The organism is Pseudomonas sp. FG-3G, from assembly GCF_901007645.1.
In the GTDB taxonomy this organism is placed as follows: domain Bacteria; phylum Pseudomonadota; class Gammaproteobacteria; order Pseudomonadales; family Pseudomonadaceae; genus Aquipseudomonas; species Aquipseudomonas rhizophila.
This window is the reverse complement of sequence record NZ_CAAKGZ010000019.1, coordinates 56331-114001: the sequence shown is the minus strand read 5'-3', so window position 1 is coordinate 114001 and position 57671 is coordinate 56331. Positions and strand designations below refer to the sequence as shown.

24 protein-coding genes (2 of these 24 cut by a window edge) are annotated in these 57671 nt (G+C 63.2%); 16 read left to right on the top strand and 8 right to left on the bottom strand.

Annotated elements, in window-relative coordinates:
• On the bottom strand, positions 1–1320 hold the 5' portion of the coding sequence (locus PSEUDOMOFG3G_RS09590; RefSeq protein ID WP_139049758.1) for a sigma-54-dependent Fis family transcriptional regulator. Its footprint begins 672 nt before the window's first position; only the first 1320 of its 1992 coding nucleotides appear in the window; its start codon is at positions 1318–1320; its stop codon lies off the left edge, out of view.
• Between the two features lie 195 nt (positions 1321–1515).
• Here PSEUDOMOFG3G_RS09590 and PSEUDOMOFG3G_RS09585 point away from each other — a divergent pair, with 195 nt between their 5' ends.
• The 3 genes from PSEUDOMOFG3G_RS09585 to PSEUDOMOFG3G_RS09575 all read left to right on the top strand — a co-directional run bounded on the left by PSEUDOMOFG3G_RS09585 (position 1516) and on the right by PSEUDOMOFG3G_RS09575 (position 4334).
• Entirely contained in the window at positions 1516–2538 is a 1023-nt protein-coding gene (locus tag PSEUDOMOFG3G_RS09585; protein ID WP_047225856.1) for a Gfo/Idh/MocA family oxidoreductase, read from the top strand.
• Entirely contained in the window at positions 2535–3326 is a 792-nt protein-coding gene (locus PSEUDOMOFG3G_RS09580) for a TIM barrel protein (RefSeq protein ID WP_139049757.1), read from the top strand. Before PSEUDOMOFG3G_RS09585 ends, PSEUDOMOFG3G_RS09580 begins: the two co-directional genes overlap by 4 nt.
• Positions 3327–3407: 81 nt before the next feature.
• On the top strand, positions 3408–4334 hold the full coding sequence (locus PSEUDOMOFG3G_RS09575) for a sugar ABC transporter substrate-binding protein (RefSeq protein WP_139049756.1): 927 nt from the start codon (positions 3408–3410) through the stop codon (positions 4332–4334).
• A gap of 104 nt (positions 4335–4438) precedes the next feature.
• Here PSEUDOMOFG3G_RS09575 and PSEUDOMOFG3G_RS09570 read toward each other — a convergent pair whose 3' ends face one another.
• A complete protein-coding gene (locus tag PSEUDOMOFG3G_RS09570; protein WP_047225528.1) occupies positions 4439–5314 on the bottom strand; it encodes a LysR family transcriptional regulator in 876 nt (291 codons plus the stop codon).
• A 99-nt stretch (positions 5315–5413) separates the two neighbouring features.
• On the opposite strand from PSEUDOMOFG3G_RS09570, the gene PSEUDOMOFG3G_RS09565 reads away from it, so the two are divergent.
• Together PSEUDOMOFG3G_RS09565 and dctA are read left to right on the top strand one after the other, a co-directional pair.
• On the top strand, positions 5414–6583 hold the full coding sequence (locus tag PSEUDOMOFG3G_RS09565; RefSeq protein ID WP_047225527.1) for a mandelate racemase/muconate lactonizing enzyme family protein: 1170 nt from the start codon (positions 5414–5416) through the stop codon (positions 6581–6583).
• Between the two features lie 103 nt (positions 6584–6686).
• Positions 6687–7994 (top strand): C4-dicarboxylate transporter DctA, encoded by a 1308-nt coding sequence (dctA, locus tag PSEUDOMOFG3G_RS09560; RefSeq protein ID WP_076384140.1) that lies wholly within the window; start codon positions 6687–6689, stop codon positions 7992–7994.
• A 70-nt stretch (positions 7995–8064) separates the two neighbouring features.
• On the opposite strand, the gene PSEUDOMOFG3G_RS09555 is transcribed toward dctA, so the two are convergent.
• Positions 8065–8634: a TetR/AcrR family transcriptional regulator gene (locus tag PSEUDOMOFG3G_RS09555; protein WP_047225855.1), complete on the bottom strand. Its 570-nt coding sequence runs from the start codon at positions 8632–8634 to the stop codon at positions 8065–8067.
• Positions 8635–8756: 122 nt separating this feature from the next.
• Here PSEUDOMOFG3G_RS09555 and PSEUDOMOFG3G_RS09550 point away from each other — a divergent pair, with 122 nt between their 5' ends.
• Together PSEUDOMOFG3G_RS09550 and PSEUDOMOFG3G_RS09545 are read left to right on the top strand one after the other, a co-directional pair.
• The gene (locus PSEUDOMOFG3G_RS09550) at positions 8757–9515 is read left to right on the top strand and encodes an SDR family oxidoreductase (protein ID WP_139049755.1); all 759 of its coding nucleotides are present in this window, start codon (positions 8757–8759) and stop codon (positions 9513–9515) included.
• A 110-nt stretch (positions 9516–9625) separates the two neighbouring features.
• Complete coding sequence (locus tag PSEUDOMOFG3G_RS09545) at positions 9626–10366, top strand: NADPH-dependent F420 reductase (protein ID WP_257220704.1); 741 nt, start codon at positions 9626–9628, stop codon at positions 10364–10366.
• Positions 10367–10481: 115 nt separating this feature from the next.
• Here PSEUDOMOFG3G_RS09545 and PSEUDOMOFG3G_RS09540 read toward each other — a convergent pair whose 3' ends face one another.
• Positions 10482–11903: a diaminobutyrate--2-oxoglutarate transaminase gene (locus tag PSEUDOMOFG3G_RS09540; RefSeq protein WP_139049754.1), complete on the bottom strand. Its 1422-nt coding sequence runs from the start codon at positions 11901–11903 to the stop codon at positions 10482–10484.
• A gap of 109 nt (positions 11904–12012) precedes the next feature.
• Positions 12013–14073: a TonB-dependent receptor gene (locus PSEUDOMOFG3G_RS09535; RefSeq protein WP_139049753.1), complete on the bottom strand. Its 2061-nt coding sequence runs from the start codon at positions 14071–14073 to the stop codon at positions 12013–12015.
• Between the two features lie 248 nt (positions 14074–14321).
• Between PSEUDOMOFG3G_RS09535 and PSEUDOMOFG3G_RS09530 the strand changes: the two genes are divergently transcribed.
• From PSEUDOMOFG3G_RS09530 to PSEUDOMOFG3G_RS09495, 8 genes are all read left to right on the top strand, one after another.
• The gene (locus PSEUDOMOFG3G_RS09530; protein WP_139049752.1) at positions 14322–15299 is read left to right on the top strand and encodes a TauD/TfdA family dioxygenase; all 978 of its coding nucleotides are present in this window, start codon (positions 14322–14324) and stop codon (positions 15297–15299) included.
• Positions 15300–15306: 7 nt separating this feature from the next.
• Positions 15307–18735, top strand: coding sequence for a condensation domain-containing protein (locus PSEUDOMOFG3G_RS09525; protein ID WP_139049751.1), 3429 nt, complete (start codon positions 15307–15309; stop codon positions 18733–18735).
• Positions 18736–18752: 17 nt separating this feature from the next.
• Positions 18753–19799 carry a TauD/TfdA family dioxygenase gene (locus PSEUDOMOFG3G_RS09520; RefSeq protein WP_076384134.1) on the top strand — a complete coding sequence of 349 codons (1047 nt, stop codon included), beginning with the start codon at positions 18753–18755 and terminating at the stop codon, positions 19797–19799.
• A 111-nt stretch (positions 19800–19910) separates the two neighbouring features.
• Complete coding sequence (locus PSEUDOMOFG3G_RS09515) at positions 19911–22973, top strand: amino acid adenylation domain-containing protein (protein ID WP_139049750.1); 3063 nt, start codon at positions 19911–19913, stop codon at positions 22971–22973.
• 58 nt (positions 22974–23031) lie between these two features.
• Positions 23032–36975, top strand: coding sequence for a non-ribosomal peptide synthase/polyketide synthase (locus tag PSEUDOMOFG3G_RS09510; protein ID WP_139049749.1), 13944 nt, complete (start codon positions 23032–23034; stop codon positions 36973–36975).
• A 93-nt stretch (positions 36976–37068) separates the two neighbouring features.
• Entirely contained in the window at positions 37069–47274 is a 10206-nt protein-coding gene (locus tag PSEUDOMOFG3G_RS09505; protein ID WP_139049748.1) for a non-ribosomal peptide synthetase, read from the top strand.
• Positions 47271–51107: a non-ribosomal peptide synthetase gene (locus PSEUDOMOFG3G_RS09500; RefSeq protein WP_139049747.1), complete on the top strand. Its 3837-nt coding sequence runs from the start codon at positions 47271–47273 to the stop codon at positions 51105–51107. The genes PSEUDOMOFG3G_RS09505 and PSEUDOMOFG3G_RS09500 overlap by 4 nt, the downstream gene beginning before the upstream one ends.
• A 1-nt stretch (position 51108) precedes the next feature.
• Complete coding sequence (locus PSEUDOMOFG3G_RS09495) at positions 51109–52755, top strand: cyclic peptide export ABC transporter (protein ID WP_139049746.1); 1647 nt, start codon at positions 51109–51111, stop codon at positions 52753–52755.
• Between the two features lie 214 nt (positions 52756–52969).
• On the opposite strand, the gene fhuF is transcribed toward PSEUDOMOFG3G_RS09495, so the two are convergent.
• On the bottom strand, positions 52970–53653 hold the full coding sequence (gene fhuF / locus PSEUDOMOFG3G_RS09490) for a siderophore-iron reductase FhuF (protein ID WP_083714393.1): 684 nt from the start codon (positions 53651–53653) through the stop codon (positions 52970–52972).
• Between the two features lie 199 nt (positions 53654–53852).
• Here fhuF and PSEUDOMOFG3G_RS09485 point away from each other — a divergent pair, with 199 nt between their 5' ends.
• Positions 53853–55556: an ABC transporter ATP-binding protein/permease gene (locus tag PSEUDOMOFG3G_RS09485; protein ID WP_139049745.1), complete on the top strand. Its 1704-nt coding sequence runs from the start codon at positions 53853–53855 to the stop codon at positions 55554–55556.
• An 11-nt stretch (positions 55557–55567) separates the two neighbouring features.
• On the opposite strand, the gene fabF is transcribed toward PSEUDOMOFG3G_RS09485, so the two are convergent.
• Positions 55568–56857, bottom strand: coding sequence for a beta-ketoacyl-ACP synthase II (fabF, locus tag PSEUDOMOFG3G_RS09480; protein WP_139049744.1), 1290 nt, complete (start codon positions 56855–56857; stop codon positions 55568–55570).
• A 56-nt stretch (positions 56858–56913) separates the two neighbouring features.
• A protein-coding gene (locus PSEUDOMOFG3G_RS09475) for an efflux RND transporter permease subunit (RefSeq protein ID WP_139049743.1) crosses the window boundary here: on the bottom strand, positions 56914–57671 show its 3' end. The gene runs 2323 nt beyond the window's last position; only the last 758 of its 3081 coding nucleotides appear in the window; its start codon lies beyond the right edge, outside the window; its stop codon occupies positions 56914–56916.

The window sequence follows — 57671 nt, the reverse complement described above, 5'->3', positions numbered from 1 at the left end:
ATCGGCCAATTCGAACTTGCCTGCCGAGCCACCGCGAGCCGATCCGGTGAAAGCGCCTTCGACATGACCGAACAGTTCGCTCTGCACTAGGTCACGGGGAATGGCGCCGCAATTGACCGCCACGAAAGGACCGCCACAACGGTCGCTGGCATTATGGATCGCCTGGGCGAACAGCTCCTTGCCTGTGCCGCTCTCGCCGAGGATCAGCGTGGTCGAATCACTGCGACTGGCAATCCGTGCCAGGTGCACTGCATCCTGAATCGCCCGTGAATGGCCCAGGATGGTTTCGAAGGTGTAGCTGGCCTGGGTGCCCATGATCCGCCGGGTGATTTCCCGAATGCGTCGGTTTTCGCGCAACGAAACAATCCGCCCGCCTTGTTCCAGCGGGCAGACCGACACCAGGCATGCCAGATGGCTGTGGTCGTGCAGTTCAAAGGTGCAATCCAGGTCCCGTACGCCCTCCTCGCTGGCAAGCAGGACGGCATCGGTCAACTCACTTTGTCCCAGGCTCTTGAAGGGACTGCCGAGCAAGTCATGGCCCACGCGGAACAACTGACGGGCGTAATGGTTGAGCGCCTTGATGCAGCCCTGCTCATCCAATACCACCAAGCCCTCGTTGAGCACTTCAAGCACGGTTTGTTGCTCTTCCAGCAAGGCTTGCAGCGCCATCTGCCTCGAGACCGCCTCGGCCGCGGCCTGGACAGTGCCCAGCGTATGGAAATGAAACCAGCCTGGTTCTGCCGTCAAGGTCAACATACCCAAGGTTCGGCCCTGGGCATCCCGGATAGGCGCGGCGGCGCAATGCATGCGGCGCTGGCGCAGGCCAAGCCCGAAGTTCTCCTCGGCCAGCACATAGACCAAACGGTCTTCGACGATCGCCAGCCCGGTGCAATTGGTGCCCTGTACCGACTCCAGCAGGCGACTGCCTATGGGGGTGAGGTCCAGGCCACAAAAGTACAAAGTCGTGCCTTGGGTATCGGTCAGATTGATATGGCCCTTGGGGTTGTAGGCGAGCAAACCGCGCATGACCTGCGCCGCTGCGGCGATCAGCACCCGGTTGGCTGCCAGTGTTGCGGCGAGGTCGTCGGGCGCGACAAAACGGTACTCACCGTCTTCCGGGTCAAGGCCGGCATGGACGCTGCGCAACCAGGACTCCCAAATCACCCGCCTGATCCCGGCAGGGCGAGCGATTACCCCCTGCAAGCACGCTCGCCAGGCCTCATCCAGCGCAGTGCTGGGCCCTTCGTTCAACGACGCCGCGCCAAGCGCGGTGAGGTAATCGCGGTCTTCGGCGCTCAAGGCTGCAGGTTGCTGGTTCATTATTCGGCCATATGTTCATATTTTCGACATGCCAGTATAGACATGTAATCAAAATGAACATCAATTCAACCGACTATGAATAAAACCTGTTCAATATCAATCAGTTAATTATTGGCACAGCGCTTGCTCCCTGCTTACCCCAGACGAGGACATTCTTAGCGCCGAGTCGTAAAAACAATAAAAGGAGTCATGTTCATGAGTACATCCAGGATCATCCGCCTTGGCCTTATCGGCGCCGGCCGCATGGGCAGTTTTCACGGCCTCACCGCCGCCCGTCACATCCCCGGCGCGTGCCTCGCTGCCATCGCCGACCCTACTCCCGGCCAGGCCGCGCGCCTGGCGGCAGAACTGGACGTGCAGAAGGTCTATGCCGATCCACAGCAACTGCTCGATGACCCGGATATCGACGCCGTGCTGATTGCCGCCCCAGCGCGCAGCCATGCCGAACTGGTGATCAGTGCGGCCCGGGCCGGCAAAAGTGTGTTCTGTGAAAAACCCATGGCGATCACCCTGGACGAAGCCGATCGCGCCATCGCTGCCGCTGCCGATGCACGGGTGACACTCCAGGTCGGCTTCAACCGGCGCTTTGCCAGAAGTTTCCGCACCGCTCATCTGGACGTGGTTGCCGGCCGGATCGGTACGCCACAACTGCTGCGCTCGCTGACCCGCGACCCGGCGCTGAACAACCCCGCCGCGTCACCGCAATGGGTGATCTTCCTCGAAACTTTGATCCATGACTTCGATACCCTGCGCTACCTGAATCCGGGCGCCGAGGCGGTTGAAGTTTTTGTGATGGCCGATGCCCTGATCGCACCGGCCTACAAAGACAAAGGATTTCTCGACACCGCGGTGGTCACGATCCGTTTCGACAACGGGGCCATCGCCACGGCCGAGGCGAATTTCCAGGCGGTCTATGGCTACGATGTCCGCGGCGAAGTGTTCGGCAGCGCTGGCATGCTGACCATGGGCAACGTCAACGACTCCGACCTGCTGCGGTACCTGGCCAATGGGGTTCAGGCCGACACCCAGCGCATGGACACCGACTTGCTGCGTGATGCCTATGTGGCTGAGCTCAACCACTTTGTCAGTTGCGTACGCAGTGGCGAAAAACCTCTGGCCAGCGGTGAAGACGCCCGGGCGGCACTGGCCATTGCTCGCGCTTGTATCGAGTCCTTCCAACTGGGTAAACCGGTGCGCGTACAAGGAGCTCATTCATGAGTTTCATACCGTTCAAACTGGCGATCAGCGCCGAGATGGTCTTTCTCGACCTGCCCTTTATCGAGCGGGTCAAACGCATCCATGCGCTGGGCTTCAGCGTCGAGATATGGAACTGGACGACCAAAGACCTCCAGGCTCTCGTCGCGACTGGCGCGGATTTCACCTCCATGACCGGCTACATCTCGGGCAACCTGACCGATCCCGAGGGTATCCAGCAATTGCTCGACAGCGCCCAGGAATCTCTAGCCGTCGCAGCCCAATTGGGTTGCCCGAGCCTGAACCTGCACGGCACCGGCCTGGGTGATCAAGGATTGCCAGTCAAACCCGTTGCCCAGACCACCGGCCGCATGTGGTTGAGCGCCTGCAAGACACTGGAAAAAATAGCCCGCCTGGGCGAAGACGCGGGCCGGGTATTCCTGCTGGAAAACCTCAACACTGAAGTCGACCACCCGGGCACGCCTTTCGCCCGCGCTGACGATACCCTGGCACTGATCGAGGCCGTGGGCAGCCCGCACCTGAAGATGAACCTGGACCTCTATCACGCACAGATCGGCGAAGGAAACCTGATCGAACTGATCCAGCGCGCCGGCAGCGCCATCGGCGAAATCCAGGTCGCCGACGTCCCGGGCCGCATGGAACCCGGCACCGGTGAAATCCACTATCGCGCCATTGCCAGGGCCTTGTTCGGCATGGGATACAGCGGTGTCGTCGGCCTCGAAGGCTGGGCCAGCGGTGACAGCGAGATCGCCCTTGAGCGTTTCCGGCAGGCCTTCACGCTTGATGGATGAAGCCCGCGCCGAACTCAATACGTGCGGCAGATTTTCAGCTCTTGGTGACGTACCACTCATAACAACAAAAGGAAAACCATCATGCGTCGTTGCACACTGCTTTTCGCCACCCTGCTATTGCTCTTGAGCCAATGGGCCATCGCCGACTATCGCATCGGCGTCAGCATCGCCCGGGTCGACGACAACTTCATGACCTACGTGCGTAACGGCCTGGACGAGGCCGCGAAAAAGGAAAACGTGCAGATTCAATTCGAGGACGCCCAAGGCGATGTGGTGCGCCAACTCAACCAGGTCCAGGGTTTTATCAATCAGAAAGTGGATGCAGTCATTGTCCTGCCGGTGGACACCTCTGCCACGGCCAACATCACCCGCGCCGCGGTCGAAGCGAAGACACCACTGGTCTACGTCAACCGTCACCCGGACGAGCGTACCTTGCCCAAAGGCGTCGTCACCGTGGCGTCCAATGACATTGAGGCCGGACAGTTGCAAATGCGCTATCTGGCCGAAAAGCTCGGCGGCAAGGGCAGCCTCGCGATCATCATGGGCGACCTGGCGCAAAACGCTACCCACGACCGCACCGAAGGTGTCAAACAGGTGCTCAAGGATTATCCCGGGATCAAGGTTGTCGAGCAGCAAAGTGCCGAGTGGCAGCGCAGCAAAGGGATGGACCTGACCAGCAACTGGTTGCTGGCGGGTAGCCGTTTCGATGCCATCGTCGCCAACAATGACGAGATGGCCATCGGTGCGGCCATGGCACTGCAACAGGCCGGCAAAGCCAAGGGCGAGATCGCGATTGTCGGCATCGACGGCTTGCCTGACGGCCTGGCGGCAATCAAGCGCGGGATGCTGGTCGCCTCGGTATTCCAGGACCCCAAGGCCCAGGCGACCAGCGCGGTGCAAGCAGCACTCAAAATGATCAAGGGAGAAGCGGTAGAACCGGACGTCTGGGTGCCCTTCCAGCTGATCAGGCCCGAGCAACTGGCGGTGTTTGAGCAACATTACAAGTAGCGGACACGCTCAATGCTTCGCCGCGATCCCGGCAAGGGATCAGCGGCGATTCACAACCCCAAACCCTATTGAGCAACACAGCGCGTCATATAAAACCCGCCGAGTCACTGCCCCACCCTGGCCCAGAATTCTTCGGCAGATGGACTGAGTGGCGCTACTGGACGGGTCAGATGAATTTCCAGCGGTATATCCCAGCTTTCGTCGAGCGCTCTGACCAGGCGCCCATCCAGTATTTCTTGCTCGGTGAGGCTCCTGGGCAACCAGGCCACGCCTTTGCTTTCCAGGGCCATGGACATTAGCACCGCTGCAAGGTGGCTGCTAAAAAGTGGTTTGAGGTGAAGGTAATCTTCTTTGCCACGCAGTCTGTGCGCGACGATACGCCCCAAACCGGATTCATGGGTGTAAGCGAGGTACGGCAATGCCGCAGGCGAGGTGCCGAAGTTAGCGCAGGCACTCGCAAGAGGAACGAGAACGTCTTCACCCACCTTCTTGCCGATGAACTGATCAGGGGCCAGTAGCGGTGGAACATCGGGATGGCGGTGGCAGAGCAGAAACTGAACCTGGCCATGTATCAGCATCTGCTCACAGGCAGCCATGCTGTCTGAGTGCAGTTGCACAGCCTCAATGGGGGCACCGTTCTCTGAGCTTCGCAGCCACTTGGGAAAAAATGTAAACGACAGGGAGTGAGTTGCCGCGAATTGAAGCGACTTGGCGGCCATTCCAGCAACCTCTTGAGCCTCGTTGCGCATTCTGTACAAGCGCCTGGCAGCCTCTTGGGCACTTGGCAAAATTTGCCTGCCAGCTTCAGTAAGCGTCGCTCCTTGAGGCGTTCGAACGAACAACTGCACCCCCATCCAACTCTCTAACGAGCGCACTCTGCGGCTGAATGCCGGCTGGGTAACGTGCCGCGCTTCAGCCGCCCGAACAAAGCTGCCGTACTCCGCAAGCGCTGAAAAATCTTCAAGCCAGACGAGTTCCAAGGGCCATGCCTCCTGTGCATAGGGTGCGGCATTAATAGCATTGGGCGGGTGCCATCGCAAAGCCTAACGTGTGCCTACAAACAACAAGAGGACCCCGTCATGCGCATCGTAGACATTCGTGAAAAAACTGTTTCCATTGCCTCCCCAATCGCTAACGCCTACATCGATTTTTCGAAAATGACCTGCTCGGTTGTCGCGGTCATCACTGATGTAATTCGTGATGGGAAGCCTGTCATTGGCTACGGTTTCAACTCCAATGGTCGCTATGGCCAGGGCGCACTGATGCGTGATCGTTTCCTGGCGCGTATCACGCAAGCGGATCCAGACACGCTCGTCGACCATGAAAACAACAACCTGGATCCGTTCGCCATCTGGAAAACCTTGATGACCAACGAAAAGCCAGGCGGCCATGGCGAGCGCTCTGTCGCCGTTGGCACCATCGACATGGCGGTATGGGATGCCGTCGCCAAGATTGAAGGCAAACCGCTGTATCGCCTGCTGGCCGACCGTTACCGTAACGGCGTGGCCGATGACAAGGTCTGGGTCTATGCAGCGGGCGGCTACTACTACCCTGGCAAAGACCAGACCAAGCTCAAGGCAGAAATGCAGAGCTATCTGGATCGTGGCTACGACGTCGTCAAGATGAAGATTGGTGCGGTACCGCTGGACGAAGATATCCGTCGCATCGAAGCGGTACTTGAAGTGGTTGGCGACGGCCGTCGGTTGGCGGTCGACGCCAATGGTCGTTTCGATCTTCAGACCGGTATTGCGTACGCTGAAGCCATCAAGAAGTACAACCTCTTCTGGTACGAAGAGGTTGGCGATCCGCTGGACTACGCACTCCAGGCCGAGCTTGCCAATCACTATGAACTGCCCATGGCTACCGGTGAAAACCTGTTCTCTCACCAGGATGCCCGTAACCTGCTGCGCCACGGTGGCATGCGCCCCGATCGCGACTACCTCCAGTTCGACTGCGCTCTGTCCTACGGGCTCGTGGAGTACATGCGCACCCTGAAGGTGATGGAAGAAATGGGTTGGTCTTCCCGCCGCGTAGTGCCCCATGGCGGTCACCAGATGTCCCTGAACATCGCAGCGGGTCTGCACCTGGGCGGCAACGAATCTTACCCGGATGTGTTCCAGCCGTTCGGCGGCTTCGCTGACGGCATCCGCGTGGAAAACGGCTATGTCGGTCTGCCGGATATTCCAGGTGTTGGCTTCGAGGCCAAGTCCGCTTTGTACGCAGTGATGCGTGAGTTGGGCGAAGGCTGATCAACCTCGATCTGCGGTCTCTTTGAAAGAGGCCGCAGCCCCCCGGCGTCACCCACTGACGCCGAGCCACATGCCCATCACAACAATAAAATGAGGTGCTTCCGTGGAAATCTCCAAGTCCCGCTGGTATGGCCAGCTGTATGTGCAAGTGCTGATCGGCATCGTGATCGGCGCAGCAATCGGTTACTTCGTGCCTGATATCGGAGCCAAGCTGCAACCCTTTGCCGATGGCTTCATCAAACTGATCAAAATGCTGTTGGCGCCCATTATTTTCGGTACGGTCGTTGTGGGTATCGCAAAGATGGGCAATATCAAAGAAGTCGGCCGGATTGGCGTGAAAGCGCTGATCTACTTCGAGATTCTTTCAACCATCGCCCTGGTCGTCGGCCTCATTGTGGTCAACATCGTGAAGCCTGGCGTCGGTATGAACATCAACGCCAGCGCGCTTGATGGAGGTGCCATTAGCAAATACAGCCAAGCTGCCAGTGAGCAAGGCGGCACCATTGATTTCTTTCTCAATATCATCCCGCAAACCTTCATCGGCGCATTCTCCAATGGCGTCATGCTTCAGGTCATCCTGCTTTCGGTATTGATGGGTGTCGCCCTGGTTCAAATGGGTGAAACCAGCAAGCCACTGATCAACACCCTTGACCTGTTCCTGCAAGGCCTGTTCAAGATCGTTGCAATGGTCATGCGCTTGGCGCCGATTGGCGCGGGTGCCGGCATGGCTTTCACGATCGGCAAATACGGGATTGGCACCTTGCTGTCACTCGGCCAGTTGCTGGTCGCGCTCTACATCACGACCTTGTTTTTCATCGTGGTCGTGCTGGGTACGGTTGCTCGATGGTCGGGCATGCCGCTTCTGCAATTTCTTCGTTATTTCAAAGATGAAATCCTCATCACCCTTGGCACCTGCTCAACCGAAGCCGTGCTGCCACGAATGATGGTGAAACTTGAAAAGCTTGGCTGCAAAAAATCGGTAGTGGGCATGGTGTTGCCTACGGGGTACACCTTCAATGCGGACGGCACCTGTATCTATCTCACCATGGCCGCCATCTTCATCGCACAGGCGACCAATACGCCACTGACCTTTGTGGATCAGATGATTCTGCTAGGCGTGTTCCTGCTGACTTCAAAAGGCTCGGCTGGGGTGGCGGGTGCGGGGTTTGTGACACTGGCTGCAACGCTCACAACCATTCACTCCATTCCTCTGGTCGGCCTCGTTTTGCTCCTGGGCATTGACCGGTTCCTCAACGAAGCGCGAGCCGTGACCAACCTGATCGGTAACGGTATCGGCACCATCGCCATTGCCAAGTGGGACAACTCGTTCGATGTCGAGGCCTGCGAGCGTGAGATCGCCGCCATGAAACACCAAAAGGCGACAAGAAAGGCATTGCTGGCGCAAAAATAATCCGTAAGGCGCTCCGGTCATTCCGTTTAAACCACGGCATGACCGGTAGTGGTTTGCGTTTGGACGAAAGCTACACGTTATTCTTCAGGCTTTCAGGGCTACCTGCGCATAGACCATCCATCACCAAGTCCATCAATCTGGCGAGACGTGGGCGCCATTCGCTCTGGGAATCTATTTGCCATATTCCAGCAGTGGCTAGAAAAAAGTCGTCGTGGGTAACCCCGCTACGAATCGTTCCGGCCTTTTCATTAGCCCTCAAAAGCAACTCGGCGGCTGCCTGGACCGGCGCGTATCCCGACTTCCCAGGAAATTCGTAAGTAGAGGCTGCTTGCCGTATCGCGGTCGCAAGTCCCGCCTTGGTCATTGCATATTCAACGAGGCAGTCCATCCACTCTCGGAGGGCCTCCTTAGGGGGTTTTGTGGCGAGCAGCTGTTCGGCCAACGAGGCCACTTGCTGCATTTCGAATTGGTAGACCTCGAATACCAGCGCCTCTCTGTTGGCGAAATGGCGATAGAACGTGCCCTGTCCTACCCCGGCTTTCTTCGCAATCGCACTCAGCGGGACCGCAGGATCGAGCGTCAGCTCTGCCACAGCGACCTTCAGAATTCGTTCTCGATTTTTCTTGGCGTCAGAACGCATCGCCACTTCGTCATTCCTGGGCAAAGTTATTTCCTTCGCTGCATTGCAAAGCGGACAGTTGTCCGGTAATTTTCAACACAAGTGGACAGCTGTCCGCTTTTGTTCTCTTACTGGAGTTTACTATGAACAGCACGGGCAACACGATTCTGGTTACCGGCAGCACCTCAGGCATAGGCCTTGGTCTGGCGCTAAGGCTTTACCAGGCGGGAAACAACGTAATCATCGCGGGACGGCGCAAGGCTCTGCTCGACAAGATCGTGTCGGAACACCCAGGCATTGAATCCGTCTTGCTGGACGTCTGCGATCCGCAATCCATCCAGCGCACCAGCGAAGCGCTTGCGATCAGTCACCCCAATCTGAACGTGCTCATAAACAACGCGGGCATCATGCACTGGGAGGATCTGACTGATTCCCAATACCTGAGCACAGCCGAAGATATCGTGACAACGAACTTGCTTGGCACGATTCGCATGGTGTACGCCTTGACTCCCCAACTGATCAAGCAGCCCAGTGCCACGATCATCAATGTCAGCTCGGCTTTGGCCTTCGTCCCGCTGCCTGCGACACCGACCTACAGCGCAACCAAAGCGGCAGTTCATTCATTCACTCAAAGTCTTCGAGTGCAGCTGGAGAACTCATCAGTCGAGGTCATCGAGCTTGCGCCACCGGGAGTGCGTACCACTTTGCTTGGACAGGAAAATGACGAACACGCCATGCCCTTGGACGAGTTCCTGAATGAAATCTTCGCACTGCTCGAGATCGCTCCGACCCCACAAGAACTGGTCGTCGAGCGCGCCAAGCCACTACGGTTTGCTGAAGCGAACGGTTCACATGCTGAGGTACTCGAAATGCTTGCGGGATACAAACCACCGACAGAATGATCTCAACCGTGCGGATGACACCTGAAGTATTGCTGGATCTTCGCCACACACTTAATACGTTCGCACACCCAGGCAACGGTAATTGAATATTGTTTGTATGCGAGGAGGTTATTGACATGAAAATCGGAATTATCGGCGCGGGCAACATTGGGGCTACTCTTGCCCGTAAGCTCGCTGCATGCGGCCATGAAGTGAAACTGGCCAACTCGAAGAGCCCTCAGAGTATTCAGGACCTCGCCAACGAAATCGGTGTACGGGCGGTGACCAAGGAAGACGCTGTGTCGGATGTGGATGCGGTTATCCTCTCGATCCCCTTCGCGAAGTACCCCGATCTGCGCCAAACGTTAAGTCATGTTCCCGAGAAGGTCGTCGTCATTGACACGTCCAATTACTATCCGGGACGAGACGGGGCGATCAAGGAGGTAGACGACGGCAAGCCCGAGAGCATCTGGGTAAGCGAGCAGATTGGTCGCCCGGTCGTCAAGGCATGGAACGCCGTTCTCGCAGCGACTCTTGCCGACAAAGGCCAACCAGCCGGGTCTTCAACACGCATCGCCTTACCCGTGGCTGGGGATGACCCCTATGCCGAGGCGATCGCGCAGGATCTTGTCGAGGATACCGGGTTCACCGCGCTTGCCGCTGGCAGTCTTGAGAGTTCATGGCATCAGCAACCAGGCACGCCTGCATACTGCACCGAACTAACCCTGCCGGAGCTAAAATCGGCCTTGTGTGCGGCTGATAAAATCAGGGCGCCTCAAAACCGGGACGCACTTCTGGCCAGATTCATGGCTCCCGGTGGTCAGTTTACACATGAGCAAATTGTTGCCACGAATCGTGCAATGACAGCCTGACTATCGAGCTGCTGAATCGCGCGGCCACCGCCAGATTAGGCGGTAGCCGTCGCTCAATCTCAACGCCGGCAAAGCACAATCCGTTACGGCGGGCGCGCATCGGCGGATCAAATGATTATTGCGCGGAGCCTTCGCTGAGGGTGCTCGCGGCCTGAAACAGGATCTGCCCCACAAAATCGATCTCCTGCTCAGTGATGATCAGCGGCGGCAAGAAGCGCACCGTCGCCCCATGGCGCCCGCCAAGCTCGACGATCAAGCCGTGCTTCAGGCAAGCCTGCTGGAAGGCCTTGGCCCGGGCTGTGTCCACCGGCGGATGGCCCTGTACATCAAGGGTGCCCTGCGGGTCGACGATTTCCATCCCGAGCATCAGGCCGCGACCCCGTACATCGCCGATCCAGGCGAACTCGTTTTGCAGCGCCTGCAGTTGTTTTTGCAGATAAGCGCCGACCTTTTCAGCGTGCTGGACCAGGCCTTCATCGCGGATGAAACGCAAGGTCGCGGTACCGGCCGCCATCGCCAACTGATTGCCGCGGAATGTGCCGGCGTGGGCACCCGGCTGCCAGACGTCCAGCGACTCGTGGTAGACCATGACCGACATCGGCAACCCGCCACCGATGGCTTTGGACAGGGTGATGACATCCGGCGTGATACCCGATTGCTCGAAGCCAAACATCCGGCCACTGCGGGCAATGCCGCACTGGATCTCGTCGACGATCAGCGGGATGCCGTGGGCCTGGGTCAATCGGCGCAGTTCCTGCAGCCAGCGGTCCGGCGCGGCAATGACCCCACCCTCCCCTTGAATCGGCTCCAGGATCAGCGCCGCCGGTGCGGTCACCCCGCTTTCAGGGTCGTTGAGCAAGTGATCCAGGTAACGCACGTTCAACGTGACTGCCTGATCGCCGGCCACCCCGAACGGGCAACGATAATCGTGCGGGAACGGCAGGCGCTGCACACCTGGCATCAATGCGCCGAGGGCATTTTTCGGTGACAGGTTGCCGCTGATGGCCAGCGTACCCAGGGTCATCCCGTGATAGGCCCCTTCGAACGCCAGGACCGAATGCCGCCCAGTGGCGGTGCGGGTCAGCTTGAGCGCGGCCTCGACCGCATCGGCCCCACTCGGGCCGCAGAACTGGATGCGTGCATGGCGAGCGAACTCGCTAGGCAGGCAAGCGAAAATTTCTTGGACAAATGCGTCCTTCACAGGCGTCATGAGGTCCAGGGTGTGCATCGGCACACCGGCTGCCATGACCTGAGTGATGGCCTCGATGATCACCGGGTGGTTGTGGCCCAGCGCCAGGGTGCCGGCACCGGCCAGGCAATCGACAAACACTTGCCCCCGGCTGTCCTGCACATAAATGCCATGGGCTCTTTCAAGCACCAGCGGAATGCGTCGCGGGTAACTGCGGGCGTTGGATTCCTGCTGTTGCTGACGGTCCAGCAGTGGGGTCGAATCGAGGCAGTAAGGACTCGACAGACCGGTGTGCAACAGGCGCAGCTGTTGCGCGCCACCCGCTGTGACATTCGAAAAAGCACTCATGATTTCCTCCATGGAGGCTGGGTTTGGAAGGGAACGAACAGCCTGGAAACAAACATCCGATACGTTGCAGGACAGGCGCGAGGAGATTGCCTCCCCGCGCCTTTGGGTTTTACATGTCGTAGCGCAAAATCATCCCCACCGTGCGCGGCGCGCCGACGTCGATGATGTCGTCGTTACGGTTGTTGGTGACGTACTCCTTGTCGAAGGCGTTTTTGACGTAAGCGGACACAGCGACGTTCTTGGTGACTTTGTACTCGGCGTTGAAGTTCACCAGCACATAGGCGTCGCTCTTACGCTCGCCAGTGACTTTGCCGTTTGAATCGAATTCATACTCCGAAGGCGCGGTGCCCTGATAGACAATGTCCGTGCCGAGTATCAGACGGTCGTCGAAGCGATAGACACCCCCCACCGAAGCCTTGTACTTAGGCGAATAAAGGAACGACTCGCCGCTCCTGTCCTGACCATTGTCAGCGACGAAGTCCTTGTATTTGCTATCGGTCACGGCGGCGCCGACGTTCAAGGTCAGCTGTTCGGTGATGTCCTTCTCCACGAAGACTTCCAGACCCTTGATGTCACTGCGACCGGCGTTGTAGATATCAATGACGGAGCTACCGTTCTGCCGCACGCTGATCTGCTGGTCCTTCCAATCCGTGTAATACAAGTTGGCGCGGGTACGCAGGGTCTGGTCGAAGAACGAACCGCGGTAGGACAGCTCGTAGTTGGTGGTGTATTCCGGATCGTAGGCTTGGTGACCGCTACCGGAACGCAGGTTGACGCCACCGCCGCGATAGCCTTTTTGCACCATGAAACCGAGGTATTGGTTCGCGGCCAGCTCATAGTCGATGCCGAGTTTCGGCAGCACGGCGTCAAATGACTTTTTGACTTTGGCGGGCTCGGAGAAATCGTCCTGCTCGACGTCGGTGTCGTTAGTCTCGTGGTCGTAACGCAGGCCGGTGATCAAGGTCCAGCGCGGTGCGAATGTCCAGTTGACTTCACCGAACACGGCCTTGTTCTCGATCGTGGTATCGCCCTTGACCGTACCGAACAGCACATCATCGAAAAACAGCCGGTCGTGGAAGTCGTTGCTGTTGTGGCCGTAGTACGCACCCACAAAGCTCTTCACCGTGTCCGAGGTGTAATTCAAGCGCAGTTCCTGACTGAACAGGTTACCGTCTTGCTTGCGCAGAACGACCTCGTTGTCCACGGCATTCTGGTCGAAGTCCAGACGGTTGCTGTAGTCGGTACTGGTATTGGCGGTCATGCTCGTCAGCGACCAGTCGTCGTTCAGACGATAATCCACCTTGGCGCTGAGGGTGTCCTGCTTGAGGTTGTCGAAGGCCTTGGTGTTGGACGCGATATCGTAGTAGCTCGGCTTGCCGTTGACGCGCATGGTCGAACGGTCGCCCTGGCGGTGCTCGCTGTGGGCGTAGGTCAGCAGGACATCGGTGTCGTCGTTGGGCAGGATCAGCAATTTGCCGCGGGTGTTGCTGGTGCGACGCGGGTTGGCGTCGTCATTGAGCGTGGTGTTGCGGATGTAGCCGTCACCTTCGCCATAGTCCACGGCGATACGCCCGGCGATCTTGTCGTCGACGATAGAGCCACCACCGGCCACCGCCGCCCCGCGCTCACCGTAATTGCCCACATTGGTTTGTGCCGAGAAGCTCGGTTCGAAAGTTGGGTTCTTGGTCCGGATAACCACCGCACCGGCCAGGGAGTTACGGCCCTGGGTGGTGGATTGCGGGCCAAGGAATACTTCGACCTGCTCGGCATCCCAGAGCGGGACCGGGCTGAGGGTCAGCGCACGGTTCGGCTGTACGGCACCGTCGACATAAACGGATACGGCACCATTGAGGGTCGCTGGGCCCTGATCGTCAAAACCGGACACCGGCACACCACGGATACCCCAGTTTTCATTGCCGGCCTGGCTATAGACACCGGGCGTACGGGCGAATACATCCACCAGGTCCTTGTCGCCGTGCTCTCGCAGATTCTTGTCGGTGAGGACCACGACGCTGGACTGGGTCTGTTCAAGCGTGCGGTCGATTTTTTCACCTGTCACGGTGATCGGAGCAATCTCCATCGTGCCGGCTTCTTCGGCCGCCCATGCAGCGTTGCTCAGGCCTATGGCCGACCCTACAGCCAACGCAATTGTGTTCTTTTTGAAATTCACGCCCCGCTCCCCTGCGACAGATATTTTTAGGTTTTTTGAGCTGGCCGAAGGCTGTATGGCGCCAGCGGAGCGGAGTCTAATCCAAAAAAAAAATTAAATAAATAGTATTGATAATCTATCTCATTTGTACCTAGTATGACGTCTTGTATTGATCTGAATACATTACAGACGAGTCCTACACAACCGACCGCTGCCCTGCTTTCAAGGTCTTGTGACTGGTCGAAGAAGATATAAGAGGATGCACAAGGATGACCTCAATCGAACACCTGAACGGGCGTTCCGAGCTTTTTTCAATGGCGCCCACGGATGCAAGCGCCCAGTCGCTACCCCTGCTGGTACAGGGGGCATCGGGACAGTCGATCCACGATCTGGACGCCTCGATTCGTGACCGCCTGGCTCATGCCCTGACCACGGTTGGCGGCGTGTTGTTTCGCGGTTTCACGGTCGCCACGCCCATCGATTTCAAGCGCTTCGCTGCCAGCTTCGGGGCACAGTTGGCCAGTTACGAATTCGGCTCCACGCCGCGCAGCAAAGTCTTCGCCGGGGTCTATAGCTCCACGGAATACCCGGCCCATCAATTCATCCCTTTGCACAACGAGCAGGCCTACACCCGCCCTTGGCCTTCGCGCATCTGGTTTCACTGCATCAAGGCCAGTGAAACCGGCGGCGAGACCCCGATTGCCGACAGCCGCCTGATCTACCAGCGCATGCCCGCCGAGATCCGCGAGCTGTTCGCCAGCCGCGAGTTGCTCTACGTCCGCAACTACAGCGGCGCCCTGGACCTGCCTTGGGAAAAAGTCTTCAACACCCAGGACCGTGCCCAGGTCGAACGCTACTGTCGGGACAACGACATCGAGTGGGAATGGAAAGCCGATGGCGACCTGCGCACCCGCCAGCGTTGCGCCGCCGTGCAGCAGCATCCCGATACCGGTGAATGGGTCTGGTTCAACCAGGCGCACCTGTTCCATGTCTCGGCCATCGAACCGAGCGTACGCGCCAGCCTGCTGGCAGCGGTGGGTGAAGAGAACCTGCCGCGCCATGTCTATTTCGGCGACGGCTCGGCCATTGCCGACGACATGCTCGACACCGTGCGCGAGGTTTACCGCGAGACTGCCATCAGCTTCCCCTGGCAACCGGGCGATATCCTGATGCTCGACAACCGACTGGTGGCACACGGTCGCAATCCTTTCACCGGTGACCGCAAAGTCATCGTGGCCATGGCGTGAATTGCACATGTTTTCATTCAAACATTGGATCGAGGTGCTGGAAGCCAACGCCCAGCACTTCCCTCAGCGTGCTGCCCTGCATTTCTTGCCGGACGGTGTAAACATCGGCGAAACCCTGACCTTTGCCCAACTGCACGAGCAGTCCCAGTCCCTGGCGGCCGCGCTGCAAGCGCGTTATGCGCCGGGTGATCGCGTGCTGTTGATGCTGCCCAGCAGCCTCGACTACGCCCGCGCCTTCTGTGCCTGCCTGTATGCGGGCCTGATTGCCGTGCCGTTGTTTCCGCCACCGTCGCGCAAACCGCGCCACCTCGACCGCGTCCGCAACGTGGTAGTGGATGCCGAGCCGGCGCTGATTCTGGCACCGGCGGATCATTGCGAAAGCCTGCAGGAACTGGTGGAGGGCCGCGTCGAGGTGCTGACCGTCCAGCACCTGGGCACACCACCGGCCAGCCAGTGGCAACGCCCGGCTATCGACGGTTCGACCGTAGCCTTCCTGCAATACACCTCAGGCTCGACCGGCTCGCCAAAAGGCGTCGAGGTGCGTCAGCGCAACCTGATTGCCAACGTCGAACTGATGCGCCAGGCGTACGATTTCGACGAGCACGGCGCCATGGTCAACTGGCTACCGCTGTATCACGACATGGGCCTGATCGGCGGCATGCTGGCTCCGCTCTACAGCGGCATGCCGTGCTACCTGATGGCTTCCCAGACCTTCGTCAATGCGCCGTCGACCTGGCTGCAGGCATTGAGTCGCTACCGGGCCACCGCCAGCTTCGCCCCCAACTTCGCCTATGCCCTGTGCAACCGCGTGGTCAGCGACAACCTGATCGCACAGCTGGACCTGAGCAACTGGAAACACGCCATCAACGGCGCAGAGCCGATCCATCCCGGCACCCTGGAAGCCTTCGCCCAGCGTTTTGCCGCCTGCGGCCTGAACCCGTTGGCCATCAGCCCCGGTTATGGCCAGGCCGAAGCAACGCTGTGCGTCAGCGCCACGCCGGCCGATGCGCTGCCGGTGGTGCTGCGCCTGGACAAAGCCGTGCTGGAGAGCGGTCGCGTGGCCCTGGCCGCTGCCGATGCCGCCGCGGTGGAGTTCGTCGCCTGCGGTTATCCGCAAGCCTTGCACAGCATCGCCATCGTCGACCCGCACACCTTCGAGCGCTGCGCCGCCGATCGCATCGGCGAAGTCTGGCTCAAGGGCCCGAGCAACGCCGAATCCTACTGGAAGAATCCCGAAGCCACTCGTGAGGCCTTTGAGGCACGGATTGTCGGCTCATCGGAGCATTACCTGCGCTCCGGCGACCTGGGCTTCATGCACGAAGGCCAGGTGGTGATCTGCGGGCGGCTCAAGGACCTGTTGATTCTCAATGGGCGCAACCTTTACCCCCACGACATCGAATTCGCCATTACCGACGCCGAGCCGGGCATCCGTACCGGACGCATCGCCGCCTTCGCGCAAATGGACCCGGCACTGGGCCGCGAGAAACTGGTGATTGTCGCCGAGCCGCAGCGCAAGTTCGTCGACCCGGCGCATCATCCGGCGCTGTTCGCGTCGATGCAAAACGCTGTGCGCGAAGCCGCCGACTGCGGCATCGACCAGATTGTGCTGGTGCAAGCCGGCACCATCCCGATGACCACCAGCGGCAAGATCGCCCGCCAAGGTGCGCGCAAACAACTGGCCGCCGGCACGTTGAGCATCATCGCCCAGAGCGGTGGAACGCTGGCCTCGAACGACGAGCCCCTTGACCTTGCCCAGCTCAAAAGCCTGGCGACCGAAACGTCGCAACAGGCCCAAGCCGCTTGCCGCCAATGGCTGGAACAGACGCTGCACGCGGTCAACCCGTATTTTTCCGCCGACTTCGACCTCAGCCTGATCGGCCAGGGCCTGGATTCCATCGGCGTGGCCGACTTTGCCGCGCGCCTGCACAGGGACCTGGGCTGGAACCTCGATACCCAAAGCCTGTTCGGGGAAACCACCCTGGGGCAATGGGCGCTGGCCCTGCACGCTTTCCTCAATGATCCAACGCCAACGGCCGATGCTCCCACCGAGCAGACCAATCCCAGTCAGGGGCATCAATCGTTCGCCCAACGTCGCTTGTGGTTCCTGCGCCAACTGAACCCGGACGACACCCGCCACAACCTGGTACTGCACCTGCGCCTGCAAGGTCCGTTGGACATCGAGACGTTGGCCCTGCGCCTGAACACGCTGATCGAGCGTCACGGCGTGTTGCGCACGGTGTACCGCGACAGTGTCGATGGCCCGCAACAACAGGTGTTGCCGGCCACGGCTGTGGCGCTGGTCCATCATGATGTGCGTGAGCAGAACCAAGCGCAGCAACAGCAGACATTGGACGAAAGCCTGGCCCAAGAACACGCCACCCCTGTCGATCTGCAAGCCGGCCCAGTGCTGCGAGCGCAGTTGCTCAGCCGCCATGACCAACAGCATGACCTACTGTTGACGCTGCACCACATCGCCTTCGACGGACGCTCGGCGCAACTATTGTTGGCAGAGCTGGCGGGTTCGGCGGACGCCGCGCTGCCGGGGCAATACCTGGCTTTCGCCCAATGGGAAGCCCTGCACTGGAGCGAACAGCGAATCGCCATCGAGCAAGGCTTCTGGCGCGAACACCTGGCCGGCATGCCGCAAACGTTGGAACTGGGTGGCAGCGGCCAGGCCCCGGGCGAATACAGCCTGGACTTCAACGTGCCGCAGACCGACTGCGAGCGACTGGCAGCGCTGGGCCGCGAACAAGGCATGACGTTGTTCATGTTGTTGCTGGCCAGCTACCAACTGGTCCTCAAGCAACTGGGCGGCCAGCCGCAGTTCCTGTTGGGCACCGACGTCAGCGGCCGACCACTGGCAGAGCACAACGACGTCATCGGTTTCTTCGTCAACCAGTTGACCCTGCGTTGTGACTTGCGCGGCGAAGCGACCCTGGCCGGTTTCCTTGAGCAGGTTCGCGATGAGTCGCGCCTGGCCTATGCCCATCAAGGCCTGCCTTTTGATCTGGTGGTCTCGGCACTCGCGCCGCAGCGCCGCCCCGGTCACTCGCCGCTGTTCCAGGTCAAGCTCAACTATCAACCGTCACGGGTGACCCCGACCGCCATCGCTGGCGCGCGGTTGTCCGCGCTGGACGTGGCCCAGGCACCGGGGGACTTCCACCTGGTGCTCGACCTGGTGCACGGCGACGAAGGCCTCGCCGCGGCCCTCAAGTATCGCGGCGAATACTTCGACCGGGACCGTGCCTTGCGCCTGCAACACCTGTGGACGCGCCTGCTGGAGCAGATGCACAGCCTGCTGGACGAGCCGTTGCCGGCACTGGCCGAGCGCATCGACAGCTGGGATCAGGCCTTTACCCGGGAGCGACAGCAGTCCCAGGCGCTGACCGGTCGCAGCCAGATGATGCAAGCCAAACGTCGCTCCTTGTCCTTTTAACCGAGTCGGATGCCGTTATGTCTATCGTGCCCCCATCGCCACGTGCCCTTGGCGCCGTGCGTCGCAAAGCCATGAACGTCTCGGAACAACAGTTGGTCACCGAGCGCCTGCTCAGTCCGGACCACGCGCTGCCCCTGGTGATCGAACCGGCGGTCAGCGGCGTTGACCTGATCGCCTGGGCCGCCCGGGAACGCGAGTCGCTGGAAAAGAAACTGCTGCAGTACGGCGCCCTGCTGTTTCGCGGCTTCAACGTCGCGTCTGTCGAGCAGTTCGACCAGGTGATCGCCGCCCTCTCCCCCGGAGCGCTGGAATACATGTTCCGCGCGTCCCCCCGGACACGGGTCGGCGGCAACATCTACACCTCGACCGACTACCCGGCCGACCAGATGATTTTCCCCCACAACGAGCACTCCTACTCGCCGCGCTTCCCGCTGCGGTTGTTCTTCTACTGCCAACTGCCGTCCGAGACCGGCGGTGAAACACCGATCGGCTCGACCCGCGCCGTAAAGGCCAGGATCAGCCCGCAGATCGAAGCGCGGTTCCGGGAAAAAGGCGTGCTGTACGTTCGCAACTACGGCGACGGTTTCGGCCTGCCGTGGCAGAGCGTGTTCCAGTCCGAAGACCGCCGCGAAGTGGAAGCCTACTGCGCCAGCGTCGGCATCGAAGTGGAATGGAAAGACAACAATCGCCTGCGCACCCGCCAACGCGGGCCGGCCGTGGTGCGCCACCCGCGCACCGGCGAAGAGGTCTGGTTCAACCACGCCACGTTCTTCCACATCAGCACCCTGCCCGAGCGAATCCGCGATTCGCTGCAAAGCAACTTCAACGACCTCGACCTGCCCACCAACACCTTTTACGGCGATGGCGAACCGATCGAGCCGCAGGTCCTGGAATCGCTACGCGCGGCCTACCTCGACTCGCTGGTGCGCTTCAGTTGGCAGCAGGGGGACGTGTTGTTCATCGACAACATGCTCGCCGTGCACGGTCGCGAACCCTTTACCGGCAAGCGCGCCATCATGACCGGCATGGCTGAAGCCCTGCTGTCGAGCGACGTTGCCGTCTGACATTCAACGGGTCCACCCGCCGTTCGCAGGCGGCTTGCCTGACACGAGTCCAGCAAGCCCCGACGTCTGTGCGGTGATCCAGGCTCAAGCCCTTTTCCAGTCGAGATGAACATGAGCGGACTTCAAGGTTTTCGTATTTCCCCGCAACAGGCATCGGTTTACCCACACACCAACGGCGCAGCGCAGCACCCGTTCAGCTGTCATTTGCAATGGTCGCTGTCACAACCGCTGGACGTCGATGCACTGAACAACCGCCTGCAGGCACTGGTGGCCGGCAGCGAGATCCTGCGCACACGCCTGATGCCCGTGCCAGGCCTGCGCCACCCGGTGCAGGTGATTGACGAAGCCGGCTCACTGGCGGTGAACCTCCAGGACCTGCGCCAGCACAGCCGCGCCGATCAGGACGCCGCGCTCGCTCAGCTCGCCACCCAGCCCCGTGACTGGACAACCCCGCTGTGGGTGACCCTGGTGCGCCTGTCCGATGAGCAAGGCGTGCTGGACCTCGCGGCGGCCAGCAGCCACTTCGACCTCGCCAGCCTGAAATGGCTGGCCGCTGCATTGCTGCAAGACACTGCCACGGACCTGTCCGAAACACTGCAGTACGCCGATTACGCCGAATGGCGCTGGAGCCTGGTGGAAGACGCACCGGATCATCCGGGCGTGAGCTTCTGGAAACCTGCGGTCGACACCGAACAGGCCACCTTGCAGCTGCCGCTGGAATCGCCCCTCGATGGTGGATTTGCGCCGACCCGACTGGAGCTGACGCTGCCGGCCGACCTCGCCCGTCACCCGGCCCTGACCCCGGAACTGCTGCTGGCGGCATGGGCAGCGGTCCTGGGACGACTGGCCGGCCAGCAACAGGTGCCACTCACTCTGATCCATGAAAGTCGCGGCGCGGAACTGGAGAACACCCTGGGCCTGTTCGAACAGTGCCTGCCCGTGAGCATCGAACTGGATGCCCAGGCGACTCTGCTGGAGCAAAGCACGCAAGTGGCCGCCACCCTGGAACGGCTGATTGGCTGGCAAGACTATTACACCGGCGACCACCACGCCGGATACGCTTTTGCCTGGCGCTCCGGCGATGCCCGGGAGCGCCACGCCAGTGCGGTCATGAACCCGTTGAAGGCTTGCCTGAACGTCCGCCAGTTGCCCGACAGCCTGCACGCGCAGGTGGTCTACGACCGCCATGTCCTCAGCGCCGACGCTGTGGGCTGCCTCGCCGAACAATGGCTGCAACTGCTGCACGGCGCCCTGGCCGAACCGCAACGGGGCTGGGCCCAATTGCCCCTGGGTGGCGCGCTGCAAGCGCAGTTGATCGGTGCCGGCGCGAGCGCACCCTCCATCGAACCGGTGACGCTGGTGGAATTGATTGCCCGTCAGGTTCGCCAACAACCGAACGCCATCGCCCTCAGCGACAAGGACGGCGACCTGAGCTACAGCCGCCTCGACGCCTGCGCCACGCAACTGGCCCATCAACTGGTCGCCGCCGGCATCGGTCCAGGGGTGCCCGTCGGCATCCTGTTCGCCCGCAGTAACGCGGCCATTGTCGCCATGCTCGCCGTCTTGAAAGCCGGTGGCGCCTACGTGCCCGTCGATCCGACCTACCCGGCCGACCGCCGCGCCTACATGCTCGCCGACAGCGCCATCGCCCACATCGTGGTCAGCGCCGAACTGGCCGACAGCGTGCCGGCCAACCTGCAACGCTTCGTGCTGGATGAGCTGACAACACAGGACCTCGGCGACTGTCCGGCGCTGCCCTTGCCGGACGCCGACGACCTCGCTTACCTGATCTACACCTCCGGCTCTACCGGTGCGCCGAAAGCCGTGGAAATCAGCCACGGCGCCTTGAGTTTCTCGACCCAAGTGCGCATGGCGGCCTATGAGACTCCGGTGCGCGCCTACCTGTTGTTGTCGTCGTTTGCCTTCGACAGTTCGGTCGCCGGGATTTTCTGGACCCTGGCCCAAGGCGGACGCCTGGTATTGCCCGCCCCGGGCGAAGAGCTGGAGATGGCCCGCCTGGCGCAGTTGATTGCCCAGCACCAGGTCAGCCACGGCCTGTCGTTGCCGTCGCTGTACCAAGCCCTGCTCGATCAATTGCAGCGCAGCGGGGGAACCGACAGCCTCGCCTGCTGGATCGTCGCGGGTGAGGCTTGCCCGCCATCGCTGATCGCGCAACACAGCAAGACCCTGCCACACGCACATCTGGTGAACGAATACGGCCCCACTGAGGCCACCGTATGGGCCACCTATGAGGTGCTGGACCCACGCCGGAACGTCAGCATCGGCCGTCCGATCGCCGGCATGGACCTGCGCCTGTTGAATGAATTCGACACGGCTTGCGGCATTGGCGAACCGGGTGAAATCGTCCTCGCCGGCCCCACCCTGGCCCGCGGCTATCGCCACAAACCCGAAGAAACCGCCAAGGCCTTCGTCACCCTGGCCGACGGCACTCGCGCCTACCGCACCGGCGACCTGGCGTGCTGGCTAGCCGACGGGCGCCTGGCATTCCTTGGGCGCAAGGACCATCAGGTCAAGGTGCGCGGCTACCGCATCGAGCTGGGCGAAATCGAACGCCAATTGTGCAGCCACAGCGATGTGCGCGAAGCCGCGGTGATCGTCCAGGAACACGCCGCCGGCAAGCGCTTGCTCGCCTATGTCCTGGCCGCCCACGGCTACGCACCGGACTCGGAGGCGATCAAGCGTTTCCTCGGCGAGCGTCTGCCGTCGTACATGGTGCCGGCCCTGGTGCTGACCCTGACGAGCTTTCCGCGCACGCCCAACGGCAAGCTCGACACCCGCCAGTTGCCCGACCCGGAGCAGCTCGACGAAAGCGCCCACGTGGCGCCGCGCAACGCCATGGAAACCACCCTGCAAGCCATCGTCGCCAAGGTCTTGAAACTCTCGACGGTGAGCGTCACCGACAATTTCTTCGCCATCGGCGGCGACTCGATCCTGAGCCTGCAAGTGGTGGCCCAGGCCCATGAGCAAGGCATCGCGCTGTCGGCCAAGCAAGTCTTCGAACGCCAGACCGTCGCAGCCATGGCCGAGGTCGCGCAACCGCTGGATCCGAGCGCCGCCGAGCCGCAAGCCGACAGCACCGAATTCAGCGCCTCGGGCCTGTCCGATGACGAAATGCAAGCGCTGATGGCCGAACTGGACGAGGCCGACCTGTGAGCGGTTCTTCTCGTCAGCACGCCATCACCGTCGCCCCTATTTACGCAGGATCCTTTTAATGACCAGCGAAAAAACCACCGGCAACCCGATCGAAGACATTTACCCGCTGTCGCCGCTGCAACAAGGGATGCTGTTCCACTCCCTGCTGCACGAAGACTCCGGTGTGTACCTGATGCAGGATCGCTACCGCATCGGCGGGGCCATTGATGAAGGCGCGTTCCTCGAATCCTGGCGCCAGGTGGTGGCGCTGCACCCTTCCCTGCGCGCCAGTTTCCAGTGGAAAAGCCAGAAGCAACCGGTGCAGGTGATCCATCGTCAGGTCAAGGTACCGCTGGACACCCTCGATTTGCGCGGGCTCGCCCCCCATGAGCAGGAAGCGCGGATCCGCACCCTGCTGGAAGACGAGCAGAAAGTCGGCTTCAACCTGTCCAAGCCACCGCTGATTCGCTTTCGACTGGTGCGCCTGGCTGACGAGTCCTACGAATTCATTCGCAGCTTCCACCACATCCTGATGGACGCCTGGTGCATTTCCCTGGTGACCGTGGACTTCCTCAAAGTCTACGAAGCACTGTGCAACGACCGCACGCCAGAGCTGAAAAGCCCTCGGCCGTTTCGCGATTACATCCAGTGGCTGCAACGCCAGGATGCGGGCAAGGCCGAGCAATTCTGGCGCGGCCAGTTGCAAGGGCTAAACGCGCCCACACCACTGACCGTGGACAACGGCGTGACCCGCGACCGCTACACCGATGCGGTGCTGGTGGACGACCAACTGATTCACCTGAACGAGCAGGAAACCCAGGCGCTGGCGGCGTTCTGCCGCAATCGGCGGATCACCCCGAACACGTTTTTCCAGGGCGTCTGGTCACTGCTGCTGTCGCGCTACAGCGGGCAACAGGACGTGGTCTTCGGCGTCACCGTGGCCGGGCGTCCGGCCGACCTGACCGGCGTCGCACAAATGATCGGCCTGTTCATCAACACCTTGCCACTGCGGGTGTCGGTGGACCCGAATGCCACGCTCGGCAATTGGCTGGGCGACCTGCAAAAGCTCAACGTCGACATGCGCGACTTCGAGCACACGCCGTTGACCGACATCCAGGGCTGGAGCGATTTCCCCCGGGGCGAGACCCTGTTCGACAGCATCCTGGTATTCGAAAACGCGCCCATCGACGAACAGATCCTCGAAGGCGGCTTCCAGTTCAGCCTCGAAGGTATGGACCACAGCGTGCACACCCACTACGGCTTGACCGTGGTGATCCTGCCGGGGGAACAGCTGGGCATCCGCGTGTCGTATGACCGCGAACGTTTCGAGGCCGCCACCGTGCAGCGCCTGCTGGGCCACATCGCCAGCCTGGTGCGCAGCATGCTCGCCGCCCCCGACGCGCCGTTGGCCAGCTTCGAACTGCTGGCCGCCGAGGAGCGCCAACAGTTGCTGGGCGAGTGGGCACTCAACCCCCATGAATTCCCGCTGGATCAAAGCTACGCCGAGCTGTTTGCCGCCCAGGTCGCCCAGCGCGGTGATCAGGTCGCTGCGATCTGCGCCGGTGAGTCGCTGACCTACGCCGAGCTGGACCTGCGTTCCACGCGCCTGGCCCATGCCCTGCGCGAGGCCGGTGCCGGGGCAGATCAACTGGTCGCGCTGGTGGCCCCTCGTGGCCCGGCGCTGTTGACCATGATGCTGGCCGTGTTCAAGGCGGGCGCAGCGATGCTGCCCCTTGAGGTCAATCACCCGCCCGAGCGCCTGCGGGAAATCCTCGGGCTGTCCCACGCGGCTCTGCTGGTGGCGAGCGAAGCCTGCAGCGGCCTGCTCGATCAACTGCTCAGCGGCCTCGACCGGGCGCCCGAGGCGCTGTTCGCCGAGGCCTGCTGGACGTCCGGCAACGACGCGCCTCTGCCGGTGCTCGCCGGTCCGGACAGCCTGGCCTACGTGCTGTTCACCTCCGGTTCGACCGGCACTCCGAAGGGTGTGATGATCGAACAGCGCGGCATGCTCAACAACATCTTCGGCAAAGTACCGGCCCTGGGTCTCAGCGCCGCCGACCGGATTCCCCAGACCGCCTCGGTGGCGTTCGACATTTCGGTGTGGCAGTTCCTCGCCGCGCCGGTGCTCGGTGCCACCGTGCACATTCTTCCGGATGAGGTCGCCCACGACCCGCAACGCCTGTTGCAAGTGCTCGCCAGCGAGCGCCTGAACGTGCTGGAAATCGTCCCGAGCCTGATGCGCACCTTGCTCGCACTGTGCCCATGCGATTTGCAACTGCCGGACCTGCGCTGGGTACTGCCCACCGGTGAAGCCCTGCCGCCGACCGTGGCCCGCGGCTGGTTCGCCCGGTTCCCCGACATTGCCTTGATGAACGCCTACGGGCCGGCCGAATGCGCCGACGACGTGGCCTTCCAACCGATTTTCGAAGCACCGGGGGCCGAAGTCAGCCACATGCCCATCGGCCAGCCGACCGCCAACAACCGCCTGTATGTGCTGGACGAAGCCCTGCGTCCGGTGCCGGTTGGCGTGGCCGGGGAAATTTGTGTCGGGGGCGTCGGCGTCGGCCGCGGCTATCTGCACGACCCGCAACGCACCGCTGACGCCTTTATCGACCATCCTCAACTCGAAGGTCGCCTGTACCGCACCGGTGACCTGGGGCGCTGGCGTGCAGACGGGGTGATCGAATACCTCGGCCGCCGCGACCAGCAGGTCAAACTGCGCGGGCACCGGATCGAGCTGACGGAAATCGAACACCGTCTCGCGCAGCACCCGAACGTGCGGGAAGCCGTGGTCCTGCTGCGGGAAAACACCGTCGGCGAAGCCTGGCTGGTGGCGTACTGGGCGGCCCATGACCAGGCCCTGGGCAGCGACGACCTGAGCGAGCACCTGCGCGCGCAACTGCCGCCGTACATGGTGCCGGCGGCCTTCGTCTGCCTGGACAAGCTGCCTCTGAACAACAACGGCAAGGTCGATCGCAAGGCCCTCGCCGCCCGTGAGCTGGACTGGCAGGCCGACACCCAGCACAGCATCGCCCCGCGCAACGCGCTGGAAACCAGCGTGGCGTCTGTCTGGGCCGAGGTCCTGGGGCGCGACACAGTGGGCGTGGAAGACAACTTCTTCACCCTCGGCGGGCATTCGCTGCTAGCGACCCAGATCGTTGCCCGCCTGCGCACCCAATTCAAGCTCGACCTGCCGTTGCGGGTGTTGTTCGAACAGCCGACCGTGGCCTTGCTGGCCGAAGCCATCGGCGCCCGCCAGGCCGAGGCCGCACCGCAGAGCAGCGCGCTCAACATGCACCAGGCCCGGCCACGCCCGACGCTGCTGCCGCTGTCGTTCTCGCAACAGCGCCTGTGGTTCATCGAACAACTGACGCCGGGCACCACCCTGTTCAACATCCCGTTCGCCCTGCACCTCAAGGGTGAACTCAACGTCCAGGCGCTGCACGCCAGCCTGAACGATCTGCTGGTGCGCCACGAAATCCTGCGTACCGGCATCCACAATAACAACGGCGTGCCCTGCCAGCGCATCAGCCCAGCGCTGGACATCTCGCTGCCCTTCGAAGACTTGTCGAGCCTGACCGCTACCGCGCGCGCCGGCGCGCAGTTCAATGCCTTGCAAGACACCTTCGAGCAACCGTTCGACCTGACCTGCCCTCCGTTGCTGCGGGCGCGCTTGCTGCGCCTGGCGCCGGACGAGCATGTGCTGGGCATCGCCCTGCATCACCTGGTCTCGGACGCCTGGTCAGCCACCATCGCCCTGCGCGAGCTGGCCCTGGGTTATGAAGCCCGTTGCAACGGCACTCCCGCCGACCTGCCGGCCCTGCCATTGCAATACGCTGACTTCGCCCTCTGGCAGCGCGAACACCTGCAAGGCGCGGAACTCAAGCGCCAACTCGATTACTGGACCACCACCCTGGACCGTCGCGACAGCGACGCCAGCCCGCTGCTGGCCTTGCCCACCGATCATCCTCGGCCGTCGGTGCAAAGCTACCGCGCCGGGATCGTGCAGCGTGAACTCAGCGCCGACCTCAGTGGTCGAGTGCAAGCCTTTGCCAGTCGCCTCGGCACCACGCCGTTCACCGTCCTGTTCGCCGGTTTTGCCGTGCTGATGCACCGTTTGAGCGGCGACGCCACGGTACTGGTCGGCACCCCGGTCACCCACCGGGAACAACCGGGCACCGAAGGTCTGCTGGGTATCTTGCTGAACAACCTGGCGATCCGCGCCGACTTCGAGCCGCAAGCCGACTTCACCGCCCTGGTCAAACAAGTGGCCGAACGTCTGCGCAGTGGCTTGCTGCATCAGGACCTGCCGTTCGAACAATTGGTCGACAGCCTGCAACTGCCGCGCAGCCTCAGCCATGCGCCGCTGTACCAGGTGATGGTCGCCCAGCAACTGGCCATGGAGTCGCGGTTGCGCTTCCCCGGGCTGGAATTCGAAGCCCTGGACACGCCGCTGCGGCACTCCGAATGCGACTTGGACTTGCACGTGCTGTGCCCGGCCAATGCGCCGATCCAGCTGGAGCTGATGTTCGCCCTCGACCTGTTCGTCGCCGACAGCGCCCGCCAGACTCTCGCGCGCCTGGAGCATCTGCTCGAACACATGCTCGCCGAGCCACAGCGCCCGGTCGCCGCCTTGCCGCTGCTAATGGACGCGGAGTGGCAACGCACCGTGGTCGAGTGGAACCGCACCGAGATGGCGGTGCCGACGCACCTGACCTTCGCCCAGTTGTTTGAACAACAGGCCGAGCGCACCCCGGAACGCGACGCCCTGTGTTTCGAAGGCCGCAGCCTGAGCTACGGCGAACTGAACCGGCGCGCCAACCAGGTAGCGCATTACCTGCGCAGCTGTGGTGTCGGTGCCAACCGCCCGGTGGCGCTGTGTGTCGAGCGTTCGCTGGAACTGCTGGTCGGCCTGCTGGGCATTCTCAAGTCCGGCGGCGCTTATGTACCGCTGGACCCGACCTACCCGGTGGATCGCCTGGCGTACATGCTTGAAGACGCGCAGCCGGCACTGTTCCTCGGCCAGCAGGGTTTGCTGGAACAGCTGGGCGCCGAACTGCCACGCTTGCGCCTGGACTGCGACGCAGCGCTGTTCGCCAACCAGCCGGACAGCAACCCTGCCCCGCTCGCCGGCCCGCAAGACCTGGCCTACATCATGTACACCTCCGGCTCGACCGGTAAGCCCAAGGGCACCCTGGTGACCAATGGCTCGGTGGTCAACCTGGCCTGGGCGCGCATCCATGGCTTGTATCGCCGCTACACCGACCAGCCGATGCGCACCAGCTTCAACTACTCGTTCGCCTTCGACAGCTCGGTGGCCGAGCTGATCCTGCTGCTCGACGGCCACAGCCTGTACCTGACCCCGGAAGACGTGCGCTACGACCCCGAGGCCTTGGCTGGGTTCTTCCGCAACACCCGTCTGGAAGCCTTCGAGTGCACCCCGGCACAGCTCAAGGCCTTGCTTGAAAGTGACGGCGTTCGTCGTGGCGAGGTGTACCTGCCGCGCTTCGTGCTGTTCGGTGGCGATGCGGTGGATGCGCAGCTATGGCAGCGCTTGCCGTCGATTGCCGGCAGCCGCTTCTTCAACACCTACGGCCCGACCGAATGCACGGTCGATGCAACCGGTTGCGCGGTGGATGACTTCCCGCTGCGGCCGATCATTGGCCGGCCGATCGCCAACGTGCGCACTTACGTGCTCGATGCATTCCTCAACCCGATGCCGGTGGGCGTCCCGGGGGAACTGCACATTGGCGGTGCGGGCGTGACCCTGGGCTATCTCAACCGTGCCGAGCAGACGGCGAAGGTGTTCATCGAAGACCCGTTCTCGTCGCAGCCCGGCGCGCGGATGTACAAGTCCGGCGATCTGGTGCGCTGGCTGCCCGACGGCCAGCTCGAATACCTGGGACGCATGGACCATCAAGTGAAGATTCGTGGCTTCCGCGTCGAACTGGGGGAAATTGAAACCCTGATCGGCGCCCAACCGGGCGTGCGCCAGGCCGTGGTATTGGCCCGTGAAGACGTGCCCGGCGACAAGCGCCTGGTGGCCTATGTGACCTGCGATCAGCAGGCCGATATTCACGCTTGGCGCAAAGCCATTGGCGCCGCCCTGCCCGACTACATGGTGCCCTCGGCATTCGTGCTGCTCGATGAGTTGCCGCTGACCGACAACGGCAAACTCAACCGCAAGGCTTTGCCGGCCCCGGACATCCAAGCCGCGCCAGACGCTCTGCAGCCACCGCGCAGCGCCGCCGAACAGCAACTGGCCGCCCTGTGGGCCGAGTTGCTGAACGTGCCGTCGTCGCAGATCGGCCGTGACAGCCACTTCTTCTACCTCGGCGGCCACTCGCTGCTGGCGGCGGCGCTGTTTGCCCGCCTGCGTCAACAGTTCGCCAGCGTGCCACCGTTGCGCTCGGTGTTCGAACACCCGACCCTGGAAGCCTTGGCCGCGCTGCTGGGCGATCCCCTGCAAGCCCCGGCGGCGACCTTCGCTGCACCGGCACGTCCGGCGCGCCTGCCGCTGTCGTTCGAACAGCAACGCTTGTGGTTCCTCGAACAATTGAGCGCCGGCGGTGGTGAATACAACGTGGTCAGCGCCGTGCAACTGGACGGCGAACTCAATGTCCAGGCCCTGCAAACGGCCCTGGACGGCGTGGTCCAGCGCCACGAGATTCTGCGCAGCCGCATCGTGCGCGATAGCGACGGTGAGTTGGCGCTGATCGTCGAACCGCAAGTCGCTATCACCCTGCAAGTCACGCCACTGCAGGCCGCCAGCGACGAGCAGTGGCAACAACTGACCGACGCGGCGATCCACGCGCAAACTGGCCGCCGTTTCGACCTCGCCGCCGAAGTGCCCGTGCGTGCCACACTGCTGCAACGCAGCGGCGGCGCCCAGTCGCTGCTGTTGCTCAGCCTGCACCACTGCGCCACCGATGACGCCTCCAGCCAGAACCTGCTGGATGAACTGCGACAGTTCTACACCGCCCAGTGCCAGGACACTCCGGCGGCACTCCCGGCGCTGGCGCTGCAATACCCCGATTATGCCCTCTGGCAACGCGAGCCCAGTCAACAGACCGCGTTCAGCAGCCAACTGGAATACTGGCGCAACCAACTGGAGGACGGCGACTACCTGCTGGACCTGCCGACCGAACAGGGCCGTCCGAACCAGCTCGCCCCAGCGGCCGGCGCAGTGCAACTGCAATTGCCGTCTGCCCTGGTGGCACGCCTGCGGCAGTTCGCCCAGCAACGCGGCGCCACGCTGTACATGCTCATGCTCGGTGCGGCGCAGTTGCTCTTGGGGCGCTACGCCAACCAGCGCGACGTACGGGTCGGCAGCCCGGTGGCCCAGCGTCCATTCGCCGAGCTGCAACCGCTGATCGGCTGCTTCGTCAACACCGTGGTCATGCGCGCCGATCTGGATCCGACGCTGGATTTCGAAGGTTTGCTGGGCCAGGTGCGCAACCGTGTGCTGGATGCCCAGCAGCATCAGGACGTGCCGTTCGACCAGGTCGTGGAGCACCTGAAACCTTCGCGCAGCCTCGGCCAGACGCCGCTGTTCCAAGTGCTGTTCGCCATGCAGAACGCCGATTCGTCGAGCCAGCCATGGCCGCAGTTGCAGGTCAGCGAACGGGCGGTGACCGCCCAGGCCACCAAGTACGACCTGAACTGGGAAGTGCACGACGGCGAGGTGCTGTCTGTGTTGCTGGAGTACCGCGCCGCGCTGTTCAGCGAAACCACGGCCCGGCGTTGGCTGGAACAATGGCAACAACTGCTGGAAACCATGCTCGAAGCACCACAGACCCGTCTCGGCGACTGGTCACCGTTGCCAGCGGTAGAACGTCAGCGTCAACTGGTCGAATGGAACGCCACCGAGCGCAACTACAGCGGCCCGACCGACCTGCACACCGCGCTCAGTCAACAAGCCGCCCTGAGCCCCAACGCCCCGGCATTGGTGTTCGAAGGCCAGCGCCTGAGCTATGCCGAGCTGGATCAACGGGCGCAAACCGTTGCCCGGGCCCTGCGTGCGGCCGGCGTGGGCAGCGACAGCATCGTGCCGCTGTGCATGGAGCGTTCGGTGGAAATGGTTGTGGCCTTGCTTGGCATCGTCCATGCCGGCGCCGCGTGGTTGCCGCTGGACCCGGAATTGCCGGCTGCACGCCTGGCGTTCCTGATCGAAGACGCCGATGCCAAGGTCACCTTGACCCAGGCGCAGTGGCTGGCGCGCCTGCCCGCCGGGCATCAGGCCTGGACCCTCGACACTCTGCCCCAGGCCCCAGCGTTCGAGCCGATCAGCGTCGAAGCTCACGACCTGGCCTACGTGCTCTACACCTCCGGTTCCACCGGCCAACCCAAAGGCGTGATGAACGAACACGGCGCCTTGATGAACCGCCTGCACTGGATGCAGGACGCCTTCCCGATTGGCCCGAACGACCGTGTTCTGCAAAAGACCCCGTACAGCTTCGACGTCTCGGTGTGGGAGTTCTTCTGGCCGCTGATCACCGGCGCGACCCTGGTGGTGGCGCGTCCGGACGGGCATCGCGACCCGGCCTACCTCAGCCAGTTGATCCAGCAGGAACAGGTCACCACCCTGCACTTCGTACCGTCGATGCTGCGGGCGTTTGTCGAAGAACCGAGCCTGGTCGACTGCCACAGCCTGCGTCAGGTGTTTGCCAGCGGTGAAGCACTGCCGGTGGATCTGGTGCGGCGCTTCATGGGCCAGCACCCGGCGGCCCTGGTCAACCTGTACGGCCCGACCGAAGCAGCCATCGACGTCTCGGTCTGGCGTTGCTCGGAGGGCGATGCAATCGTGCCGATCGGCAAGCCCATCGCCAACCTGCGCTTGTACATCCTCGACGAGGCTATGCAGCCGTTGCCGATTGGCAGCATCGGCGAGCTGTACATCGGTGGCGTCGGCGTGGCCCGTGGTTACTTGAAACGCCCGGACCTGACCGAGGAACGCTTCCTCACCAGTCCATTCATCGAAGGTGATCGCCTGTACCGCACCGGCGACCGTTGCCGCTTCCTGGCCGATGGCAACATCGAGTACCTGGGGCGGCTCGACCATCAGGTGAAATTGCGCGGCCAGCGCATTGAACTGGGGGAAATCGACGCTGCACTGCTCGCGCAGGCCGGTGTTCGCGATGCCGCCACCTTGTTGCTCGACCAACACCTGGTGAGTTTCTGGTGCGGAGACGCCGATGAGGCGACCCTGCGTGCCGAGTTGAGCGACAGCCTGCCCGCGCACATGCAGCCAAGCCTGTTCGTGCAGCTCGACAGCCTGCCGCTCAATAGCAACGGCAAGCTCGACCGCAAGGCATTGGCCACCACGCCGCTGCCACAGAGCCAAAGCGACCAGCCGCGCACAGCACCGCGCAACGCCACTGAAAGCGTACTCTGCGAACTGTTCGGCGAAGTGCTGGGTTGTTCACCAGTCGGCATCGAAGATCACTTCTTCCAACTCGGCGGCCACTCGTTGCTGGCTACCCGCCTGGTCAGCCGGGTCCGTGAGCGCCTTGGGGTTTCCCTGCCCTTGCCGCTGGTGTTCGCCCAACCGACGGTCGCGGCCCTGGCCGAGCATCTGCGCGCGGCCATGCCCGGTGAGTCGATCAGCGCAGAACCGCGCCCGGCGCAATTGCCCCTGGGTCTGGCCCAGCGCCGATTCTGGATGCTCAGTCGCCTGGTGCCGGAATCCCGCGAGTACCACATGCCGTTTGCCCTGACCTTGCGCGGTGAGCTGCAGGTCCAGGTCTTGCGCGAGGCCTTTGAGCAGCTCAGCCAGCGCCATCTGGTGCTGCGCAGCCGGATTGTCGAAGTCGACGGCGAGCCGCAATTGCTGATCGACGACCACGGACCGGCGCTCGCGGTCACTGACGTCGCGACCCAGGACTGGGCCTCGGCCTGCGCCAACGCCCAGGACGAACTGATGACAGCGTTCGACCTGGCCGCCGCCGCACCTTGGCGCGCGCATCTGCTGCAACGTCAGGGCAGCGACGAAAACCTGCTGCTGGTGTGCCTGCACCACAGTGCCACCGACGGTTGGGCCATGCAGTTGCTCATCGACGAACTGACCCAGGCCTACGCCGCCGGCCTCAACGGGCAGTCGCCGGCCTGGACGCCGCTGGAGATCGACTACGTCGATTTCGCCCTGTGGCAACAGCACCCGGACACCCAGGCCCGACGCAGTGACAGCCTGGACTATTGGAAAAACCACCTGGGCCAGGAAGACTACCAACTCGACCTGCCCATCGACCATCCGCGTGGCGCCGAAGCAGATCGTCGCGCCCGGCAACTGACCCTCCGTCTCGGCACCCAGCGCGCCGAAGCCATCCGTCAGTTCGCCCGTCAGCGCGGCACCACCACCTATGTGGTGCTCGCCACGGCCTTGAGCGCGCTGCTGGCGCGTTACAGCGGTCAACGGGAGATTCGCTTCGGCACCCCGGCGGACCAGCGTGATCAACCGCAAGCCCAGACACTGCTGGCCTGTCTGGTCAACACCCTGGTGATCCGCAGCGACGTCGACCAACGGGCTCCGGCCGAGCAATTGCTCACCAGCCTTGAGGTCGACCTGCGCGCAGCCCAGGCCCATGCCGACCTGCCCTTCGCCACCCTGGTCGGTGCTGTCGCGCAAAACCGCGACCTGAACCGTACACCGCTGTTCCAGGTGCTGTTCTCCCTCAACTATGGCCGGGTGGACAGCAGCCAATGGCCGGGGCTGAACCTCGAAGAGCAGATGCTGCCGGTGATCGACGCCAAGTTCGAACAGAGCTGGGAAGTCCAGGACGATGGCAGCGACATGACGCTGGCGCTGGAATACCAATCGGCCTTGTTCGACGAAACGACGATGCAACGCTGGAGCGCGCAGTGGTGTGCGCTGCTTGATGCCTTGGTGGCAACCCCTGGGCGCACGCTGGTCGAACTGTTCCCGCAACAGCAGGATCAGCAGCAACTGGATCGCTGGAACGCCACCGAACGTCACTACAGCGGCCCGACCAACCTGCACACCGCGCTCAGCCAACAAGCCGCCCTGAGCCCCAACGCCCCGGCATTGGTGTTCGAAGGCCAGCGCCTAAGCTATGCCGAACTGGACCAACGGGCGCAAACCGTTGCCCGGGCCCTGCGCGCCGCCGGTGTAGGCACCGACAGCATCGTGCCGCTGTGCATGGAGCGGTCGGTGGAGATGGTCGTGGCCTTGCTCGGCATCGTCCATGCTGGCGCCGCGTGGTTGCCGCTGGACCCGGAATTGCCGGCTGCACGCCTGGCGTTCCTGATTGAGGATGCCGATGCCAAGGTCACCTTGACCCAGGCGCAGTGGCTGTCGCGCCTGCCCGCCGGGCATCAGGCCTGGACCCTCGACGCCCTGCCCCAGGCCCCGGCGTTCGAGCCGATCAGCGTCGAAGCTCACGACCTGGCCTACGTGCTCTACACCTCCGGCTCCACCGGCCAACCCAAAGGCGTGATGAACGAACACGGCGCCTTGATGAACCGCCTGCACTGGATGCAGGACGCCTTCCCGATTGGCCCGAACGACCGTGTTCTGCAAAAGACCCCGTACAGCTTCGACGTGTCGGTGTGGGAGTTCTTCTGGCCGCTGATCACCGGCGCGACCCTGGTGGTCGCCCGTCCGGACGGGCATCGCGACCCGGCCTATCTCAGCCAGTTGATCCAGCAGGAACGGGTCACCACCCTGCACTTCGTCCCGTCGATGCTGCGGGCGTTTGTCGAAGAACCGAGCCTGGTCAACTGCCACAGCTTGCGCCAGGTGTTCGCCAGTGGTGAAGCACTGCCGGTGGATCTGGTGCGGCGTTTCATGGGCCAGCACCCGGCGGCCCTCGTCAACCTGTACGGCCCGACCGAAGCAGCCATCGACGTCTCGGTCTGGCGTTGCTCGGCCAACGACGTGATCGTGCCGATCGGCAAGCCCATCGCCAACCTGCGTTTGTACATCCTCGACGAGGCCATGCAACCGTTGCCGATTGGCAGCATCGGCGAGCTGTACATCGGTGGCGTCGGCGTGGCCCGGGGTTATCTGAAACGCCCGGACCTGACCGAGGAACGCTTCCTCGCCAGCCCATTCATCAAGGGTGACCGCCTGTACCGCACCGGCGACCGTTGCCGCTTCCTGGCCGATGGCAACATCGAGTACCTGGGGCGTCTCGACCATCAGGTGAAATTGCGCGGCCAGCGCATCGAGCTGGGGGAAATCGACTCAGCGCTGCTTAACCTGCCGGCCATCACCGGCGCCTGCACCCTGGTCATCGACAACCGCCTGGTGGCGTTCTACAGCAGTAGCACCGCGCAGTCGGATCTCGACACCCAGCTCGCGGCCGAACTGCCGGCGTACATGGTGCCGGCAGTGTGGGTGCAAATCCCGGCCCTGCCCCTAAGCACTAACGGCAAGATCGACCGCAAGGCCCTGGCCGCCCTGCCCCTGCCAAACACCCAGAAAGACTACGCGGCACCGCGCAACGAGCTGGAACGCCTGCTCTGCCAGTTGTTCGGCGAACTGCTCGGCGACACCTTGACCGGCGGCCGTGAAGTCGGCACCTCGGACAGTTTCTTTGCCCTGGGTGGTGACTCGATCCTCGGCCTGAAACTGATCTCGCGCCTGCGTGAACAGGGCTATTCGCTCACGCCACGGGACCTGTTCCGCTCGCCGACCCCGGCGGCGCTGGCCCACGTGACCACGACACTGTTGACCCAGGCCGAGCAAGGCGACGTGAGCGGGCCAATGCCGCTGATGCCGTTGCACCAGTGGTTCTTCGACCAGCAGCAGGTCCAGGCCGCCCACTGGAACCAATCGGTGCTGGCCGACAGCGACCGTCGCCTGGAACCGGCCATCGTGCAAGCCACGCTGGACCGGCTGGTGGCCCACCACGACGCCCTGCGCTTGCGTTTCAGCAACATCGACGGGCAATGGCAGGCGCACATCGCGCCGGTGGCCCCGGCCCAACTGACCCGCTGCGAACACCCGGAACAACTGCTGCACGTCGCGCAGAGCCTGGACCTGCAACACGGCCCGTTGTTTGCCGCAGCCCTATTGGAGGGCACGCCGCAGCGCCTGTACCTGGTGGCCCATCACCTGGTGGTCGATGCGGTGTCCTGGACGCCGCTGCTGGAAGACTTCCAACAGCTGTACCCCGCCCTGGAACGTGGCGAAAGCCCGGCGTTACCGGCAAAAACCACCTCGTATCGTCAATGGGCCGAGCACCTGCAAGCCCATGCCGCGAAGGCTGCTACCGAGCATCGCTACTGGAGTGCCCAGGTCGGCACGAACCGGCCGCCCATGGCCACGGTCGCCGAGCGCCAGACACTGGCGGCCCGCTGGGATGCCAGCCGCACGCAGCAATGGCTGACCGAGTCCCACGCGGCGTACCGCACGCAACCGGAAGAACTGCTGATCGCCGCCCTCGCCGCGACCCTGGCCGAAGTCGAACAGCGCAGCGATATCGTGGTGGACCTTGAGCGCCACGGACGTGACGCACCGTTTGCCGGGCTGGACGTCGGCCGCACCGTCGGCTGGTTCACCACGCTGTACCCACTGCGGGTGAACGCCCGCGGTGCCGCGGGCGAGCAGGTGCGCAACGCCAAGCAAGCCTTGCGTGACGTACCCGGCCAAGGCCTTGGCTACGGCTTGCTGCGTCAGCGCGGCGAGTTGCCGGCCAGCCACGGTGATGTGCTGTTCAACTACCTGGGGCATGAGCAAACGCCAGAGGGCTGGTTGCGCGCCAGCAGCCTGACCCCGCCGCCGGAGGTGGCCCCGGTGAACCGAGTGACCCATGCCCGTGAAGTGGTGGCCTGGCTGGAGGACGGCGTGTTGCGTGTCGAATGGCACAGCGTCACGCCGAACGCCGACAGCCGTTTGCCCGCTCGTCTGCTGGAACACTTGCAGGCGCTGGTCGAGCACTGCCTCGACCCGCAGGCCGGTTCGCTGATGCCAGCGGATTTCCCGCTGGCCAAGGCGCTGAACCAGAAGTCCCTGGACAAGCTGCTGGGCAAACTCAAGACCAAACCCAATTCCCAAAGCTAGCGAGCGACGCCGCGCCCGCGCAGGTCTCGGACCGGCGCGGCGCCCTGATCGACTCACTTGAGTTTTCAAGACTTTGAAATGGACCAAACAAGCATGAACAACATCGAAGACATCTACTCCCTTTCGCCGACCCAGCACGGCCTGTTGTTCCACAGCGTCTACGAACCGGATTCGCGGGTGTATTACCAGCAGTTGAGCCTGGACATGAACGGCCCGCTGCAATTGAGCGCTTTTCGTGGTGCCTGGCAGGCGCTGATGCAGCGTCACGCGGTGCTGCGCAGTGCGTTTCTCTGGGAAGAACTGGACGATGCCTATCAGGTGGTGCAACAGGACGTTGAGTTGCCCTTGACTGAACTGGACTGGCAGGACCGCGCCGAGCCCCAGGCCGCGCTCGAACAGTTGGCACTGGAACAGCGGGCGCAACCCCTGGAGCTGAATGACTCACCGCTGATGCGCGTGTGCCTGGTGCGCCTGGCCCCCGAGCGCTGGCACCTGATCTGGACCTTCCATCACATCCTCATGGACGGCTGGAGCGTCGGCATCGCCGTGCAGGAATGGCTGGCGCTGTACTACGAACAAGCCCATGGCCGCCCCGCCCACTTGGCGCCAACCCGCCCTTATCGAGACTACATCGCCTGGCTGGCGGAACAGGACATGGCCGCCACCGAAAGCTTCTGGCGCGAACAGTTGCAGGACGTGAGCGAGCCGACCCCACTGCCCAGCTTCGCCGTACGCCAGCCAGCGCCTGCGGGGGCACCGTTCGCCGAACGGGAAAGCCTGCTGGCCGCCAGCGAAACCGAGCAATTGGCGCACTTCGCCCGTCAGCATGACCTGACCATCAACACGCTGATCCAGGGCGCCTGGGCACTGCTGCTGGGTCAACACGCCGGGCGTGACGACGTGGTCTATGGCGTCACCGTCGCCGGGCGTCCGGAGAACCTGGCGGCGGTAGACAGCACCGTCGGGCTGTTCATCAATACCTTGCCGCTGCGCGTGCAATGGGCCGACGAGCCGACCCTGGTGGACTGGCTGCAACACTTGCAGCAAGCCAACAGCGATCTGCGCCACCACGCCTACCTGCCCCTGGGCAAACTCAAGTCGATGACGCGCATCGCCGCTGAACAGGCGCTGTTCGACTCGATCCTGGTGTTCGAGAACTTCCCGGTCACCGACGCACTTAACCAGGACACCGGTGGCTTGAGTTTCAGTGCCCCGAGCAGCGACCAGCAGGTCGATGGCATCACCCACACCCAAGGCCGCAACCACTTCCCGTTGTCGCTGATCGTGGTGCCGGACAAACAACTGCACTACCTGATCAGCTACGACCGCAGTCGTTTCAGCGATGCCGAAGTCGCGGTGTTGTCGGCCCAATTGCGCGCGATCCTGTTGGCGATGACGGCGCACGCGCAGTGCCGGGTCAGCGAGCTTGAATGGCTGAGCCCTGAAGAACGCCAACAATTGCTCGTGCAGGGTCGCGGCGTGCAACTGCCGGTAGCCGCTACGTGCCTGCACCAGCGCTTCGAACAACAGGTGGCCGCCCACCCGCAACAGCTGGCGGTGCGCGACCGCCAGAGCGCCCTGACTTACCGTGAACTGGATCAGCAGGCCAACCGCCTCAGCCAGTACTTGCGTGCCCAGGGCATCGGCCACGACAGCGTGGTGGCACTGGCCCTGGAACGCAGCGCCGAGTTCGTGATCGCCCTGCTCGCCACCCTCAAGGCCGGCGCCGCCTATCTGCCGCTGGACCTCAAGCAGCCTGCCGGGCGCCTGGCCGACGTGCTGGTGGACAGCCGCGCCGCACTGCTGATCGGTGCCGCCGCTTCACCCCTGCTCAAAGACCTGGCCGAGCACACGCCGACGCTGTGGTTGGCGGAACAGACCGACGCCATCGCCTCCCAGCCAGACACGCCACCGGTCGTGGTCCACAGCCCGACCGATGCTGCCTACGTGATCTACACCTCGGGCTCCACCGGCACCCCCAAGGGCGTGGTGGTCGAGCACCAGTCCATCGTAGATTACCTGACGGCGGTGCACGCAGTGCTCAACCCGCCACCGGCGGCTCGCTACGGCTTGCTGTCCAGCATCGCCGCCGACCTGGGCCACACCCAACTGTTCGGCGCCCTGTGCAGCGGCGCCAGCTTGTTGCTGGTGGATGAAGACAGCGGTTTCAGCCCCCTGGCACTGGCCGAACTCTTCGATCAACACCCGGTGGATGTGCTGAAGATCACCCCCAGCCATCTGGCCGGTCTGTTGCAGGCGCTGCCCGATGCCCGCCTGCTGCCCCGTGCCCTGCTGGTCTTCGGTGGCGACGCCCTCAGCCCGGCGCTGCTGGAACAGGTCAACCGCCTGGCGCCAGGGCTCAGGGTGTTCAACCACTATGGGCCGAGCGAAGCGACAGTCGGGGCGATTGCCACCGAGTTGCCGGCGGGCCTGCGCAGCATTGCCCTCGGCCGGCCACTGCCGAACCGTCAACTGCAAGTCGTCGATGCCAACGGCCGCCTGGTGCCCACCGGGGTATCCGGCGAACTGCTGATCAACGGCGCCCTGGCCCGGGGTTACCTGCACCGCCCGGACCTGACCGCCGAACGCTTCCATCTCGACGCCGATCAGCAACGCTGGTATCGCACTGGCGACCGCGTGCGCTGGCAAGTGGACGGCCAACTGGCGTTCCTCGGTCGGGTCGACAGTCAGGTCAAGATCCGCGGCAACCGCCTGGAGCTGGGCGAAGTCGAAGCGCAGCTCAAGCGCCTGTCGCCGCTGATCGAACAGGCGCTGGTCCGTGCCGTGGAACTGGACGGCAGTTTGCGCCTGGTGGCCTACCTGGTCGCCAGCCAGTCGCTGTCCGCCACGAAACTGCGTAACGACCTGGCTGCGCGGGTGCCGGACTACATGGTGCCGGCGCACTTCATCACCCTCGACGAACTGCCCCTGACCCGCAACGGCAAGGTCGATGTCCAGCGCTTGCCGCTCCCGCAAAAACCCACGGACGACAGCGCCACCCATGTCGCGCCGCGCAATGAAGTCGAAGCGCAACTGGCCGCCATCTGGCAGGAAGTCCTGAAGCTGGAACGTGTCGGCGTGCACGACAACTTCTTCGCCCTGGGCGGCGATTCGATCATCAACTTGCAGATCATCGCCCGCGCCAACCAGCAAGGGCTGAAACTCACGCCCCGCCAGCTCTTCGAAAACCGCACCATCGCCGATATCGCCCGGGTGCTGGGCGCCGATGCCAGCCATGGCGTGGCACACGAAATTGCCGATGGCTATGACCTGCCACTGGCCGCCGGGCAACTGGCGCGCCTGCAACAAGGGCCGTTGCACGCCACCTGGCGTTGCGTGGCGCTGAGCCAGGCGCTCGATAGCGAGCTGCTGAACCAGGCCATCTGCGCCTTACAGCAACACCACCAGGCCTTGCGCCTGGCGCTCAAGGCCCTGCCGGAGGGCCAGTGGCAGCAACGGGTACTGGTCGCGGCCAAGGCCCCGGTCATCGCCACCGAGAAACTGGAGACCTGCACGCCGGGGCAACTGCAAGCCCTGGCCCAGGCCGGTGTCGACGCGCTGGCACTGGACGCCGGCCAAACCCTGCATGCCCGCCTGCTGGAGGTGGACGGCAAACACGCCCTGCTGCTGGCCGCTCATCCGCTGTGTCTGGACGAGGCATCCTGGTCGCTGCTGCTGACCGACCTCAACCTGGCCCTGGCGCAACTGCGCCATCAGCGGCCGGTGCGCCTGTCCTACACCGGTGGCGATTTCACCCAGTGGACGCGGCACCAGCAGGCCCATGCACAGGGCGATGCCCTGGACGACGCCTGGGAACACTGGCTGCAATACGCCGGCACGGAAACGCTGCAACTGCCGGACAGCCAGCAGCCGGCCAGCGTGGTCGAGCAGACCCTGCCGGCCGCCACCTCAGGTGAGCTCAAGCGTTTGGGCGAAGTGCTGCAACTGGACTGGAACAGCCTATTGGCTGCTGCCGTAGTCGAACAGTGCCGTGAACTGTGCGGCAATGGCCTGGTTGCGCTGAGCGTGCACGATGCCCGTCCAAGCGCCGAGCGCCTGCCGGTAAATGCGCCGATTGCCGTGGCCGACCTCGACCCGGCACGCATCATGGGACCATTGGCCCTGGCGGTGCCGTACTTCCTCCAGCCCGAAGGCGACAGCCTGCTGCAACGCTTGCAGGCCCTGACCGCGCAAATGCGCGCCTACCCGCAGCACGGCGTCGACTATGGCGCCCTGCGCTACCTGTCGGACAACACCTACCTGCAAGAACCGCTGCGTGATCTGCCGGCGGCATCAGTGGCCATTCGCTGGCTCGGCAACCTCGACAGCCATCGCGAAGAGCGTGGCATCCTGGCCCAGGTCGAAGCCGCAAGCCCCGCGACAGCTTCGACTTGCCCGCTGACCCTGGACGCCTGGTGGCAGGACAATTGCCTGCACCTGCGCAACCACGGCGCCCTCGCCGCCGACTGGGCACCGCGCCTGGCACAACGCTTGAACGAACTCGCCGGATTGGCCAGCGCAGCCGACCTGCGCCCCGCCAGCCAGGCATTTGCGCTGTGCCACAAGCAAGCGAAAACCCTGGCATCCGAACCGCTGGACTGGGCGAACATCGAAGACGTCTACCCGCTGTCGTCCATGCAACAGGGCATGCTGTTGCACACCCTGCTGCAACCCCACAGCGGCATCTACCTGATGCAGCAACGCTACAGCTGGGACGGGGTACTGCAGCGCCCGGCGATGGAAGCGGCCTGGCAGTTGTTCCTTGAGCGCCACCCCATGATGCGCACTGCCTTCTGGTGGCAGGACGATCATGAGCCGCTGCAATGCGTATACCGCCAAACTCATCGGGCGTTCGACTGGCAGGACCTGCGCCACCTCGATGAAGAACAGCAGCGCCTGGCGATGGACCAGGCCCTCGAAGCACAGCGCCTGCAAGGTTTCGACATGGCCTGTGCGCCGCTGACCCACCTGCGGGTGTTCCAACTCGATGAGCGACGCTTCGCCGTGGTGCGCAGTTTCCACCACATCCTGACCGACGCCTGGTGCTTCGGCCTGCTGATGGAAGACCTGCTGGCGATCTATCAGGCCATCGTGCGCCAGGAGCCGGTGGCCCGTCCACGCCTGCGCTCCTTCCGCGGCTACATGAGCTGGCTGGAACGCCATGACATGGCCGCCGCCCATGCGTTTTGGCAGGCCGAAATGGCCGGTTTCAGCGAACCGACGCCACTGCATGTGGACAGCCCCGTGGCACGCCCGGAGCAGGCACCGGAACAGGTCGGCGACTTCGACCAGACCCTGAGCATCGCCCAGACCCAGCGGCTGCAGCAGCTGTGCCAGCAATACCAACTGACCCCCAACACCTGGATCCAGGGCGCCTGGGCGCTGTTGCTGTCGCGCTACAGCGGCAACCGCGATGTGCTGTTCGGCGTGACCGTCGCCGGCCGCCCGACTGACCTTGCCGGTGTGGAAGAAATGGTCGGGCTGTTCATCAACAGCTTGCCTCTGCGCATCGATGTCGATCCCGAGGTGCCAGTGGCCGACTGGTTGCAGGCGCTGCTGTCCCACAACGCGCAATTGCGCGAACACGAAAGCGCTTCGCTGGTGGACATCCAGCGTTGCAGCCAAGTGCCGCGCGGCCAGCAGTTGTTCGACAGCCTGGTGGTGTTCGAGAACGCGCCGCTGGATATCAGCAGCGTGAAACTGGATGCCTTCAGCATCGACATCTATGAAGACCGGGTGCACACCAACTTCCCGATGACGGTGGTGCTGTACCCCGGCGACCGCCTGGGCATTCGCCTGTCCTACGACAGCATGCGTTTCAGCACTGACACCGTGCAGCGCATGCTCGGCCATCTGGTGCAGTTGCTTTCGGGCATGCTGGAGACGCCGCAAGCGCCACTGGGCAGCCTGCACATGCTGCCCGAGGCGGAACGCCGGCAGTTGCAGATCGACTGCAACCGCAGCGACGTCGACTTCCCGCTGGAGCGCGGCTATGCGGCGCTGTTCGCCGAACAAGTGCGCAACCGTCCACAACACCTCGCTGCCGTATGCCAGGGGCAATCGCTGACCTACGCCGAACTGGACCGCCGCGCCAACAGCATCGCCCATGCGCTGCAAGCGGCCGGTGCCGGCCCGGAAACCCTGGTGGCGCTGTTCGCTGAGCGGGGCCTGGCCTTGCTGACGATGATGATCGCCACGCTCAAGGTCGGCGCGGCGTTCCAGGCCCTGGACATCCAACAGCCCCACGCACGCCTGGCGGAGCTGCTGGACCTGGGCGAAGCACCGCTGTTGCTGGTCTGCGAGCACGCAAGCTCGACGCTGGACAACGTCCTGCCGCAGATGCGCCAGCAACCCACCTGCCTGATCGCCCAGGCGCTCTGGCAAGGCCGCGAACAGCCGCCGGTCACCTACGCGCACAACCCGGATCAACTGGCCTACGTGATCTTCACCTCGGGTTCCACCGGCACGCCAAAAGGCGTGATGGTTGAACAACGCGGGATGCTCAACAACATGTTCGGCAAGGTCCCGAGCCTGGGCCTGGGTGAGCACGACCGGATTGCCCAGACGGCTTCGGCGGCGTTCGATATCAGCGTGTGGCAGTTCCTCGCCGCGCCGCTGTTCGGCGCCACCGTGCACATCCTTCCCGATGCCCAGGCCCACGACCCTATGGCTCTGCTCGATGCGGTTCAAGAGCAGCAACTGACGCTGCTGGAAACCGTGCCGGCGCTGATTCGCGGCATGCTCCAGGAAAGCCAGGCGCACCACACCCTGGCGAGCCTGCGCTGGCTCCTGCCCACCGGTGAGGCATTGCCGCCGGCCCTGGCGCGGGACTGGTTCGCCCGCTTCCCGGCGATCCCGTTGATGAACGCCTACGGTCCCGCCGAATGCTCGGACGACGTTGCCTTCTACCCCATCACCGAAGCGCCCGCCGACGACTGCCTGCACATGCCCATCGGCAAGCCGACCGCCAATAACCAGGTGTTCGTTCTCGACTCGGCGCTGCGCCTGGTCCCTGTCGGTGTACCCGGCGAATTGTGCATCGGTGGTGTCGGCGTCGGTCGCGGCTACCTGCGCGACCCGCAACGCACCCGCGAAGCCTTTGTTCCGCACCCGTTCCAGGCCGATGCGCGGCTGTATCGCAGCGGTGATATCGGCCGGATGCGCGCCGATGGCGTGATCGAATACCTCGGGCGGCGCGACCAGCAAGTGAAGATCCGTGGCCACCGCATCGAACTGGGCGAGATCGAAAACCGCCTGATGCAACACCCAGCGGTGGACAGCGCGGCGGTGCTGGCACTGCCCGACGCGCGCGGGGCGTTGCAACTGGTGGCCTGGTATGTGCTCGACGACACGGCCAACCTGGGCGGCGAGTCCGCGCAACAGGTCTTGAGCGCTTACCTGGGCCAGCAGCTGGCAAGCTACATGGTTCCAGCCCGTTGGCTGGCCCTTGCGCAATTGCCGCTGAACGCCAATGGCAAGGTCGACCGTCGCGCCCTCGCCGCCCTGGGTGTGCCCCAGGACGAAACGGCGCAGGCGCAGTGCTTGGCACCGCGCACGCCGACCGAGCAGGTCCTGGCCGAGCTGTGGCAGGAAATTCTCGGCCTGGACACCGTCGGTGTGCACGACGACTTCTTCGCCATCGGCGGTCACTCGCTGCTGGCCACCCAGGTGTTGTCGAGGATTCGCCGACGGTTGAACGTGAACCTGCCGCTGCGCACGCTGTTCGAGCGTGGCACCCTGGAACAATTGGCCGAAGCGGTCGATCAGCAACGCGACGCCCAGACCGAGGCCGACGGCAACAGCGAGATTGCCCTGGCGCCACGCAACCAGCCATTGCCGCTGTCCTACAGCCAGCAACGGTTGTGGTTCCTGGATCGCTTCGAAGGCCCCAGCGCCGCCTACAACATGACCACCGCCATCAGGCTGCGTGGTGCGCTGGACGTCGCAGCGCTGCAAGCGGCGTTGCAGGCCGTGTTCGAACGCCATGAGTCCTTGCGCACGGCGTTCCATCTCCACGGCGACCAGCCTTGCCAGGTCATCAGCCCGGCACCGCGGGTTGACCTGACGCCGACCGAGCTGAGTCACCTCGACCACGAGGAACAAGCGCAAACCCTGCAACGCTTGATTGATGAACAGGCGGCACGCCCGTTCGATCTGCAACAGGCGCCGATGTTGCGCGCCAGTCTGCTGCGCCTGGGCGCCGACGATCATGTGCTGCAATTGGTGCTGCATCATATCGCCACCGATGCGTGGTCCATGGGCATCCTCATGCAGGAGCTGATCGTCGGGTACCAGGCTCGTACCAGCGGTTCGACACCGGTGCTGCCGGTGTTGCCGATCCAGTTCGCCGACTATGCCTACTGGCAACGCAGCGAAACCCAACAGCGCCTGCTGGCACGGGCCATCGACTACTGGCGCCGCCAACTCGACGGCGCGCCAACGCTGATCCCGCTACCGCTTGACCAGCCACGCCCGGCGCGTCCCGACTATCAGGGGGCGGCCCTGGAACAACGCTTCACACCGGCCCAGGCCCAGGTGCTCAAGGCCTATGCTCAACAGCAGCGGGCGACGCTGTTCATGGTCCTGCTCAATGCCTTCAACAGCCTGTTGCAACGGGCCACCGGGACCAACGACTTTATCGTCGGCACCGACCTGGCCAACCGCGAACATCCGGCCCTGGAGCATCTCATCGGGTTCTTCGTCAACGTGCTGCCGATCCGTGCCCGCCTGAGCGAGGGCGAAAGCTTTGACGCCCGTCTGCAACGCTTGCGCGAGGATTGCCTGTCGGCGTTCCAGCACCAGCAGGTGCCGTTCGACAAACTGGTCGAGGAACTGCAACCGCCGCGTACACCAGGGGTCAATCCCCTGGTCCAGGTGCTGTTCGTCATGCAAAACACCCCCAGCGGCAATGCCAGCCTGCCTGAGCTTGAGGTGGAACACCTGGTATCACGCCAGGAAAGCAGCAAGTTCGACCTCGCCGTGTTTGTCGAAGAGGACGAAGATCAAGGCCTGAACGTGCGCTGGGTGTATCGCACCAGCGTGTTGCAGGAGCCGACCATCCAGCGCCTCGAACAAGGCTTCGAGAGCCTGTTGGAGCAGATCGTCTCGGCCCCGGGACAAGCGCTGGACAATTGGTCGTGGCGCCTTGAGGGTGGCAACGCCAGCGCAACGTCCCTGGCGGATTCGTCGCTCGACGAAGCCACGGCCCGCAGCGCCCGCAAGCAGTCCAAATTGAGCAAGCTCAAGCAGACCCGTGCAACCGCTGTGAGCCAGGTGGCCCATGAGCAGGTCCGTACCCGCACCCTCAGCGCCGGGCAAGCCTTGCCGTTGGTGATCGAGCCGTTGCTCGGCGACCTGGACCCGGTGCACTGGGCGCTGCAAGCGCGGGAATGGATCAATGCACAGCTGCTGACCCACGGCGGCTTGCTGTTCCGGGGTTTCAACCTGCCGGATGCCAGCGCTTTCGAACAGTTCGCCCAGGCCATCGAACCCGACCTCTACGGGACCTACGGTGACCTGCCGAAAAACAAGTCCGGCAAGAACATCTACCACTCCACGCCGTACCCGGAACAGCACATGATTCTCTTCCACAACGAGAGCTCCCATCTGCCGCAGTGGCCACGCAAGCAGTGGTTCTATTGCGAAACGCCGGCGCCGCGTGGCGGTTGCACGCCCATCGTCGATTGCCGGCAGGTGCTGGCGCGCTTGCCCGAGGACATCGTCGCTCGCTTCAAGGCCCTGGGGCTGCTGTACGTGCGGCACTTCACCGACAAGCTGGATGTGCGCTGGCAGGACTTCTTCAAGACCGAACAGCGCGAGGAAGTCGAGCGCCAATGCCTGGCGTCGGGCATGCGCTGGGAATGGCTGGGGGCCGACAACCTGCGGATCGCCCAGCACTGCCCGGCCATCGTCGAGCATCCCGAGACCTTGGAACTGTCGTTCTTCAACCAGGTGCAACTGCACCACACCGCCTGCCTGGAGCCGGAAGTGCGCAGCAACCTGATCAGCCTGTTCGGCCCCGGACATTTGCCACGCAACGTGTACTACGGCGATGGCAGCGTGATTGAAGACGCAGTGATGCAAGTGATCGGCGAGGCTTATGAAGACTGCGCGGTACGTTTCAGTTGGCAAAAGGGTGACATGGTGATGCTGGACAATATGTTGGTGGCCCACGCTCGGGATCCCTTCGAGGGTGAGCGCAAGATCTGTGTCGCCATGGGCCAGATGATGCGTCGCGAACAATTGACCGGTTGCCTGCCCGAAGCACAGCCGCCGCTGGCTGCGGAGGTGCAGGCATGAGCGCCTTTGAAACTCGCGAAGAAGCCTTCGCCCTCTCGCCCCAACAACGCAGCCAGTGGTTGGCGGGGTTGCCGGCGGCGCGCCTGGAACTGGAAATAAAAGGCCCATTGGCCCTGGAGCGTCTGCACCAACGACTCGCCGCCCTGAGCGTGTGCCACGAGGCCCTGCGCCTGCGGGTACGGCCAGAGCCAGGCTTGCTGATGCCCTTGCAAGTGGTTGAATCCACGGTCACGGCCACGGACGCCATCAGCGTCGAGGTGCAAGCGCTCGACGGCGATCGGCAGCGGGTCACGCTGCAACTGCCGGCGCTGAGCGCGGATCGCGGGACCTTGCTGCGCCTGGCGCAGGCATTGGGCTCGATAGAGGCGCCATCGGTGGATGACGAGGCCATGACCTATACCCAGTACAGCGCCTGGCTCTACGAGTTGCAGGCCGATGAAGACGCCGAGCCTGGCCGGCGTTTCTGGGCCAGCCAGGCCTTGGACGAAGCGGTCGCCAGCGAGTTGCTCTACCGTGAGGTTCGCAGCGACCGCTCCGACGCCCCGGTGACCACTCGCTTGAGCGCCAACCCACAGTTGAGCATGGCCCTGGACAGCTTTTGCCAACGTCACGACGCATCGCCCGAACAAGTGCTGATGACGGCCTGGGGCGTGCTGTTGCAGCGCCTGAGTAGCGGCGACAGCCCGGCACTGACCTTGAACTGGGTCCACGATTGCCGCGACGACTATGAAGAACTCGCCGATTGCTGGGGATTGTTCGCCAAGCCCCTGCCCCTGCGCTGGCAAGCGGCGGCGGACAGCCAGTTTGCCCAGGCGCTGGCGAACCTGCAGGTGCTCTGCGAGCAAGCCACCGAATGGCAGGAATACTGCGGCGTCAGCGCTGCACTGCCGGCCGACACTTTGCAGTACGGCTTCCAGTGGGGTGGGCAGTTGCCCGATCGACTCGACACCTTGGGCAGCATGGCGTCGACGCTCACGGTGCTGGACGCACAGGCCATCCCCGCGGGCATGGAGCTGCTGTTGGTGGCCGAAACGACCGCTGGCGGCTATCGCCTGAACCTCTGCCACCTGCCGGGCCGCTACAGCGAACAGGCCGCCCTGGTTCTGCTGGAGCAATTCCAATCGCTGCTGCTCGATGCCCTCGCCAATCCAAGCAAGCCCCTGGCCGAACTGTCAGTGCAGGCGCCGAGTTTTACCGCAACGCTGACCGCCCTGCAGGCGCCATCCGACGCTACGGCACTGCCGTTTACCAGCGTGCCGGCGAGTTTCGATGAATGTGCCGCGCAGTTTCCCGAATATTTGGCCCTGCGCGACCCCAATGGGCAGTTGAGCTATGCCCAACTGCAGGCCCGCAGTAACCAACTGGCGCATTTCCTGCGCGCCCAGGGCGTGGGTCGCGAAGATCGCGTGGCGCTGTACCTGGATCGCTCGGCACAGATGGTCCTGGCCATGCTCGCCGTGCTCAAGAGCGGCGCGGCGTTCGTTCCCCTGGATGTGCATCAGCCGGCACAACGCTCGCTGGCGATCCTGCAACAAGCCCAGCCGACCTTCATACTCAGCGGCTCGGCCGGCAGCGCCCCTGCGTTGCCGGGCATCGGCAGCCTCGACCTGCGCGAGGAAGCGGCCTGGCAGCAAGCGCCAACGACTGCAACCAACGTCGAGATCCAAGGACAGGACGCGGCCTACGTGCTGTTCACTTCCGGCAGCACCGGTACACCCAAAGGCGTCATCGTCGAGCACCGACAGCTGGCCAGTTATGTCGCCAGCGTATCCCGGCGCTTGCAACTGGCCGCAGGCGAACGCAGTGCAGTGGTCACCTCACTGGCGGCCGATCTGGGCTACACGTTGCTGTTCCCGGCCCTGCTCAGCGGCGGCGAATTGCACCTGCTGGACAAGGAAACGGCCATGGACGCCCAGGCTTGGGCAGCCTGGCAGGCGCAGTACCCAATCGATCACCTGAAGATCGTGCCGTCGTTGCTCGACGCCTGGTTGATTCATGCCCAAAGCGCTGCCGTGTTGCCGCGCAAACAATTGATACTCGGTGGCGAAAGCTGCTCGCGGCGCCTGCTGCAAAGCATTCGCAGCCTTGCTCCGGCGCTAACGGTCTTCAACCATTACGGCCCGACCGAAACCACCGTTGGGGTGGTGATGCACAAAGCCGATCCGAGCGTGGATTATCGTCGCCTGCCCCTCAGCGACCGCCTCGACGGCATGCGCCTGTACCTGCTCGACGAGCAGCAAGCGTTGGCCGCCCCAGGGCAAAGCGCCGAGCTGTATATCGCCGGCCCGCAACTGGCCCGCGGGTACCTGGACACGCAACAAAGCGCCGGACGTTTTATCGAGCTGGCACATCGGCCGGGCGAACGCCTCTATCGCACCGGCGACATGGCCCGCTATCGCCATGACGGCAGCCTGGAGATCACCGGGCGGGCCGACCGCCAGGTGAAAATTCGTGGGTTCCGCGTGGAACTCGACGAGATCCAGGCGCAGCTGACCAACCTTCCCGGTGTGGCCCAGGCCGCGGTGGAATGCATCCCTCGCGGCGAGCTCGGCCAGCAACTGTTCGCCTTCATGACCCTGGCGCCCGGGCATTCGACCACAGTCGCCAGGCTGCATGGCCAGGCCCAGGATTGCTTGCCGGACTACATGCTGCCCACCCTGCGGATCGTCGAAGCCTTGCCCCTGATGGGCAACGGCAAGCTCGACCGCAAGACCTTGCAGCAATGGGCTGACAAAGTCCTCGACACGGTCGGCAGTGCCTTGCCACGCACGCCGCTGGAAGCCTTGCTCGCAGAGGTCTGGGCACAGGTGCTGGGCCTGGAGCGAGTGGGCATCGACGATGATTTCTTCGAGCTGGGCGGCCATTCCCTGGCGGCGGTGACGCTTGCCAGTCGCCTGCAGACCGCGCTGTCGGCACCGGTGACGGTCAATGCGGTGTTCAACGCCCCGAGCGTCTCGGCATTTGCAGCATTGGTGCAGGCCGAACTCAAACTCTCGCCACTGGTGCGGTTGTCGGCGCCAAACGCTGTCGAAGCCGCCAACCTGTTCTGCTTCCACCCCTCCACCGGCCACGTGCAGGATTACCGCACGCTGCTGGCGCCGCTGTCGGCCTGGCAGCTGTGGGGCTTGCAGGCGGCGTACCTGAGCGATGACAGCACAACGCTGGGCGGCGATATCGAGAGCCTCGCCGCGCTCTATGTCGAGCACCTGCGCCAACAGCAACCCCAGGGGCCGTACCACCTGCTGGGCTTCTCCCTCGGTGGTCTGCTGGCGATTGCCGCGGCCGCGCGCCTGGAAAGCCAGGGCCAAGCAGTGGCGTTTCTCGGTATCATCGACTCGCAGTACCAGCATCAAGCGCCAGAAGACAGTGTCGAGGCGCTGCTGGAGTCAGCCTCCCAAGCGCTGACACCGGACAGCCAGAGCGTGATGCGCCGGTTGCCGCCACCGATCATGGCCGCATTGCTGGAGCAACTGGACGCCCTGCCCCCAGCGGCACGCCTGCCGGAGCTGGTGCAGTGGGCACGCCAGCAAGGCCTGCAACTCGATGGCGACAGTTGGGAGCATTTGCAAACGCGGCTGCGCTACCAGCAGCACACGCAGCATCTGCTGGCGACCTTCAAGCCTGCCCGGCTAAGCTGCCCGGTGCATGTCTGGTGGGCCAGCGACACCCTGGCCCAGGCCGACTTCGCCGACCCGCATTGGGAAGACCTGAGCAGCGGGCCGTTGACCCGCGAGGTCATCACGGCGCAACACCTGACCATCCTTGAGCAACGCGCCTTGCACGAACAATTGGCGGCGCGTCTCACGGCCATTGCTACACACGGAGCGGTTTGAAATGGATCTGTTGTTACTCATGGCTAAACGCTCCTGGCGCGCACTGCTGGTGGCGACCCTGACGGGGTTGATCTGCGGCCTCGCGGCTGCCGGCCTGATCGCCAACATCAACCACAGCCTGGAGGTGTTCGACAAGCTGCGCCCGGTGGATGGCCTGCTCTTCGCTGGCCTGGTGGTGTTGGTCGCGGTGTCGCGGATCATCTCCGACATCAGCCTGTTGCGACTGGGCCAGGCTGCGGTCAACGACATGCGCCTGCACCTGAGCGCCAAGCTGATCGACACGCCTTACGCGCAATTGCAGCGCCTGGGCAAGCATCGCCTGCTGGCGATGCTCACCGACGATACGCAGACCATCAGCCAGGCGGTGGAGTTGGTGCCGATCCTGCTGGTCAATGTCGGGATCATCGCCGCGTGCCTCGGCTACCTGGGTTGGCTCAGCATGCCATTGCTCGGCCTGACGCTGCTGCTGATCGTCCTGGGCAGCCTGAGCTTTCACTGGCCGCAACGTCGGGCGCTGACCTCGATCTCCCGTGCTCGCGAGCTCAAGGACCAGTTGTTCAATCAGTACCGCCTGCTCACCGATGGCAGCAAGGAACTGCAACTCAACCATCCGCGCCGGCAGCACTTCTTCACCCGCCTGCTGATACCGGTGAGCCAGCAATACCGCCGCGATTTCGTGCGGGGCATGAGCATCTACGCCTTGGTCCTGAACTGGGGCAATGCGGTGTTCTACATGCTGATCGGTGTGGTGCTGTTCGCCGCGCCGCATTTCATCGACCTGAGCGCGAGCCTGGTCACCGGCTATATCCTGGCGATCCTCTACATGATCACGCCGTTGTCGGAGCTGATGCACGCCTTGCCGACCCTCGGTCGGGCCAGCGTGGCCCTAAACAAGATCCGCGCCCTGGAAGGCGAGATGCAAACCGCCGACGAAACCGTCGAGACGATCTCGCCGACCCAGGTTCGCAGCCTGGTGTGCCGCCAGGTCACCCACACTTACTACCGCGAGCGCGAGGACGGTCATTTCACCCTGGGCCCCATCGACCTCACCCTCAATGCCGGCGAAGTGGTGTTCATCACCGGCGGCAACGGCAGCGGCAAGACCACCCTGGCGCTGTTGCTGACCGGGCTGTACCGGCCGGAAAGCGGCGACGTCATGCTCGACGAACAAGTGTCCTCGAGCAATGACAATCACCATTTCCGACAGCACTTCTCAGCGATCTTCACCGACTTCTGCCTGTTCGAAAACCTGTTCGATGGCGACGATCCGCACCTGGTGAAACAGGCTCAGGACTACCTGGTGCACCTGCAACTGGACCACAAGGTGCAAATCGAGAACGGCAAGCTGACGACGCTGGCGTTGTCCACCGGGCAACGCAAGCGCCTGGCGCTGCTCAGTGCGTATCTGGATGATCGCCCCTGCTACCTGTTCGACGAATGGGCGGCCGACCAGGACCCGGTGTTCAAGCACTTCTTCTACACCCGGATCCTGCCGGACCTGCGCGAACGCGGCAAACTACTGATCGTCATCTCCCACGACGACGCCTACTTCGGCCTGGCCGACCGGCTGATCCGCATCGAACATGGCAAGCTCAGTGAAGTCGCTCCCCAGGCTGACGCCGCGCCCCTGGCGCAAATGCTTTCGTGAGGAAACTTTAAACCCTGTGGCGAGGGAGCTTGCTCCCGCTGGGCTGCGCAGCAGCCCCAAAACCATTGAGCACGGTGTGTCAGGAAAAACAGTTGCCAGGTTTTACGACTGCTGCGCAGCCGGGCGGGAGCAAGCTCCCTCGCCACAAGAACTCATGCAAGCCACACAATGTGGGGCTCTTCTGGCCGCGGCTGTTCAAAACCTGCGCCCAACCCTACTCATAGATGTAATGCAAATAGCTCACCTGCTCCGCCAGCGGCAGACGGTGCAGCTTGGGGCAGGATTCGCAGAGCACCGGCGGTTGGCCTTCGACCGGCTCGTGCAGTTGGTAATGCAGGCAACAATGCCGGCGCAATGGCAAGCACGGGCAAATCTGCGGCGCTGGTGATTCGACCATGCGTTGCAGGCCTCGCAGCTTCAAGCGCCCGTTGTTCACCGTGACCTGCTCCAGCCACTGGTGCGCCTCGGCAAAACCGTCTTTGGACAGGTCAGGGTCCATTCTGGCAAAGGCACCGTCCCAGATAGCAACGAAGTTGCCCCACAATATTTTCGGGGCCAGGCCACCGGCGGCGGCCAATGTGCTGAACAGCGGCGCCAGGTGCTCGTGGATCAACCGCGACCAGTACACCGCACGGCCATCCGCGTCCAAGGCTGACAGTCCGGCGGCCAGGCCCAGCGCCGCAGGTTGGCCATCGTCGTGCAACAGCAATGCCTCCTCGCCCCAGAACTCGATCGCGCAGCGACGCGTCAGCACACAGGCCAGGGTGGCCGGCAGGACGATACTCATGTAGTTCATCGACCACTGCGAAACCACGGCGGCGCGGTTCACCCCTGGGTAACGCAAGGCAAACCGGGTCAGCAAGGGTTGCAGTACGCCAGGGTCGGCAAGCTGGCTCAACGCGATGGCAGGCTGATCACCAGGTTCCTGCCGAATGACCCGCTGTATCGGCGGCCAGGCCTGGTTAAGCCATTCTGGAAATTCGATAACGGGGCTCCCGTGGCTTTCCCTAATTAATGCAAACGATTAGCATTGGCTGATCCTATCCTCCCTCCCCTGCAAACTCAACGTCGTTAGCGACCAGGCTCACCAAGACCACATGCACACACTCCGCAATTTCTGGCGTCTCGCGCGGCCTTTCTGGGCATCCGAGGAAAAGTACCCGGCCCTGTTACTGCTGTTGGCCACCGTGCTGATGACCCTGTGCCTGGTCGGGGTCAACATCCTCACCAACTTCTGGAACCTGCATTTCTATAATGCCTTGCAGGCCCTGGACTACCACGGTTTCCTGATCGGCAGCCTGCAGTTCATCCTGCTGCAGATCGGCACGGCCGCCTTCACCGTGGGCGCGTTCCACTTCCAGCAGAAGCTGACCATCCGCTGGCGGCGCTGGGCGACCCGCAACATGCTTGATCAATGGCTGGGCAGCCAGCGCTACCAGAAGCTGAAGCTGACCGAAACCGAGGTCGACAACCCCGATCAGCGGATCGCCGAAGACATCGACCTGTTCATCGTCAAGTCGCTCAAGTTGAGCCTGGGCCTGTTGACGTCGGTGGTGTCGCTGTTTTCCTTCCTGCATATCCTCTGGCAGGCCTCAAGCCTGGTCAGCGTGCCGTTCAACGACCAGTCCATCATCATTCCGGGACTGCTGGTGTGGGTCGCCCTGGTGTATGCGCTCCTGGGCACCGGCCTGGCCTTCTGGCTGGGACGCGCGCTGCCCAGCCTGAATTTCATGCAGCAGCGACGTGAAGCGGATTTTCGTTTTTCGCTCATCCGCCTGCGGGAGAACGCTGACTCGGTAGCGCAATACCGCGGCGAAGTCGTAGAGAACGAACGCTTCAACCACCGCCTGGAGGCGGCGCTGGAAAACTTCTGGGCGCTGGTGAAAAAACAGAAACTGATCATGGGCTACTCGACCTTCTACTTGCGCAGCGCGACGGTCATCCCGATGTTCATCATGGCGCCACAGTTCTTCGCCGGCGCCTTTCCCCTCGGCCGCCTGACACAGATAAGCGCGGCCTTCGGCGAAGTGCACGCCGCCATCGCCTACCTGGTGAGCGTGTTCCCGGAGCTGTCGGAATGGAAGTCGGTGATCGACCGCTTGATCGGCTTCCAGGAGCGCCTGGATAACGTTGAGGTCAAGTCCCAGGTCAAGCTCGAACAACAGGCCGACGGTCTCGACATCAAGGACCTGGACATCTGGCTGCCAAATGGCCGGCCGTTGTTCAAAGACTTCAACCTGTCGCTCAAGCCCGGTGACAGCCTGATGATCCGCGCGCCGTCCGGCTACGGCAAATCAACGCTGATCCGCACGATTACCGGGCTTTGGCATCACGCTCGCGGCTCAAGCTGTTATGACCGTGATCGTGCTCTGACGCTTGCGCAGAAACCCTATCTGCCGTTGGGCAGTCTGCGTGAAGCGCTGTGGTACCCCAACCCACCCCGTCGCGAAGAAGATGCCGCGCTGCGCCAGGCCATGGAACAAGTCGGCCTGCAACACCTGAGCGATCTGTTGGAGCAGGAGCGGGACTGGGCGCAGACCCTCAGCGTCGGCGAACAGCAACGCTGTGCGTTCGTCAGGGCCCTGCTGGCCCGCCCGACGGTGCTGTTCCTCGACGAGAGCAGTTCGGCACTGGACTCAACCAACGAGGCGCGCTGCTATCAACTGCTCAAGGAGACGCTGCCGGAAACGATCCTGATCAGCGTCGGCCACAATGCTTCGCTTGAGCGCTTCCATTGGCAGATCCTGGAGCTGCAAAGCGAAGCACGATGGGTGCATCGGAAGGTGACACAACCGGTGTGAGTTCGCCGTCTCTATTTTGCATCCCAACGACGAAACAGGACGCTGGCGTTAACGCCGCCGAACCCGAATCCATTTGAGAGCGCATGGGTGATCGGCATCTTCCGGGCATTGAGGGCGACCAGATCGAGCCCTTCTGCGGCTTCATCGGGATGAAGCAGGTTCAGCGTCGGCGGTACGACCTGATCACGCAGCGCGAGCACGGTGAAGATCGCTTCAATGCCCCCCGCCGCCCCCAAAAGATGCCCGGTGGCGGACTTGGTCGAGGTGATAGCCACGCCGGAGTCAGCCCCGAACACCGAGCGAATCGCTGCCAACTCGCCGTTATCGCCCACCTGTGTGGAGGTCGCGTGGGCATTGATATGCTGCACGTCCGCAGGGCTGACCCCCGCCTGGCGCAGAGCCTGCTGCATGGCGCGCCGTGCGCCGCTGCCGTCTTCCGGGCCTGCGGTCAGGTGATAGGCATCGGCGCTGGTGCCATAGCCGACCAGTTCGGCCAGGGGCTTGGCACCACGGGCCAGGGCATGCTCAAGCGACTCGATCACCAGCAGCCCGGCCCCTTCGGCCATGACGAAACCGTCACGGTCGCGATCAAAGGGACGCGAGGCCTCCTGAGGGTGCTCGGCAAAGCCCGTGGACAGTGCGCGGGCGGCGGCAAAACAGCCCAGGGTCACACGGTCTATCGCCGCTTCGGTACCGCCACATATGGCGATATCCGCCTCACCGCTTCTGATGAGCCTGGCCGCATCGCCAATGGCTTGCACCCCGGCGGCACAAGCCGTTACAGGCGCACCGAGAGGCCCCTTGAGCGCATGCCGGATGGAAACGTGCCCGGCCGCCATGTTGGCGAGAAAGGCCGGCGCGGTGAATGGCGACAAGCGGCGCGGCCCACGCGCATCGGTGGTGCGTACAGCGTCGGCAATTGCGCCAAAGCCACCGACGCCCGATGAAATGATTGTCGCGGTGCGTTCCTGGTCTGAGGCTTGCGTCGGATGCCAGCCTGCCTGCGCCAGGGCTTCATCGGCAGCGACCAGGGCGAACTCGATGAAGCGGTCCATCTTCTTGCGATCCTTGACCGAGATGAAGCGCTCGGGGTCATACCCCGCAACGGCATCCTCTTGCAGAGACGGCACCTGGCCGCCCACCGCAACGCCGGTACCCTCGGTGATATCGCCAGACAGGTTACGGATACCGGAACGTCCCGCCAGCAACCTCTGCCAGACTTCTTCCACTGCACAACCCAGGGGGCTGACAATGCCCATGCCTGTGACGACGATTCGCTTTTGACCTTCGGCAGTCATCATAAAAACCTCTTCATTTCTCAGTCGACATCCACTGACAACAGCATGCGTCTGCTGACTTACGCCAGCCTCGCTGTTTCAGTTTGGACCTGTTTGTCAGGATGGATCTTGAACCAGATGGAATACATCGCCGGCAGAAACACCAGCGTCATGATGGTGCCGACGAAGGTCCCTCCGATCAGCGTGTAGGCCAGCGTCCCCCAGAACACGGAGTGTGTCAGGGGGATGAATGCCAGGATGGCCGCCAGCGCCGTCAGCAGCACCGGCCGGGCCCGTTGCACGGTGGCCTCGATCACCGCGTGGAACGGGTCCAGCCCTTCTTGCGCGTTGTGGTGGATTTGCCCAATCAAAATCAGCGTATTGCGCATCAAAATACCCGAGAGCGCGATCAGGCCGACCAGGGCGTTGATTCCAAACGGCTGCTGGAAGATCAGCAAGGTCGGCACCACGCCAATCAATCCCAGCGGCGCGGTGAAGAACACCATGACCATCGCCGAGATTGAGCGTACCTGGAGGATGATGATCAGCAGCGTCAGGGCAACCATGATCGGCAGCAGCGGCACGATCGCCTGGCCGGCCTTGCCCGACTCCTCGATGGCCCCCGCCTGCTCGATCCGGTACCCGTCAGGAAGGGTGTCCATGATCGGCTGCAGTTGTTTGAGGATTGCGCTCGATACGTCCGGTGGCTGCAAGCCTTCGGCAATGTCGCCGCGCACGGTAATGGTCGGCGTGCGATCACGCCGCCGCAGGATTGGGTCCTCCATGCGCACATCCACCTCGCCGACCTGGGACAGCGGAATACGCTGTCCCGCCGTGC

Coding starts and splice junctions, on each gene's coding strand:
- PSEUDOMOFG3G_RS09575 (WP_139049756.1), top strand. CDS start 3,408: ATGCGTCGTTGCACACTGCTTTTCGCCACCCTGCTATTGCTCTTGAGC.
- PSEUDOMOFG3G_RS09525 (WP_139049751.1), top strand. CDS start 15,307: ATGTTTTCATTCAAACATTGGATCGAGGTGCTGGAAGCCAACGCCCAG.
- PSEUDOMOFG3G_RS09510 (WP_139049749.1), top strand. CDS start 23,032: ATGACCAGCGAAAAAACCACCGGCAACCCGATCGAAGACATTTACCCG.
- PSEUDOMOFG3G_RS09585 (WP_047225856.1), top strand. CDS start 1,516: ATGAGTACATCCAGGATCATCCGCCTTGGCCTTATCGGCGCCGGCCGC.
- PSEUDOMOFG3G_RS09500 (WP_139049747.1), top strand. CDS start 47,271: ATGAGCGCCTTTGAAACTCGCGAAGAAGCCTTCGCCCTCTCGCCCCAA.
- PSEUDOMOFG3G_RS09505 (WP_139049748.1), top strand. CDS start 37,069: ATGAACAACATCGAAGACATCTACTCCCTTTCGCCGACCCAGCACGGC.
- PSEUDOMOFG3G_RS09540 (WP_139049754.1), bottom strand. CDS start 11,903: ATGAGTGCTTTTTCGAATGTCACAGCGGGTGGCGCGCAACAGCTGCGC.
- PSEUDOMOFG3G_RS09515 (WP_139049750.1), top strand. CDS start 19,911: ATGAGCGGACTTCAAGGTTTTCGTATTTCCCCGCAACAGGCATCGGTT.
- PSEUDOMOFG3G_RS09530 (WP_139049752.1), top strand. CDS start 14,322: ATGACCTCAATCGAACACCTGAACGGGCGTTCCGAGCTTTTTTCAATG.
- PSEUDOMOFG3G_RS09550 (WP_139049755.1), top strand. CDS start 8,757: ATGAACAGCACGGGCAACACGATTCTGGTTACCGGCAGCACCTCAGGC.
- PSEUDOMOFG3G_RS09565 (WP_047225527.1), top strand. CDS start 5,414: ATGCGCATCGTAGACATTCGTGAAAAAACTGTTTCCATTGCCTCCCCA.
- PSEUDOMOFG3G_RS09580 (WP_139049757.1), top strand. CDS start 2,535: ATGAGTTTCATACCGTTCAAACTGGCGATCAGCGCCGAGATGGTCTTT.
- PSEUDOMOFG3G_RS09555 (WP_047225855.1), bottom strand. CDS start 8,634: ATGCGTTCTGACGCCAAGAAAAATCGAGAACGAATTCTGAAGGTCGCT.
- PSEUDOMOFG3G_RS09485 (WP_139049745.1), top strand. CDS start 53,853: ATGCACACACTCCGCAATTTCTGGCGTCTCGCGCGGCCTTTCTGGGCA.
- PSEUDOMOFG3G_RS09520 (WP_076384134.1), top strand. CDS start 18,753: ATGTCTATCGTGCCCCCATCGCCACGTGCCCTTGGCGCCGTGCGTCGC.
- PSEUDOMOFG3G_RS09495 (WP_139049746.1), top strand. CDS start 51,109: ATGGATCTGTTGTTACTCATGGCTAAACGCTCCTGGCGCGCACTGCTG.
- fabF (WP_139049744.1), bottom strand. CDS start 56,857: ATGATGACTGCCGAAGGTCAAAAGCGAATCGTCGTCACAGGCATGGGC.